Source organism: Streptomyces sp. NPDC030798 (genome assembly GCF_055572275.1).
Genome location: NZ_JBVIDR010000009.1, coordinates 146,467 through 204,137, shown reverse-complemented (window position 1 = coordinate 204,137; position 57,671 = coordinate 146,467). Strand labels below are relative to the sequence as shown.

The following is a 57,671-nucleotide window of genomic DNA, read 5'->3' as shown; positions in this document are numbered from 1 at the left end:
GCCGATCTGCTCGACGCGGCGGGTGACGATGTCGACCTCGGCGTCGGCGCTCTCCGGCAGTGGCAGCACCACGGTGTTGAAGCGGCGGCGCAGGGCGCTGGAGAGGTCGTTGACCCCGCGGTCGCGGTCGTTGGCGGTGGCGATGAGATTGAAGCCGCGGACCGCCTGCACCTCCTGGCCCAGTTCCGGTATCGGCAGGGTCTTCTCGGACAGGATCGTGATCAGCGTGTCCTGGACGTCGGCCGGGATACGGGTCAGCTCCTCCACCCGGGCCGTCATGCCCTCGGCCATGGCCCGCATGACGGGGCTGGGCACGAGGGCGTCGCGGCTCGGGCCGTGCGCGAGCAGTTGCGCGTAGTTCCAGCCGTAGCGGATCGCCTCCTCCGGCGTGCCGGCCGTGCCCTGCACCAGCAGGGTCGAGTCGCCGCTGACGGCGGCCGCCAGATGCTCCGACACCCAGGTCTTGGCCGTGCCGGGCACGCCGAGCAGGAGCAGGGCGCGGTCGGTGGCGAGCGTGGTGACGGCGACCTCGACGAGGCGGCGCGGGCCCACGTACTTCGGTGTGATCACCGTGCCGTCCGGCAGGGTGCCGCCCAGCAGGTACGTCGCCACCGCCCAGGGCGACAGCTTCCAGCGGGCCGGGCGCGGGCGGTCGTCCTGGGCGGCCAGCGCGGCGAGTTCGGCGGCGAAGGCGTGCTCGGCATGCGGACGCAAGGCGTTGCCGCTCGCTTCGACGGACGTGGTCTCCACGGACACAGTCATGGCTGAGGCCCCCTCCAGCTCGGCCGGTTCGGATCTGGCACCCACCGTGCACCACGCCACTGACAATCGCTCTGACCTGCCCAGATGTCCGCGCAGGGCCGATTGTCAGTGGGGGGATCTACCGTCGGAGACATGACTGAGCCGGGGGTGCGCTGGACCGCGGAGCAGGTGCTGGCACTGGCGCCTGACGCCGCGTCACGCAAGACGGGGAGCAGACTGGGCACGGCCGGGCCGTGGTCCGAGGCGGGGAGCGCAGAGGGGACGGTGTGGGGGCTGTGCAAGGGCAGCGGCAGCAGGCCGTACCAGACGGTGGTGGACCTCGCGGACGCTGCCGGGCCGGCGTACAAGTGCAGTTGCCCGAGCCGGAAGTTCCCGTGCAAGCACGCCCTCGGACTGCTGCTGCTGTGGGCGGAGGGGGGCGGATCGGTGCCGGCGGCGGCCGAGCCGCCCAACTGGGCCGAACAGTGGCTTGCGGGCAGACGGGGGCGGGCGGAGAAGCGGGCGCAGGATGGCGGGAGTGCGGCGTCCGGGTCCGCTGATCCCGAGGCGGCGCGGCGGCGGGCGGAACGCCGGGCCGAGCGGGTCACGGCGGGGGCCACGGAGCTGGAGCAGCGCCTGGCGGACCTGCTGCGCGGCGGCCTGGCCGCCGCCGAGCAGGCGGGGTACGGCCTGTGGGAGGAGACGGCGGCCCGCATGGTCGACGCGCAGGCACCGGGACTGGCCGCGCGGGTGCGGGAGTTGGGGGCGATACCGGCCTCCGGTCCGGGCTGGCCGGCCCGGCTGCTGGAGGAGTGCGCGCTGCTGCACCTGCTCGACCAGGGCTGGCTGCGCCGGGACCGGCTGCCGGACGCACTCGCGGCCACGGTCCGCTCCCGGCTCGGCCTGCCCGCCTCGGCGGAGGGCCCGCCGGTGCGCGACCGCTGGCTGGTCCTCGCCCAGTACGACACGGTCGACCCGAAACTGACGACGCGCCGCATCTGGCTGCACGGCGCCGAGTCGGGCCGCACCCGGCTGCTGCTGTCCTACGGTGCGGCCGGCCGGGCACCGGAGCTGTCGCTGCCGGTCGGGCTGGCGCTGGAGGCCGACCTCTTCGTCTTCCCCGGCGCCGGGCAGGCCCGGGCGGCCCTGGGCGAGCAGTACGCTCCGCCCGCGCCCACCGCCCTGCGCCCACCCGGCCTCACCACGGCCGAGGCGGCGGCCCGTTACGGGGACGCCCTGCGCGAGGATCCGTGGCTGGACTCGGTCCCGGTCACGCTGGGCCGCGTGATACCGGCGCCGGACGGGGAGCAGGGCGGCTGGCAACTGGCCGACGCGGACGCCGACTCGGCGCTGCCCCTGACCCCGGCCGCTCGTTCCCGGCCGGGGCTGTGGCGGCTGGTCGCCCTCTCCGGCGGCGCCCCGGTCACGGTCTTCGGCGAGTGCGGCCACCGCGGCTTCACCCCGCTGACGGCATGGCCCAAGGGCCCGGGCGCCCCGGTGCCGCTGTGCTGACCGGGTCCGCCCTCCGGGGACACGGGCCGGCCTCTCGGCACCACCGGGACGAGCGAGCAAGAGCAGACCGCACGAGGAAGGCAACGGCATGAGCGGGACCTCCACCGACCGGGATACCACGGCTCCCGCGAGCTCCTGGGACGACCTCGTCACCACCGCCCTCCTCGGCACCGACCGGCGGCCACCGGTCGGCACCGACCGGCGGCCACCGGCGGAGGCCGCGCCCGGCCGTGAGGCTCCCGTGGCGCTGCTGGACGCCGCCGCCGTGGCGACCGTACGGCGGCGGGCCGGGCTGCGGCCGGGGCGGGCGGCCGAGCGGCCGGAGCCGGCCCCCGACGATCCGCGTCCGCCGCTGCCCGCTGCCGCGGCGCGCAGGCTGGCGATGCTGCTGGCCGACCGTTCCGGCGGAGGCAGCGGACGGCGGGGCAGCTCGCCGGACCTGATGGAGCTGCTGCCGCAGTGGCTGGCGGCGGCGGGCGCCCACGGCTACGCGGCGCCCCCGCAGGCCCTGCCCGCCCTGCTGGACGCCGCACGGGGGCGTACGGACCTGCGCCCGGCGGCGCTGGCGTTCGCGGGGCCCCGGGCGCTGTGGCTCGCCCGGCTGAACCCGGACTGGCGGTTCGCCCTGCGCTCGGCGCCGGGCGGCGGCGCGACGCTGCCCGGCATCGAGGACGGCGAGGCGGTGCGCCGGCTCTGGGAGGAGGGACTGTTCGCCGAGCGGGTCGCCCTGCTGGGCGCACTGCGTGCCCGTACGCCCGCCCGCGCGCGGGAGCTGCTGGAGGAGACCTGGGCGACGGAGCGGGCGGAGGACCGGCTGATGTTCCTGGACTCGCTGCGCACGGGCCTCGCCGCCGAGGACGAGCCGTTCCTCGAGCAGGCGCTGGGCGACCGCAGCCGCAATGTCCGGGCGACGGCGGCGGAGCTGCTGTCCGCGCTGCCGGGGTCCGCGCTGGCCGGGCGCATGGCCGCGCGGGCGGCCGCATGTGTGGCAGTCGACCATACGGGGAACTCGCCGAGGGTCGTCGTGGAGGCGCCGCTCGAGTGCGATCCGAGCATGGAGCGCGATGGTGTGGCGGCCAGACCTCCCGCGGGCAGAGGAGAACGGTCGTGGTGGCTGGGTCAGTTGGTCGAGGCGGCCCCGCTCGGCATGTGGCCGGGGCGGCTCGGCGGGCGCGGCCCGCGGGAGATCGTGGCGCTGCCGGTGGCCGACGACTGGCAGGCGGAACTGCACGCGGCCTGGTGCCGCGCGGCGGTGCGGCAGCGGGACGCCGAGTGGTCCCGGGCCCTGCTCGGGGCGCCCTCGGCCCCGGAGGCGGGCGGCCCCGGGGCGGTGTCGCTGGCGGAGCGGGCGAAGCTGCTGGCCGCGCTGGGAGCCGGGGAGCGGGCGGAGTGGGTGGCCGGGTTCATCGCGGCACACGGCCTGTCGGAGGCGTTCCAGCTGCTCGGGGTGTGCGCCGTGCCCTGGGCCGCCCCGCTGGGCCGGGCGGTGGTGGACGCGCTGAACATCGCGCGGGACGCGGGAAGTTACCCCTGGAGCTTCAGCGGCGTGATGGGCCTGGCCGAGCGTTGCCTGGACCCGGCGCAGGCCGCCCACCTGGACGGCCTGCTGGCGATACCCGACGAACGGGAGGATGCGGCCCCCGGCTCCGGTGGCTACTGGGCAGAGGCCTTCCAACGGCTGGTCGGCACGCTGCGGCTGCGGGCGGCGATGACCGCCGAACTGGAACCGGGCCCGCCCTCCTGACGGCGGGCGCGGCCGGGCCGGCGCCTGCGGGCGCGCAGCACGCACAGGGTGTGCGCGCGGAGCTACGCCTCGGCGGGCTGGCGCACGTTCTGCCGTACCCAGTCCACGATCGACGCGGTGGTCGCGCCCGGCGTGAAGATCTCCGCGACGCCCTTCTCCTTCAGCGGCGGAATGTCCTCCTCCGGGATGATGCCCCCGCCGAAGACGAGGATGTCCTCGGCGTCGCGCTCCTTGAGGAGGTCGATGACGGCCGCGAACAGGGTGTTGTGGGCGCCCGAGAGGATGGACAGGCCGATCGCGTCGGCGTCCTCCTGGATGGCCGTGTCCACGATCTGCTCCGGCGTCTGGTGGAGCCCGGTGTAGATGACCTCCATACCGGCGTCGCGCAGCGCCCGCGCGATGACCTTGGCCCCGCGATCGTGGCCGTCGAGTCCCGGCTTGGCCACCACCACGCGGATCGGACCGGCTGCCACACCCATCACTGCCTCCATCCAGCCACCACGGAAGCGATCGCTTCCGCCCCTCACGACAAGTACCGCACTTTTGGCGCGTTCCGCCACCGTCGCGAAGTGAACGAACGTTATCTCCAGCATCCCGCAACCGTCGGTTTTACGGTGCGGAGCGAGGGGGAAATCACACGGTGGGACATGAGGGCACACGGGGGACGGAGCCGTCGCCTGCGTGCCGACAGGAGGTCGGCCATGAAGGTCACCGGTGTACTGCCACTCTTCCTCCCGTTCTACCGGCGCCTGTGGCCGGACAGACTGGCCGGCCTGTCGATCGCGCTGCTCAAGGCGACCGCACTGGAGGCGGCGATCCTGGCCGGGCACCTGCTGCTGTACCCGACCGGTCTGGTCCAGGAGCGGCGCGCCCCCGTGCTCCCCGCCCAGGACGGCACCACACCGCTGCCCGCACGGCCCGGCCCGCCGGTCGTCCTGCTGCACGGCTTCATCGACAACCGCTCGGTGTTCGTCCTGCTGCGCCGCAGCCTGGCCAGGGACGGCCGGCAGCGCGTCGTGTCCCTCAACTACTCTCCGTTGACCTGCGACATCCGCACGGCCGCCGAACTGCTGGGACGGCACGTCGAGGAGCTCTGCGAGCGCACGGGCAGCACCCGGGTGGACATCGTGGGGCACAGCCTCGGCGGCCTGATAGCGCGGTACTACGTGCAGTGCCTGGGCGGCGACCTCCGGGTGCGCACGCTCGTCACGCTCGGTACGCCGCACTCCGGGACCAGGGCCGTGCCGCTGGCCAGCGCCCACCCGATCGTGCGGCAGATGCGGCCCGGCTCGGAGGTGATCGAGGAACTGTCCGGCCCGGCGCCCGGTTGCCGCACCCGGTTCGTCAGCTTCTGGAGCGACCTGGACTCCATGATGGATCCGCTGGAGACGGCCTGTGTCGACCACCCCGACCTGGACGCGCACAACGTCCGGGTGACCGGCATCGGGCATCTCGCGCTGCCCGTGCACCCCGCCGTGGCCGCCGGGATACGCGAGGCGCTGGCGTCCGCCCCCGCCGGGGACCGGGTCGACGGCGGTCTGACGGTGGCCTGAGAGCGGCCGGGGGGTGGCCGGGGGTGACCCGAGGGCGGCCGTACCGCCAACCGGAGGTCGAACACCCTTCGAACACAAGGCCAAACTCGCGTCCACCGTCCCCCGAAACACGGCCGAATGCCCGTTTCCGGCCCGCGTGAAACCAGTTGAAGATTGTCGCGCCCGCGTACCGCCGGGTACAGTCGCCGCACTGCTCTGGCAGCCCCTGTTGTCGAGGCGAAAGAGAAGTTGGTGAACGACCGTCACCCGTCGGGGACCATGACCACCCCGGCCCCGGCTTCCGACGCCTCCGCCGCGCCCTATGCGTCGTACGGAGCACAGGAAGCCCCCTATGACGACCTCACCACGTACGGCGGATACGACGCCACCGGTTTCGCGGCCGGCACCACGGACTCCTTCGCGGCCGACCCGCTCTTCGGCAGCCTCCCGGGCAGCGAGCAGCACACCGGCGCCTACGACTCCACGCAGTGGCAGACCGGCACGGGCCAAATCCTGACCCACGACCCGTACGCGGCCCAGCACCATGCCGCCTACGACTCCGGCGCGTACGACACCACCGCCTGGACGGTGCCCCCGCAGACCAGGGGCAGCGACACCAGCGGCCAGTGGGACGCGAGCGCCTGGACCCAGCCCGAGCAGTACGCCGGCGCCGATCCCACCCAGCAGTGGGAGTGGGGCACCCAGACCTTCGACACGGGCGCGTACGACGCCACGCAGTGGAACTCCGACGGCGCGGCCGTGCCGCAGCAGCTTGCCGAACCGTTCGATCAGCCGGCCACGGCCACCTTCGAGCAGGTCGGCGACGCGCAGGCGACCGCCTCCTTCGAGCAGGTGGCGTACGAGGACACCGCCTACGACGAGACCGGGGAAATCCCGGCGGCGAGCGAGGAGCCGGGGGACACGGGCGAGATGCCCGCCGTGCCGTCCCTGCTCGACGACCAGGAGGAGAGCACTCCGGCTCCGGCGACCCGTTCGGGTTCCCGCAGTGGGGCGCGTTCCCGGCGCCGTACGCCCCCCAAGCGCTCCGCGCTGCTGACCGTCGCCGTGCCCTCGGCCTGCGTGATGGGAGTCGCCGGGATCGCCGCCGCCTCCGTCGGCACCTTCTCCGACGACGGCAACACCAGTACCACCGCCTCGGACGCGCAGGCCGTGAAGCCGTCCGTCGCCAACAGCAAGCTGGACTCCCAGCTGAGGACGCTCTCCGCCGGTGCCGACGACTTCGCCGACCGGGCGAGCCGTACGCAGGAGCGCATCGACCTCAAGAACCAGCAGGAGCTGCAGAAGAAGAAGGCGGCCGCGGAGGCCGCGCTCAAGGAGCGACTGCGCCCCAAGTTCGCCCTGCCGGTCACGCAGAAGGGGCTCAGCGCCTACTTCGGCCAGGCCGGTGTCAACTGGATGTCCGTGCACACGGGCATCGACTTCCCCGTCTCGTACGGCACCACGGTGATGTCCGCGACGGACGGCGTCGTCTCCACCAAGTGGAACAGCGCCTACGGAAACATGATGATCGTGACGGCGAAGGACGGCACGGAGACCTGGTACTGCCACCTCTCCAGCTACCGCGTCTCCGCCGGTACGACCGTCAAGGCCGGCCAGCCGATCGCCTACTCCGGCAACTCGGGCAACTCCACGGGCCCGCACCTGCACTTCGAGGTCCGGCCGGCGGGCGGCGCCGCCATAGACCCGCTGCCGTGGCTGCGCAGCCACGGGCTGGACCCGACCTGAGCCGTCCACGAAGGAAGCCCCGCCCGACCGGGCGGGGCTTCCTCGTGTTCCGCTACAGCTTCTCCACCGGCGCGTAGCGCAGCAGCAGCCGCTTCGGCTTGGTGTCGCCGAAGTCGATCGTCGCCTCCGCGTTGGCCCCCGTGCCCTTGACGGCGACCACCGTGCCGAGACCGAACTGGTCGTGCGTGACGCGGTCCCCGACGGCCAGGGCGACCACCGGCTTCTCGTTGGTGCGCCGCGTGGCGAAGCCGGACGCTCCGGACGCCGAGGAGCGGGAACGGGACGAGGACAGCGAGGCCGCGATCCCGGCCACGGGGCCGGAGGACACCGGTGCCGCCGCTCCCGTCCGCTTCCACTCCACATGGGTGGCCGGGATCTCCTCCAGAAAGCGGGAGGGCGGGTTGTACGACGGCTGGCCCCAGGCGCTGCGCATCGCCGACCGCGTGAGGTACAGCCGCTCCCGCGCGCGCGTGATGCCCACGTACGCCAGGCGCCGCTCCTCCTCGAGTTCCTTGGTCTGGCCGAGGGCGCGCATGTGCGGGAAGACGCCGTCCTCCATGCCGGTCAGGAACACGACCGGGAACTCGAGTCCCTTGGCGGTGTGCAGGGTCATCAGGGTGATGACGCCGTCGCCGTCCTCCTCGTCCGGGATCTGGTCGGAATCGGCGACCAGGGCGACCTGCTCAAGGAAGTCGGCCAGCCCCGCCGACTCGCCCTCGCCGCGCTCCTGTTCGAACTCCAGGGCCACGGCCGCGAGTTCCTGGAGGTTCTCGATGCGGGTCTCGTCCTGCGGGTCGGTGGAGTTCTGCAACTCGGCCAGGTAACCGGTGCGTTCGAGTATGGCCTCCAGGACGGTGGCCGGTCCGGCGCCGGACTCCACGATCGTCCGCAGGTCCTCCATCAGCGTGTTGAACCGCTTGACCGCGTTGGTGGAACGCGCGGCCATGCCGTACGCCTCGTCGACCCGCTTCAGGGCCTGCGAGAAGCTGATCTTCTCGCGCTGGGCGAGGGCGTCGATCATCGCCTCGGCGCGGTCGCCGATGCCCCGCTTGGGCACGTTGAGGATGCGGCGCAGCGGCACCGAGTCCTCCGGGTTGGCCAGCACCCTCAGGTAGGCCAGGACGTCCCGGACCTCCTTGCGCTCGTAGAAGCGGACGCCGCCGACGACCTTGTAGGGCAGGCCCACCCGGATGAAGACCTCTTCGAAGACACGGGACTGGGCGTTGGTGCGGTAGAAGACGGCGACGTCGCCCGCCTTGGCCTCGCCCGCGTCCGTGAGGCGGTCTATCTCCTCGGCGACGAACTGGGCCTCGTCGTGCTCGGTGTCCGCCACATAGCCGGTGATGCGGGCGCCTTGGCCGGCGTTGGTCCACAGGTTCTTCGGGCGGCGGGACTCGTTGCGCTCGATGACCGCGTTGGCGGCGGACAGGATGGTCTGCGTGGAACGGTAGTTCTGCTCCAGCAGGATCGTCGTCGCGTTCGGGTAGTCCTCCTCGAACTGGAGGATGTTGCGGATCGTCGCGCCCCGGAAGGCGTAGATCGACTGGTCCGCGTCACCCACGACGCACAGCTCGGCGGGCGGCAGGTCGTACTCACCGGGCGGTACGTCCTCGTCGTACCCGCCCGTGCCCACCAGCTCCCGGACGAGGGCGTACTGGGCGTGGTTGGTGTCCTGGTACTCGTCCACCAGGACGTGCCGGAAGCGTCGGCGGTAGTGCTCGGCGACGTCCGGGAAGGCGCGCAGCAGATTGACCGTCGTCATGATCAGGTCGTCGAAGTCCAGCGCGTTGGCCTCGCGCAGGCGCGACTGGTACAGCGCGTAGGCCTGGGCGAGGGTCTTCTCGAAGCCGTCGGTGGCCTGGGCGGCGAAATCCTCCTCGTCGATCAGCTCGTTCTTCAGGTTGCTGATCTTGGCGCTGAAGGACTTGGGCGGGAAGCGCTTGGGGTCGAGGTCCAAATCGCGGCAGACCAGGGCCATCAGGCGCTTGCTGTCCGCGGCGTCGTAGATCGAGAACGACGACGTGAAACCGAGCTTCTTCGACTCCCGGCGCAGGATGCGCACGCACGCGCTGTGGAACGTCATCACCCACATCGCGTTCGCGCGCGGGCCGACGAGGTGCTCGACGCGCTCCTTCATCTCGCCCGCGGCCTTGTTGGTGAAGGTGATCGCGAGGATCTGACCCGGGTGCACATGCCGCTCGGCGAGCAGGTGGGCGATGCGGTGGGTGAGCACACGGGTCTTGCCGGAGCCGGCACCGGCGACGATGAGCAGGGGGGAGCCGGCGTGGACGACCGCGGCACGCTGGTTGTCGTTCAGCCCCTCCAGCAGCGCCGCCGTGTCGATCGCGGGGCGTGGGGCGCCGTCCCGGTAGTACCCGTCCCGGTCCGGCGGCACGTCGAACTTCCCGCCGAACAGATCGTCCGGAAGCGGCTCCGGAGCATGATCGTCCTCGGGCGGCGGCGGGGGTTCCTCCTCGCGCCCGCGCGGGGGCTGGAGGTCCGCCAGGAAGCTGTCGTCAAAGAGGCTGCTCATCGCTCTCCGAGTCTAGGGCGCCGCACCGACAACCGTTCCGCGACCCGGAAACCCGGCCGATTCCAGGGGCCGGTCGATCGCCTTCGCTTCCGCACCTTCCGGCTGCTCACGCTGCGGAGGCGGTTGCTCACCTGCGTATGAAATACGGCTCCGGTCACGAAAACGTATCGGACATATGCCGCTCCAACCTTCACAGAAGTCACACCAGTTGGCTAGGTTTCCGTCAGGTCGTGCGACCCCTCTCCGGCGAACCTCGCCGGGCCGCACGGCCTCCGCCGAGTCCGGCACGCCCGCAGGCAGCCGGAGCCGGGGACCCACCGATCCTGGGGTGAATCGGCCGACTCCCGCCCGGGACGACGCCGTAGGGCAACCCTTCCGAACCACCCGCCCGAACCCGACAGCTAACCCGGTAGGCGGCCCATTGGAAGGAGTCGCCTCCCTTGGCGTCGCACCGCAAGCCGCGCCCCGGCGGATCCCTCGCACCGGGTCTGCGCACCCCGGCCCTCGCCACCGCCGCGTTCACCTCCGTGGCCGTCCTGTCCCAGACGGCCGAGGCCGCCGTCCCCGCCGGCGACGGCAGGCCCAGCATGGAGGAGATCGAAAAGAAGATCGACGAGCTCTACCGCCGGGCCGACTCGGCGGCGGAGGGGGCCACGACGGCCACGCGCGCGGCGGCTGCCCGCCCGACAGCCCGGCAGCAGGCGCGCACGGAGCCCCCGCGCGAGGAGGGCCCCCGGCGCCCCGGCAGGCGCGCCAAGGCCCGCGAGGGGCTGGCTCCGTTCACCGCCGGCCCGGACCGGGCCGCCTCCCTCCTCGAGGAGTATCCGCAGGACCACTTCGCGCAGAACCGGGTGATGAACCGTCTCGCCTCGCGCGTGAAGGACGCGGCTGAGCGGGGGAAGGGCGTCACCCCCGAGCGCGGGCACGTCCCCGGAGGCGCCGAGACGCCGGCCGCCGACGCGCCGTACGACGTCAGGGCCGCCAAGGCGGTCGTGCAGCGCAAGCTGGTCACCGCGCGGGCTCTGCTGTCCCGTGCGACGGGCCAGGGGACGGCGGCGCGTCCGGTGATGCAGGCGGCGGTGCGCCCGGTGGCGCCGTCGGTGGCCCATGCGGTGGTGCAGCCCGCGTCGGGGCAAGCGGTGACGCGGGGCGTGGCCCATGCCGTGGCACAAGCGCCGTCCGCGCCCCCGGTGACCCGGCCGGCCACGCAACCGCCGTCGGCACAGCCGGCGATCCAAGCCGCCGCACAGCCCGTCGTACCGCCCGCCGCACAGCCCGCCCCGCGACCGGCCGAACGTGGGCGGCACCGGGCGCCCGTGGCGCCGGACGCGGGCGCCGCCACGCGGGCCGAGACGGCGGTCGTCTTCGCCCGCGCCCAGATCGGCAAGCCGTACGTCAGCGGGGCCAGCGGGCCGGGCTCCTACGACTGCGCCGGCCTCACCCAGGCCGCCTGGAAGGCCGCCGGCGTCACGCTGCCGCGCACCGCTCCCGCCCAGGCCGCCGTCGGCACCCCTGTTCCGCTCGCCGACGCGCGCGCGGGCGACCTCGTCTTCTTCCACGACGACCACAGCCACGTGGGCCTGTGCACGGGCGACGGAATGATGATCCACGCCCCGCGCCCCGGCGGGTACGTCAGCGAGGAGTCCGTCCACCACCTGGGCGATTCGGTGATCCGCCGCGTGGTGCGGCCGGCCTGAGCGTCCTTTCGCGGAGTTTTCGTGCTCCACGCGCGCGTGCCCTCCGGGTGAGGGCCGCGCGGCTCCCTAGCATCGGGCGCATGCCCGGCAACTCAGGTCTGCGCACGTGGTGGGCGGGGCGTCCGCCGGCGGCGGGAGCCGTCGTCATGGCGACCGGCATCGTGTCCGTCGGCCTGCAGCTGTCGGGCGCCGAGACGGTGTCCCTGGTCTTCCTGGGCCTCGCCTGCGTCGCCTGGCTGGTACTGGCCGCCGCCTTCGTCGCACGGCTGGTGTGGCGGCGGCAGCGGTGGGAGGCCGAGGCGGAGCGTCCGGGCGGGCTCACCGCCGTCGCCGCGACCACGGTGCTCGGCACGCGGTTCTCGGCGCTCGGTCTGCAGACCCTGGCGGAGGCGTTGCTGGCACTGGCGGCGGTGATCTGGCCGGTCCTGCTGTTCCTCGTGATGCGGCACTGGAGGCCGCGCATGCCGGGAACGGTGTTCCTGTGTTGTGTCGCCACACAAGGGCTCGCGGTCCTGGCGGCCACGCTGGCGGCGGCCGGGTCGTTGCTGTGGCTCGCGCATGCCGCGCTGGTGCTCTTCTGGCTGGGCCTGATCCTCTACGGCCTCGCCTTCGCCCACTTCGATCCGCGCCAGGTGCTCGTGGGGGCCGGGGACCACTGGATCTCGGGCGGGGCGCTCGCCATCTCGGCGCTGGCCGGGGCGAAGCTGCTCGCCGCGGACAGCGCGCGGCTGTACCTGTGGAACGACGACGACTGGGACGTACTGCGCAACGTCACCGTCGTGCTGCTCGTGCTGGACCTGACGGGGTACGTGGTCCTGCTGGCCGCCGAGGCCCTGTGGCCGCGGCTGCGCTACGACGAGCGGCGGTGGTCGACGGTGTTCCCGCTGGGCATGACGGCGGCGTCGACGCTGTCGGTCGCCGCCGCCGTGGGCGTCGGGTGGCTCAGGCCGCCGGGCCGGGTACTGACGTGGATCGCGGTGGCGGCGTGGCTGGCGGTCGCGGCCGGCGCGGTTGTCACGTCCAGAGCACGGCGATGAAGATGTTCGCCATGGTCAGCAGGCCGACCAGCCCGAAGAGGGGCTTTTCCACCCGCTCGTCGTCGCGCTTCACGTAGACCAGGCCGAGGATCACGATCAGCACGGCCAGCTTCACGCCGATCTTGATGGTGTTGACGTGGTGGTCGTCGGCCTGGTTGAGGCCGACCAGGGCCACGCCGGTGACCAGCATGGTGAACGCCCCGTGCAGCATCCCGGGGACGAAGCGGGCCGTGCCCTGGCCCATCGCCTTCATCTGGGTGAGGAAACCGCCGAGCAGCGCGGCGATGCCGATGATGTGCAGGCCGACGAAGAGATGGATGAGTACGTCCATGAGCCCGGAGCCTATGGGCACGTCCTGAGGCCGCCGTCACCGCCCCTGCCCCGACGCACCGGTGGAACTCGCACACATCCACGCCATAGCACCACGCCGCGTCCCCCTGCCCGACATTCGACACTTCGGTCACTACGCCGCGTGAAGACGACGACTCCAGCACGGCGATGTGGTCACGTACGGCCACATCTCGACCCGTCGGCGCCAGTTCCGCACACTGCGTTACCAACCCGTCACAGTCGGGCCTAGCGTCCTCCCCCAGGTGACCGGCTCCCCACCGCCGCCCGGGCCAGGGGCGGCAGTCGGCCATCACCGCCGAGAAAGGTCCGGCGGCGGCCCGTTCCCCCTGTGCGGGCCGCCGCCGGACGCTCCGACCGCTCGCTCCCCCGGCGCGGCCGGTCGCGGAAGTCCGACGGAAGGACGTGACGGTCCAGGTGGCAGCGCACCGCAAGCCCCGACAGCGCTCGCTCAGCGGCAACACGGCCCGTACGGCCGCCACCCTCGCCCTGGCGGGCGCGGCCACCGCGACCGCCTTCGACGGCACGGGCAACGCCGAGCCGCAGCTGACGCCGGCGCAGGTGAAGGCCCAGGTGGACAAGCTGTACCAGGAGGCCGAGGCCGCCACCGAGAAGTACAACGGGACGAAGGAGAAGGCGGAGTCGGCCCAGCGGCGGCTGAACGCGCTGCGCGACCAGACCGCCCGCAGGCAGCAGAAGCTCAACTCCGCCCGGGAGGCACTGGGCACGTTCGCGGCGGCGCAGTACCGCGACGGCGGCATCGACCCCGCCTGGCAGCTCGCGCTGTCCAGCGACCCGGACCAGTACCTGGACCGGGCTGCCTTCGCCGAGCGGGCCGGTGAGCGGCAGGCCGGGGCGGTGACGCGGGTACGTGATCAGCTCCGGGAGATCGAGCAGTTGCGCGGAGCCGCCCGCCTCGAACTGACCTCCCTGCGCTCACGGCAGACCGAACTGAAGCGGCAGAAGCGGACCATCACCGGCAAGCTCACCCGGGCGCGCGACCTGCTGGAGCGACTCTCCCCCCGGGACCGCTCGCATCTCGCCGCCGACGACAGCGCGCCGGGCCACGCCTCGGAGGACCCTCGGACCACCCCGGACGGGGCCGGCTCCGCCGCCCCCAATGCCCGCGCCGCGGCGGCCGTCGCCTACGCCTACCAGAAGCTGGGCAGCCCCTATGTCTGGGGCGCGAGCGGCCCGAACGCCTTCGACTGCTCGGGGCTGGCCCAGGCCGCCTACCGGTCGGCCGGCATCTCCCTGCCGCGCACCACCTACCAGCAGATCAACGCGGGCCACCGCGTCTCCCGCTCCCAACTCCTCCCCGGCGACCTGGTGTTCTTCTACTCCGGCATCAGCCACGTCGGCATCTACGTCGGCAACGGCCGGATGATCCACGCGCCGAACCCCTCGGCCCCCGTCCGCCTGGCCCCCATCGACGAGATGCCGTTCGCCGGGGCGGCACGGGTGGCGTGAGACGCCCATGGTCCGCACCCTCGAGCCCCGCACGGGCGTGCGGCGAAGGGGCGCGCAACCGTCACACCAGCCGGCGTGCCGTCGCCCAGCGGGTGAGTTCGTGGCGGTTGGAGAGCTGGAGTTTGCGCAGGACCGCCGAGACATGGGACTCGACCGTCTTCACCGAGATGAAGAGCTGCTTGGCGATCTCCTTGTAGGCGTAGCCGCGGGCGATCAGGCGCAGGACCTCGCGTTCGCGCTGGGTGAGGCGGTCCAGGTCCTCGTCGACCGGTGGGGCGTCGGTGGAGGCGAAGGCGTCCAGCACGAAGCCGGCCAGGCGCGGGGAGAAGACGGCGTCGCCCTCCTGGACGCGGAAGATGGAGTCGACGAGGTCGGTGCCGGTGATGGTCTTGGTGACGTAGCCGCGGGCGCCGCCGCGGATCACGCCGATCACGTCCTCCGCGGCGTCGGAGACGGACAGCGCCAGGAAGCGGACCGGCTGCTCGGCGTCCGCCATCAACGCCGCGCACCGGCGCAGGACCTCGACTCCGCCGCCGCCGGGGAGGTGGACGTCGAGGAGGACCACCTCGGGCCGGGTCGCGGTGATGACCGTGACCGCCTGGTCGACGTCCGCCGCCTCACCGACCACCTCGACGCCGGTCTCGGTGGTCTGTCCGATCTCGGCCTGGACGCCGGTGCGGAACATCCGGTGATCGTCCACGAGCACCACGCGCACGTGCCGCTGCCCGGCGGGGCCGGACCCGGCCGCCTCCGCCGCTCCCGCCGTACCGTTCGCCTCGGTCGCGTCGCTCATGACGTCTTCTCCGCCCTCTCCATCTCCAGCTCGACCTCCGTGCCGCCGCCCGGCACCGCCCGCAGCCGGGCCGTGCCGCCGTTGCGCTCCATGCGGCCGATGATCGATTCTCTGACACCCATGCGGTCGGCGGGTATCGAGTCGAGGTCGAAGCCCGGGCCGCGGTCGCGCACGGACACGAAGACCGTCCTCCCCTCGACTTCGGCGTAGACCTGTACGGCACCGCCGTCGCCACCGTACTTGGCGGCGTTCACCATCGCCTCGCGTGCGGCCTGCATCTGCGCGCCGGTCCGCTCGTCGAGCGGGCAGTCGCCGACCACGACCACCTCGATGGGCACGCCGTGCTTGTCCTCGACCTCGGCGGCGTTGCGCCGCACCGCCTCGGCGACCGTGTCCGGCTCGTCCGCCTCGTCCTTGCCGGTGCCCTCGGGCTTGTACAGCCAGGTGCGCAGGTCGCGCTCCTGGGCGCGGGCCAGGCGGCGCACCTCGCCGGCGTTGTCGGCGTTGCGCTGGATCAGGGTGAGGGTGTGCAGCACGGAGTCGTGTACGTGCGCGGCGACCTCGGCGCGCTCCTGGGCGCGGATGCGCATCAGGCGCTCCTCGGACAGGTCCTGGGTCATCCGAACCAGATAGGGGCCGGCCAGCAGCGTGATGCCGACGAGGACGGCGAGGGCCGCCTGCAGCACCGCTCCGAGGTGGGCGGCCGAGCCCTGCATGACGAAGATGGCGGACACGCCGGCCGTGACGAGCAGGACGCCGACGCCGGCCCGGAGAAGGGTGAGCGTGCGCCGGCGGCTGCCGACCTCCACCCAGCGGGCCCGGCGGGCGTTGTCCGCCTGGCGCCAGACGAGGGCGACACCGGCCGCGACCAGGACCGCGGGCAGCAGATACGCCTTGGCCCCGTTGGTCAGGTCGACGCTGCCCACGAAGACCATGGACACGATGACCATCAGGAGCAGGGCGACGATCTGCCCCTTGTCCGGCTTGCGGGCCACCAGCCTGCGGCGGCCCAGCGGCGAGGTCCCGGTGCCCACCAGCGGCGGCTTGTGGTCGCCGACACCGCCGACGCCGAGCGGGACGAAGAACCAGAACGCCGCGTACAGCAGCGCACCGAGCCCGTTGGCCATGAACAGGCCGACGAAGGCGAGCCGGACCCAGATCACGGGCAGCCCGAGATGCCCGGCGAGGCCCCGCGCCACTCCCCCGAGCCAGCGGCCGTCGCTGCTGCGGTAGAGCTTGCGCGGCGGCCGCGGGTCGTCGACGGGCAGTGCTGCGGCTTCCGGCATGCCATCGATGGTCACACGGCGGCCGAGGGCCGGGCATCAGGGTCGGCCCCCTAGACTCCCCTGATCTTCCCTCGGGCCGTTCGGCAACGGCCTGGCCGGCCGGGCTTCGAACACCTCCCGGTCGCCTGTCGGGGGCGATCTCAGGGTTGGGCCAGGGTCATCCCGACTGCCGGCCGGCCGGCCGGACCGTCACCATGGACGCATGACGGATCACGAGCACGCCGCGACGGGTCCGGTGCCCGGCCCCGGCCCGAGCCCGGCCCCGGGCACCGGACCGACGGATGCCGCACCCGCCGCGACGGGCCGGCCGGGTGCGGACGATGCGGAGGAACGAGGCATCACCGAAGCGCCCCGGCGCTTCCGGCGCGACCGCCGGCACAAGATGATCGGCGGGGTGTGCGCCGGGCTCGGGCGGCAGACCGACATGGACCCGGTGATCTTCCGGATCACGCTGGCCGTGCTGGCCGCGACCGGCGGCATCGGGCTCATCTTCTACGGCTTCGCCTGGCTTCTCGTGCCGTACGAGGAGGAAGAGCAGAACGAGGTCCGCAAGCTGCTGACGGGAAGGGTCGACGGCCAGGCCCTGGCCGCGGTGCTGTTCGCCCTGGTCGGCTGCGGGGGCTTCCTGACCATGCTGAAGAACGGCGGAGTGCTGACCTTCGCCGTGGTGCTCTCCCTGCTGCTGGCCGGTGCGGGGTACTGGTCGAAGCGGCGCGGCACCTCGGACCCCGATCCGCTCGCCGCGCAGGCCGCCGCCGACGCCCCGCCGGAGGCCCAGGCCCCGCCGGTCGTCACCACCTACCCGTCCTGGTGGCGGGACCCGATCGTCAAGGACGGCACCCACGTCGGCGGCACCGGCTATCTGTGGGGCCCCGCCGACGCCCGCGACCGGGGCCTCGGCCCGGCTCTGGACGTCGGCATGGCCACGCCGTGGGTCCATGACGGCTCCGGCTCCCCACGTCCGCCGCGCGCGGCGGACCCGAGGCCGCGCGGCCCGCGCTGGATCGGCGGCCATGTGTTCCTGTTCGCGCTGCTGGCAGGGGGCCTTGGCACCGGGCTGACCTGGGACACGCATCCGCTGGGCACCAGCCTGCAGACGGGGCTGGCCTGTGCGCTCGTGGTCCTCGGTCTGGGCATCACGCTCAGTGCCTTCCTGGGACGGACGGGGGCGGGCTCGGTGTTCCTGGCGATCGTCACGGCCGCGCTGCTGGCGGGAGCCGCGGCGATGCCGAGGGACATCACGACCCACTGGAAGGAGACGTCCTGGAGGCCGGCCGCGGCGGCGGACGTGCGGTCCTCGTACCGCGCCGGTACCGGCGTCGGCACCCTGGACCTGAGACGGGTGCACCTCGGCAAGGGGCAGTCGGTGAGCACGGACGCCGAGGTCGGCGCCGGGCAGCTGAAGGTGATCGTCCCGGCGGACGCGACCGTGCGGCTGAGCATCGACGTGGGGGTGGGCGACATCCGGTTGCCCGGTGAGGACGGAAAGGACGTGGACGTGCGGCCGGGCAGGCACAAGGACGTCACGCTGACGCCGGTCAAGGGCGGCAGGAACGCCGGCATGCTGGAGCTCGGCCTCCGCGTGGGCGCCGGACAGGTGGAGGTGAGCCGTGCTGCGTCATGAGTTCCAGCCCGGGAGGCTGGTCGCCGGTCTCTTCTTCACCGCCGCCGGCGCCGTCTACGCCGGGGACGCCACCGGGCTGTGGCGCACCCCGTGGTTCGTGGTCGTCCCGCTGGTCACGGCCGGGTTGTGCCTGGCCGGTGCCGCCGCGGCCGTGGCGCGGGGCATCCGCAGACGGCACGGCGCCGAGACCGGCCAGGGCGGCGGCGGCAGCGCCTAGGTGAGCCGTCCCGGCGGCGCGTCCACGGCGGCGGCGGCGCGGTTCCCTACCACGCCACGGGCAGCTCCAGCGGGAACCGGCGGATCGTCTTCGTGTCCCACCGCACTTCTTCCGGCGGCACCGCGAGCCGCAAGCCGGGGAAGCGCTCCAGGAGCCGCCCGACCGCCACTTCCAGCTCCGCCATGGCCAGGGGCACCGCCACGCACCGGTGTCCGCCCCAGCCGAAGGTCATGTGCGGGCGGCTCGGCCGGTCGACGTCGATGACGTGCGGGTCGGGGTAGCGCTCCGGGTCGCGGTTGGCGGCCAGGTAGGACACGTGGACGTAGTCACCTGCCCGGATGCGGACGCCGTCCAGCTCCAAGTCCTCGAGGGCCACTCGAGGAATCCCGACCCCCTTGCGGAACGGGATGTAGCGCAGCATCTCGTTCAAGGTGTCCGTCAGCGTGTCGGGCCGGCGCCTGAGGTGTTCCGCCAGCTCGGGGCGGGTCAGGAGCAGGTAGACGATGTCGCTGATCTGGCACGTCGCCGTGTCCTGGCCGCTGAGCGCCAGTGTCACCGCCATGACCGCCAGTTCCCTGTCGTCGAGCTTGGCCTCACCGTCCCGCGCCTCGGCCATGAGGCTGATGAGGTCGGACTGGGGATAGTTCCGACGCTCCTCGACGAGTTCGCCGAAGTAGTCCGTCAGCTCGGCCTTGGCCCGTGCCGCGGCCTCCTTGTGGTCCGCGCCGACGGCGAGCAGCCGCTGCACGGCTTCCTGCACGCGGCACCAGTCCTCACGTGCGACGCCGAGGAGGTCCAGGATGGTGTGCCGGGGCAGCGGCTCGGAGAGGTGCTGTACCAGGTCGGCCGGCGGGCCCTCCTTCTCCATGTCGTCCAGAAGGAGATCCGCGAGCTTGACGATGCGGTGCCGCATTTCGTCGACCCGCTCCTGGGTGAAGGCCTGCGAGACCAACTGGCGCACGCGGTTGCTGTGCGGTGGATCCATCACATTGATCGACTCGGGCGAGACGATGGGCTCCGGCGTCAGCCGGGGGTAGTCGCTGCCGATGATGCCGGCCCGGCTCAGCCGCTGGTCGGTGGTCACACGCTTGACGGAGTCGAAGTTTGTGACGATCCACGCGTCGGCGTCGCCGTAGGGGAGCCGGATCCGGGCAGGGGAAGCGGAGTTCATCAGGTCCGCGAGGACGGGGTCGAACTGCAGGGCTTCGCTGTAGTCGAAGGGACAGGTGATCGTCTCTTTGTCACCGGGCATCAACCGGCTCCTCCGGTCATGGGGTGCGAGTCATGAGGGCATGGAATGGCATGGCGCTGTCATATGCCTCGCAGATGATGCAAACACGGCAGGCGGCGCCGAGCCGTGATCCGCACTGCGCATGGGGCCAGGTGGCGCAACGGAGTTCTCCCTGCCACGCCCCGGGGCGACAGCGCGGGGGTCAGTGGGGAATGCAGCCGAACCAGTTCACCGTGCCGTTGCCCGAGGTGTAGCCCAGGCACCTGATGGTGGTGTCGCGCAGGGTCTCGGTCCGGTCGCTTCCGCCGGTCACGTAGTCCGTCTTGTAGTGGCGCTGGACGAGGGTGTCGATCTCGACGGTGTACCAGCGGCCGTCGTTGTCCGGCAGGCTGCAGCCGTGGCCGGTCACGTTGCGGCTGGGCCCCTGGCTCCAGATGGGCCGTTCGGCGCGGTCGCAGTGCGCACGGCCGCCACCGGCCGCGCCGGCCGCGCCTGCGCCGGTGCCGAGCAGGGCCGTGGTGGCCGTGGCCACCGCCGCAGTGGCGCCCAGCAAGCGCTTTGGAGAGAGGTTCATCGATGGGCCTTCCTGCCGGCTGTGGTGACGCTGAGGAGTCACTGCGTCACTGTGAAGTGATAATCACACTTAGCTGGCATGTCCGGCTCGTCGGTAGACGGCACACTCCTCCGACCCGGTGACCTCGCTGATGCACAGGGGGGAGCGTCGGGCCGCTAGCGGTAACTGTTCGCGCGCTGTCGTCGGCGGGCGCGCAGGGCCGCGTCGAGCGACAGGTAGGGCGCCCCGGCGAGGACGAGAGGCAGCCAGGCCATCAGGTAGGCGAGGTCGTTGCCGTAGTAGTACGGCGTCGTGGCCCAGCTCACGGTCAGCCACAGGCTGAGCGAGATCAGGGCGCCGCCGAGGGCGGCCAGGCGGCCGAAGAGGCCGAGCAGGGTGCCGATGCCGACGGCCACCTCGCCGAGGGCGATGGCGAAGCCGAAGCCGACCGGGTTCTTCAGCGCCAGGTCGATCAGGGCCGGGACGGCGGAGGAGTCGCGGGCCGCGCTCATCGTGGCGCCGATGGAGCCGGTGCCGCCGGACTTCAGGAAGGCGCTGTCGGTGAGTTTGTTCAGGCCGGCGTAGACGAAGGTGACGCCGAGGAAGACACGGAGCGGGAGGAGGGCGTATCGGGCGGCCGAGTCCCGCCAGTCGCGGACGCTGTTCAGCCGTGAGGTGTGCGTGTCCGTCCGAATGCCCTGAGTCATCGCTGCCAGCCGCCTCTCGCCCACCTGCCGGACCCCCCACGTGTCCATACGTATGAGGGACGCGACCGGTTCAATCCCCAAGGGACCTTTTTCCGGATGTGATGCCTTTTCCGAAGCGGCCCGAGGTGTGCTCCCCCGGTCACTCCGCCACGTGCACGAAGCACCGGTTGGTCGCCACCCCGGCGGCGGTCACCACCTGCACCTCCACGGTGCCGGGTTCCACGTCGACCGGTACCGGCACGGTCAGGACGGTGTCGGTGGGATTGCGGAAGCCGCCGGCGACGGGGACCAGCGGCACGTGGACGTCGACGGCGCCGATGCGCACGACCATGCGGGAGAGCCGGTCGGCTCCCTGGGCGCCGGGCGGAACGAAGCCGGTGCCGCGGATCTCGATGTCGTCGCCGGTGCGGATCGGACCGTCCAGGTCACCGGGCTCGCGGGCGCGGACCACGGCGAGGATCGCCGGGCGGCCGCCCTCGGCGTACTTGCCGGCCAGGTAGGTCGCGGCCGAGACGAGCACCACGACCGCGAGGCCCCAGGGAAGGTCGGGCAGCCGGTCGGGGCGGCGGGCGAGCCCCACGGCGGCGAACACGACGGCGACGGCGCTGATGACGACGTACTGGAGGTCGGTGAAGGCGCCCCGGCCGGAGTCGTCGGTGAGCAGATCGGCCGCGCGGGGCCGGTGGGCCGGGACCTTCTGCAGCCGCTGGGTGAGGACGCGCAGGCCGACCACCCGGCGGACCAGCACGGCGATGCCGCAGACCACGGCGAGGACGGTGACCACGCCCGCGCCGCGCGCGAGGCCGAGGCCGGAGAGCAGGGCGTCGCGTTCGGCGTGGTCGGATGCGGCGGCCAGCCGGCCGGCGAGCAGCAGGACGGCGTAGCCGACGAACAGGGTCCAGCCGGCGGCGACGGTACGGGAGGTGGACAGGCGGTTGTCCTCGCCGATCAGCGGCGCCAGTGCCCCGCCGCGGGCGCGGTGGAACCAGGAGGCGGCGGTCAGCGCGCCGGCCACGACGAGGGCCGCGAGCAGGGCGGCGGTGCGGGTGCTGCTCCAGCCCGCGCCGATGGCGGTGAGCGACTCGGCGAGCAGCAGGACGAGCACCGCTCCCCACACGGTGCACGCCGTGCGCAGCCACAGCCGGCCGAGCCAGGCCTGGCCCTCGGCGCGGCCGCGTTCGGCGACGGCCTCGGCCCGCTGGGTCAGCTCCTCGGAGACCCACTGGCGGGAGGCGGAGGCCGAGTGCGCGACGGCGGGCGGCAGGCCCTGCCCGGATGCGTACTCGTCCCGGGCGCGCAGGAACGCGGCCACGGCCCGCCGGTGCCCCTCGCGGGCCCCGTGCGGGCAGTCCCCGCAGGAGCAGCCGCCCTCGTGGGCCCCGTCGGCACCCGTGCTCGCTCTCGCCTCCTGCACCGCCACGACCGACGCCCGCCTTCCCCGCGATCCACGACACTCGACCCACGACACGTGGCCCGGCAACACTCGGCCCACGACACGACCTCGGACACGTCCGGCGGCACGGCCCAGTGCGAGCCGTTTCACCGCCGGGCAAGTCCCCTGTGACGTCAGCGAATTGTGCCCTACGCGGGGCCGTCCGGGGCGGTTCCGGGCCGTCGGCCCGGGTCACGGCGGGTGAAGTCCGGGCAGCCCGTGTTGACCGGGCTGCGAGAATCGCGGCATGGCCGAGATCATCCAGCGGGACGGCATCTGGGCGTTCGACGGCAGCACGATCCGGATCACCCCAGGACTCCACCGCTGCGTGCCGCTGTTCCGGCAGACGTACGGAGAGATCGCCGTGCCGCTGGAGGCGGTCTCCGACGTGGTCTACGAACCGGAGCGCAGGCGGGGGCGGCTGCGGATGCGGCTGCGCGAGGGAGCCGATCCGCTGCTGCAGGCCACGGGCGGCCGGCTGCCGGACGCTGCCGATCCCTACCGGCTGGTGGTGGACGCGGACCGCGGCGGGGTCGCCGAGTACGTGGCCGAGGAGATCCGGCAGGCGCTGCTGCTCGACCAGGTGCCGAAGGAGCCGGCCGCGGCCTATCTGCTGCCGGGCCCGCCGGTGCCGGTGTCGGTGCGGTCGTCCGACGGCACCGTGTCCTTCGACGGCGCCCAGGTGCGCATCGACTGGGCCGACACCTCCGACCGGGTCAAGCGCGCGACCGGCCCGCGGATCATCGCCCTCGGTGATCTGGTGCAGGTCGAGTGGCTGCCCAACTCCGGCTACGAGGACGGCTTCCTGCGGTTCGTGACCACGGAGACGGTGTTCTCCAAGCTGCCTCCCGAGCGGGACCCGTACAGTCTCGACCTGTGGGGCAGCGTCCGCCGGGACCTGCTGACCGCGCTGGTCGCGGCGGCGGTCACGGCCCGGCTGCCGCATCCGTCCAGCCGCGCCGGCGGCGCCTGCGCGGACCCCGGGCGGCCGTCGGCCGCCGTAGCGGCGCAGGCCGGTGCCGGTCATCACGACGTGCTGCTGCGGCGGCTGCGGGAGCTGGGCGAGCTGCATCGGGACGGGGTGCTCACGGACGAGGAGTTCGCGTGGACCAAGGCGGCCGTGCTCAGGGACTTCCAGCAGCTCCCCCGGCGCCCGCACCGGACCCTGGCCGAGCTGAGCTAGCCGAGCAGGTCGGGTTCGCTGCGGCTGATGTCCTGCCAGAGGGGCTGGTAGTTGATCCAGGCCACCAGGTCGCCGCCGAGCTGTTCGCGGGTGGCCACGGCCGGCTTGTGGTCGATGAGCACCGGGCGGCCGGCCGCCTTGGCCATGAGCTGCACCTGGCAGGAGCGTTCCAGGGACAGGAACCACCAGGCCGCCGCGTCCACCGAGTCCCCGACGGTCAGCAGCCCGTGGTTGCGCAGCACGAGCGCCTTGCGGGAGCCGAGGGCCATGGCGATGCGGCGGCCCTCCTCGGCGTCGACGATCACACCGGTGTAGGCGTCGTAGAGCGCCAGGTCCTCGTAGAAGGCGCAGCTCTCCTGGGTGATGGGCTCGATGAGGTCGCCGAGCGCGGCGACGGCGCGGCCGTGCACGGAGTGGCAGTGGGTGACGGCGACGACGTCGGGGCGGGCGGCGTGCACCTGGGCGTGCACGGTGAACGCGGCCTGGTTGACGTGGTAGCGGCCCTCGACCACCTGCCCGTCCCGGTTGGCCAGGACCAGGTCACTGACGGTGACGTGCTTGAACGGCATCCCGAACGGGTTGACCCAGAAGCAGTCGGTGAACTCCGGGTCCCGGGCGGTGATGTGCCCGGAGACCCCGTCCTCGAAGCCGTTGCGCCCGAAGATCCGCAGGGCGCCCGCGAGCCGCTCCTTGCGGTGCCGGCGCTCGTCCTCGACCGATTCGTGCATCGGCGGCATGGCGAACCGCAGCTGGTCGGTGGGCAGCGGAGGGGGCGGCGTGGGCCCGTGCATAGGTCCTCCAGCGGGGGGATGGCCGTACGAGCCGGAAGTTACCGTCGGTCAGCGCAAAAGGGCAGGGCTCTTTTGTAAAGATGACGTACGCGGTGCGGAGACGGCGGAGAACGGCGAAGATCGCCGAGAATGGGCGACAGGGGTTGTCCGGTTTCGTCGCGAGACTCGGCCGTATGAACTGGGCAGCCTTCACCACCGCCGCACCCGACCTGGCGGCCACCGTCGAGCAGCGTTTCCGCGCCTTCCGCCATCACGTCCTCGCCACCCTCCGGGCGGACGGCTCGCCGCGCACCTGCGGGCTGGAGGCCGACTTCCGCGGCGGCGAGCTGTGGCTGGGCATGATGGCGGGCTCGCTGAAGGCCCTCGACCTGCGCCGCGACCCGCGCTTCGCGCTCCAGGCGAACCCGGGCGCGGGGACGGACATGGCCGGCGGGGACGTGCGGATCGGCGGGCGGGCGTACGAGGTGGCGGACGGGGAGACCAAGGCCCGGTACGTGGAAGAGGTGGAACCGCCGCAGCCGTTCCACCTCTTCCGCACCGAGCTGACCGAGGTCGTACGGACCTGGGTCGAGGACGAGACGTATCTGGTCGTCCAGGTCTGGAAGCCCGGTGAGCCCCTGCGCACGCTCAGGCGCAGGTAGGGGTCACTCCCACTCGATGGTGCCCGGCGGCTTCGAGGTCACGTCGAGGACGACCCGGTTGACGTCCCGGACCTCGTTGGTGATCCGGGTCGAGATGCGGGCGAGGACGTCGTACGGCAGCCGGGACCAGTCGGCGGTCATGGCGTCCTCGGAGGAGACCGGGCGCAGGACGATCGGGTGGCCGTAGGTGCGGCCGTCGCCCTGGACGCCCACGCTGCGGACGTCGGCGAGCAGGACCACCGGGCACTGCCAGATGTCCCGGTCGAGGCCGGCCGCGGTCAGCTCCTCACGGGCGATCGCGTCGGCGTCACGCAGCAGGTCCAGGCGCTCCTTGGTGACCTCGCCGACGATGCGGATGCCGAGGCCGGGGCCCGGGAACGGCTGGCGCTGGACGATCTCCTCCGGCAGGCCCAGCTCCTGGCCGACCATCCGGACCTCGTCCTTGAACAGCTTGCGCAGCGGCTCGATCAGCCGGAACTCGAGGTCCTCGGGGAGGCCGCCGACGTTGTGGTGCGACTTGATGTTGGCGGTGCCGGTGCCGCCGCCGGACTCGACCACGTCGGGGTAGAGCGTGCCCTGGACGAGGAACTCGACCGCCGGGCCCTCGTCCGCGATGATCTCCGCCTGCGCCTGCTCGAAGACGCGGATGAACTCACGGCCGATGATCTTGCGCTTCTCCTCGGGGTCGCTGACCCCCTTCAGCGCGGTGAGGAAGCGCTCCTCGGCGTCGACGACGACCAGCTTGACGCCGGTCGCGGCCACGAAGTCCTTCTCGACCTGCTCGGTCTCGCCCTTGCGCATCAGGCCGTGGTCGACGTACACGCAGGTCAGCTGGTCGCCGATGGCCCGCGCGACGAGGGCGGCGGCGACGGCGGAGTCCACGCCGCCGGACAGGCCGCAGATCGCGCGCTTGTCGCCGACCTGCTCGCGGATGGCCGCCACCTGCTCGTCGATGACGTTGCCGGTGGTCCAGTTCGGCTGCAGGCCCGCGCCGCGGTACAGGAAGTGCTCCAGCACCTGCTGGCCGTGCGTGGAGTGCATGACCTCGGGGTGGTACTGGACGCCGTAGAGCTTCTTGTCGTCGTTCTCGAAGGCGGCGACCGGGACGACGTCCGTGGAGGCCGTCACCGTGAAGCCCTCGGGGGCGGCGGAGCAGGCGTCGCCGTGCGACATCCACACGTGCTGCTCGGCCGGGGTTCCCTCGAAGAGGGTGGAGGACGTGCGCGAGACGTGCAGGTCGGTACGGCCGTACTCGCGGGCGCCGGTGTTGTCGACGGTGCCGCCGAGGACCTGTGCCATGAGCTGGAAGCCGTAGCACATGCCGAAGACGGGGACGCCGGCCTCGAAGAGCTCGCGGCCGAGGCGGGGGGCGCCCTCCTCGTACACCGACGAGGGGCCTCCGGAGAGGATGATCGCCGCGGGGTTCTTGGCGAGCATCTCCTGGACCGGCATGGTGCTCGGCACGATCTCGCTGTAGACCCGCGCCTCGCGGACACGACGGGCGATGAGCTGGGCGTACTGCGCGCCGAAGTCGACGACCAGGACGGTGTCGGGGGTGGCGGCAGACTGGGTCGCTGATGACACGGGTGCCTTCCGGCGGTCTGGGCGGGGGCTTGTGCTTACCGATTCTAGCGGGGTGGGCGCCGAGAGCCGTCCGAAGGTGCCGTGGCATACTGGGGCCATGCTTCAGCACTCGACCTTCGTCTTTACCTATGGCACCGGGCCCGCCGGCTGCCATGGTCGTGCTGCTTGAGCGCAGTGACGAGCGACTTACCAGGCGCCCCGGGCCGACAAGGCCCGGGGCGCCTCGTGTTTTCCGGGTCCTGTCGTTCCGGGGCATCCACCAGCCACCCCACCTCACGAGGAGCCCCGACATGACGACTCTCACGACGGAACAGGCCACGGAACGGACGGCCGAAAGCACCATCGCCGACGCCCGTGAGCGCATCGACGCGCTCGACGACCGGATCATCGGGCTCATCCAGGAGCGGATGGCCGTGTCCACCGTCGTCCAGGAGACCCGCGTCGCCGCCGGCGGCCGGCGGGTGAACCTCTCCCGGGAGATGGAGATCCTCGGCCGCTACCGCGAGGCGCTCGGCAAGCCGGGCACCGGGCTCGCGATGACCCTGCTGGAGCTGTGCCGGGGACGTGTCTGAGGCTCGGATCCGAGTGTCGCGTCCGGGTTCGGCCCCGATCTCACCCGTACGGCGCGTGACCCTTTCGCATGCCGCTTCGTTGAGACCGGTGTCCGTGCCAGCCAGGGGCGGGCCCGACAGAACCACGCGTGGCTCGCTGGAGCGATGAGGCGTACGGGTCGTGCCGTGCGCCGTGGGACCTCGCTCCGGAGAAGTGACCGGACGGCAGGGGACAGCAGCCCGGTCACCCAAGAGAACGGTCGGCTCCGGGGACGCCCGGGGCCGGCCGGCGGAACACCCCTTCCATGACCAAGAGAGCAAGCGGCGCAATCCCCCGGCGCCGCTCCCCGGCACCGGCGCCGCCCTGACGCCGGTGCTTCTCTTTGTGACTCACCCCACACAGAAATCTCGTAGGGCCACGCAACCCTTCGGGCTCCTCGCTGATCAAACCTGCTACCGGATCAAGAAGACGGTAAGAAGCGAGGGACCTGCGTTCGGAGGGGGGCGCAGGTCCCTCGTGATCTTCGCCAGGCTTCCGCCCTACTTCTTCGGGGGAACCGCCGGGACACCCAGGAACGGCAGCTTCAGCGCGCCGAAGGCGTCCGCCGGGACCACCGGACCCCGCGGCTCCACCGGCTTCAGCCGCTCGTACGCCGCGCCCGGCGCCGGGCGCGGGTCCTCCTCGCCCTTGTTCGGCCAGTACGACATGGCCCGCTCGGCCTGCGCCGTGATCGTCAGCGAGGGGTTGACGCCCAGGTTCGCGGAGACGGCGGCGCCGTCCACCACCGAGATGCCGGGATGGCCGTACAGCCGGTGGTACGGGTCGATCACGCCCGTCTCCGGGGAGTCGCCGATGGGGCAGCCGCCGAGGAAGTGCGCGGTCAGCGGCGTGCCCATCAGCTCGCCGACGTTGCTGCCCGCGAAGCCGTTGATCTCGGCGGCGAGGGCCGAGGCGGCCTCGGAGGCGGCCCTGATCTGCTTGGGGTTGGGGGCGCCGTGGCCCTGCCGGGCGGTGAGCAGGCCCTTGCCGACCCCGTCGGGCTTCAGGTACGTCGTGAGCGAGTTGTCCAGCGACTGCATCACCAGGCCGATGATGGTCCGCTCCGACCAGCGCCGGTTGGACAGCGACCGGGCGACCAGCAGGGGGTGCCGGGCCGCGTTCGCCAGCCAGGCCAGGGCCCGCGAGGAACCCTCGGTGTAGGGGACCTGGAGGATCGACAGGCCGCCCATCGAGTTGGAGCCCTTGCCGTAGCGCACCGGCTCGATGTGGGTGTTCTCGTCGGGGTGAATGGACGACGTGATGGCCACACCCCGGGTGAAGTCGGCCCTCGCCTCGCCGGTCGCCCTGCGGTAGCGGCGGTTGTCGGTCTGCGCGCCGACCAGCGCCTCGGAGTTGGTGCGGGTCAGGACGCCGAGCCGGTCGGAGAGGTACGGGAGCCGGCCGCCGGCCTTCATCCGGTGCAGCAGCGTCTGGGTGCCGTAGGTGCCGGCCGCGAGGACCACCCGCCGGGCGGTGAAGATGCGGCCCTCGCCCTTCTTCCTCCGGTCCGTCGGAAGCGTGGCCACCGCGTAACCGCCCCGGGAGTCGTCGGTGACGGACACGACCGTCGTCATGGGGTGCACCACCGCGCCCGCCTTCTCGGCGAGGTACAGGTAGTTCTCGTTCAGGGTGTTCTTCGCGCCGTGCCGGCAGCCGGTCATGCACTCGCCGCACTCGGTGCAGGCCTTGCGGGAGGGGCCCGCCCCGCCGAAGTACGGGTCGTTCACCTCACCGCCCGGCTTCGCCGTCGCCTTCCCGTCGGCGTCCCTGCCGTCGCCGAAGAACACCCCGACCGGTGCCATGTGGAAGGTGTCGCCCACGCCCATCCGCTGGGCCGCCGCCTTCAGGTGCACGTCGGAGGGGGTCATGGTGGGGTTGAGCCGCACGCCGAGCATGCGCCGGGCCTGGTCGTAGTACGGCTTCAGCTCCTCCTCCCAGTCGGTGATGTCACGCCACTGGGGGTCGTCGAAGAAGGCCTTCGGCGGGACGTAGAGGGTGTTGGCGTAGTTGAGCGAGCCGCCGCCGACGCCGGCGCCCGCCAGCACCATCACGTTGCCGAGCAGGTGGATGCGCTGGATCCCGTACAGGCCGAGACGGGGGGCCCAGAGGTAGTTCCTCAGGTCCCAGGAGTTCTTCGGGAGGGACTCCCGGGTGAAGCGGCGGCCGGCTTCCAGGACGCCGACCCTGTAGCCCTTCTCCGTCAGGCGCAGGGCGGACACCGAGCCGCCGAATCCCGATCCGACCACGAGGACGTCGTAGTCGTAGGTGTCCTGGGGCACGGGGATCTCCTCGTTGAGTTTCGCGTGCGGGCCGTCTGTGGTGCGTCGCGCGGTTCCCCGCGCCCCGGTGTCGGTCACCTGAGCCGGAAGGCCTTCATGACCTTGAGACTCGTGCTCATGAACTGGGCGTACTTCTCGTCGTCCATGCCCAGTGACGGGGCCATCGGGAGCAGGCGCTGGTGGGCGACCGTCTGGGCCTCGGTGTACTTGAGGATGCCCTCGGAGCCGTGGCGGCGGCCGAGGCCGGAGTCCTTCATGCCGCCCATCGGGGACTGGACGCTGCCGTAGGCGGGTGCGTAGCCCTCGTTGACGTTGACCGTGCCGGTGCGCAGGCGGGAGGCGACGTCCTTGCCGCGGCGGGCGTTCTTCGTCCAGACGGACGCGTTCAGTCCGTACGGCGTGGAGTTGGCGCGCTCGATCGCCTCGTCGTCGCTGGTGAAGCGGTAGACGGAGACGACCGGGCCGAAGGTCTCCTCGTCGCAGACGGCCATGGACGCCTCGACGCCGTCGAGGATGGTGGGCTCGAAGAAGTACGGGCCGATGTCGGGGCGGGCCACACCGCCCGCGATCACCTTCACCCCCTTGGCCACGGCGTCCTCCACGTGCCGCTCGACGGCCTTGAGCTGCCGTTCCCCGGCCAGCGAGCCCATGTCGGCGCCGTAGGCGAGGGAGTTGCCGAGCCGCATGGCCCGGGTGCGGGCGGCGAAGCGGTCCAGGAAGGCGTCGGCGATCGACTCGTGGACGTACAACCGCTCGATCGAGATGCAGAGTTGACCGGCGGAGGAGAAGCAGGCGCGGATCGCGCCCGCGGCCGCCTTCTCGATGTCGGCGTCGTCCAGGACCAGCATGGCGTTCTTGCCGCCGAGCTCGAGGGAGACGCCGACCAGGCGGGCCGCGGCGCCCCGGGCGACCTCGCGGCCGGTGCGGGTGGAACCGGTGAAGGAGACGTAGTCGGCGTGCTTGACGACCTCGGGGCCGACGACGGGTCCGTCGCCGAGCACGACCTGGAAGACGTCGGCGGGCAGTCCGGCCTCGATGAGCAGGTCACGGGCCCACAGCGCGGTGAGGCAGGTCTCGGTGTCCGGTTTCATCACCACCGCGTTGCCGGCGACGAAGGCGGGCAGCGCGTCGCCGACGGACAGCTCCAGCGGGTAGTTCCAGGGGGCGATCTGGCCGACGACACCGCGCGGGTGGCGCAGTTCGGTGACCTTGGTGAGGGTCGGTACGGCGCCGGTGTGCCGCTTGGGCCGCAGATAGGCGGGGGCCTTTCGCCCGTAGTGGCGGGCCGCGACGGCGACGGCCTGCACCTCCTCGTGCGCGTGCAGCCGGGCCTTGCCGGTCTCGAGCTGCACGAGGTCGAGGACCTCCGCCTGGCGCTCCAGCAGCAGGTCGTGGAAGCGGAGCAGGACGGCGGCGCGCTGCCGTACCGGCACCTTCTCCCACACGGCCTGCGCGGCGCGGGCGGCCTCGAAGGCCTGCCGTACGTCCTCGGGGGTGGACTCGGGCAGGTCGGCCAGCTTGTCGCCGGTGAACGGGGTGTGATTGGCGGTACGGCCGGAGCCGACGACACCCTTGGTCAGCTGGGCCACCAGTTCCGGCGTGACCACGTCGGCGGCGGTGCGGGCGCCTTCGGGGGCGGGGGCGAGCGGGTTGGTACCGGTGCGGTCCGGGGCCTGCGAGTCCGTCATGACGCGCAGGGTATGCCGCGTCGGGGTGTTTGTGTACCCGTCGGTAACGGGGATTCACCGAGTGCTCACACGATGCCAGTGATCACTGGCAGGGAATGTGCTGATCAGCGGGTTGTCGCGGGACGATCACTCGGCGCCGGGTTTTTTCGCGAGCAGGAGCCCGAGGGCGGTGGCGAGCGGGGTGCGGCGTCGGGGTGCGAGGCCCGCGTCCGGGTCCCGGCCCGCCTCCGGCGCCTTGCCCGGCGCCGGCGCCTCGGCCTCCACGGCTCCGGCCGTCTCCCCCACCGCCGCGGCCAGTGCCGCCGCGACCTCCTCCGGGTCCGGGCGGGCCTCCGGCCGGGGTGCGTGGAGGCGGTCCAGCAGGGGGCCGAGCGGCCCGGCGTCCCCGCCCTCCAGGGCGGCGGCCAGCAGCGCCCCGAGGGACCACAGGTCTGCGGCGGGCCCGGCGCCCCGGCCCACCGGCCCGCCCGGCGCCAGTTCCGGGGCGACGAATCCGGCGGGCGCCTCCTCGGCGTGCCCGTCCCCGGTGCCGAAGTCGGTGACGACGACCCGGCCGGTGCCGGACTCGATCAGGACGTTGGCGGGCTTGAGGTCCCGGTGGACGATCCCCACGGCATGCGCGGCCCGCAGCGCCCCGAGCACGGCGAGCCCGACCCGGGCTGCCTCGGCGGGCGCGAGCGGTCCGCGCCGGACGACCTCCCGCAGCGACTCGCCCTCCACCAACTCCATGACGATCCAGGGCAGTTCGCCGTGCATGACGACGTCGTACAGGGTGACGGCCGACGGATGCCGGACCCGGGTCGCGGCCCGCGCCTCGCGGTAGAGACGGTGGGCGGCGCGCCGGGTCTCCTCGTCGTCGGCCGGATCCCCGTGCAGCAGGGGCTCCTTGACGGCGACGGACCGCTGCTCCTGCTCGTCCCGGCCGCGCCAGACGGTGCCGGTCGGGCCGGCCCCCATCCGGTCGAGCAACCGGTACCGACCGCCGATCAGACGTCCGTCGGGCGCGAGTTCGCCGTCTGCGCTCATGTCACATGAGTACCGTGCGCACCACGCCCTTGTCGAAGCCGGCGGACGAAGTGGTCCGTCCTCACAGCTTCTCGATGTCCAGGTTGGCGATCGCGGCCCTCGCCACCTCCCGGCCGCGGGCCGTGAAGTCGCCCTTGCCCGGGTAGCCTACGGCCAGTTCGTACATGTCGCCGGACGTGGTGCGGTAGTAGAAGACGCGCAGTTCCCGGGGCTGGGCGAGCTGGTCGTCGCTGGTGTGGACGACGGTGTTCGCGGCGGCCTGGTGGCCTCGGTACGTGGCGTCCGCGTCCGGGGCCGTGCGGCCTCCCTCGGCCATGTGGAGGGTGTAGTCGCCCTGGCTCTTGAACCTCTCGTTGTCGTCGTACATCTGCGAGCGCGCGCTGCTCTTGATGTCGTTCAGCGAGTCCTGCGCCTTGCGGTCCAGGTGCAGACGGATCCATACGCCGCCGCTCGGGTCCGCGTACATCACCCAGTTCTTGTCGGAGTCGGTCTTGGCGGGACGCGTGACCCGGTAGCCCTCGGGGACGGCCAGGGTGGCGCCGAGCCCGGCTTCGCGGTGCTTCGCCCAGTGGTCGGGGAGCGGGCCGGCGAAGGGGTCGGCGAGGAGGAGGTACGCCGTCACGGCCACCGCGACGGCCGCGGCGCCCAGGCCGAGCCAGGCCGTACGGCCCAGGCGGCGCACGGGGGCGGCCGCCTCGGGCACCGGCCGGGTGGGCACGGGCGGCGGTTCGGGTGCGGGCGGGTTCGCTGCCGCTTCCAGCAACTGCCGGACCCGGGCCGCCGTCGGCCGGTGGGCGGGGTCCTTCTGCAGCAGGCTGTTGATGACCTCGGCCAGCGGCCCCTGGGCGGCGGCGGGAGGAGCGGGGTTGGCGTTGAGCACGGACTGGAGGGTCGCCGGGGTGTTGCTGCGGCGGAACGGGGAGACGCCCTCGGTGGCGGTGTAGAGGACCACGCCCAGCGACCACAGGTCGCTCGCCGGTCCGGGGCGCTGCCCCAGCACCCGCTCGGGCGCGATGTACTCGGGGGAGCCGACGAAGCCGCCCGTGTCGGTCAGGTTCGTCTCGCCCTCGATCTGCGCGATGCCGAAGTCGGTGAGGACGACCCGGTCGTAGCGCCCGAGCAGCACGTTGTCCGGTTTCACGTCGCGGTGCAGAACGCCCGCCGCGTGGGCGGCCTCCAGGGCGCCGAGCACCTCCAGGCCGATCCGGGCTGCCTCGCGGGAGTCGAGCGTGCCCTCCTGCAGCGCGCTGCCCAGCGAGCGGCCGCGCACCAGCTCCATGACGATCCAGGGCCGGCCGTCGACGACCGCCACGTCATGCACGCCGACCACCGCCGGATGGTCGAGCCGGGCCGCCGCGCGGGCCTCGCGGCGCATCCGCTCGAAGGCGTTGGCGCGTTCCCGTTCGGGAAGGTGGTCCGGTACGCGCGGCTCCTTGACGGCGACCTCGCGCTCCACCGTCTCGTCCCGGGCCCGCCACACGGTGCCCATGCCGCCGTGGCCGAGCTTGGCGAGCAGCCGGTACCGTCCCGCGATCAGCCGGCCCGCTCCGGGTTCCCGGGCGCCCTGCGCCGGCACCGGCGCGGGTGAGGGGTTCGGGTTCGGCGGTTGCAGAACAAAACTCGTCGTGTCGTCGGCCGTCGGGCCGGCTCCCCCGTCACTGCTCATGCGTCATGCCTATCGCGCCATGGGCGTCCGATCCACCGGGAACGGGAACCGGTCACAGACCCGTGACCGAAAAGGCGCCCGTGCCGGTGGCCGAGAAGCGGTCCGCACACCGCGAGTGCACCGAGCGGGAGGAGGTCAACGCGCCCCGGGCGAGAAGGTGTCCACGGCCACGTCGAAGTACTCCCGGGCCTCGCGCACCTTCCCGACCGGCGCCGACACCCACACGTCGTACATCCGGCCACCCTCCTCCCAGCACAGGTCATAGGTGTGGCGCGGGCCCTCCGCCGCGCTGAAGCCGTTCCAGGTGAACTCCCAGAGCGCGGCGGGGTGTCCGGCGTGCCGGGTCTCGGTGACCCGGCCGTCGTGGTAACCGGGGTTGGTGTCCGCCCCGCCGGCCGCCGAACGGTTCATCACCGCGACCGGGCCGCCCGGTTCGGGCGCGGCGACCTTGATGCCGAGGCGGAAGGTCTGCCCCGGGGAGAGGTAGAAGACCCGCTCGCCCTGCCGGTCGCGGGTGAAGTCCTGCGGTACGGCGAGGGAGAAGCCGGCCGGATCGCGGGCGGTGCGGTAACCGGAGGGTGCGGTGGGGGTGCGGGAGCCGGTGCCCGCGCCGCTCGCGCGGGCCGTCGGGGAGGGCGGGGCACCGGTGCGGGTCGCGGACGGTGCCGTGCTGGTGCGGGTGGCGGGGCTGGTGCGGGTAGGGGGGCTGGTCGCCGTGCCGCCCGGTGTGCCGCCGCCTCCGTGGCCGTCCTTCAGCAGCAGGGCCGCCGCCGACACGCCCGCCCCGGCGACGGCGGCGACGAGCAGCGCGGCGACCAGCACACCGCGCGCGGACGGACGGGCGGCCGGGGGCCGGTCGGCGCCGAGCGGGGACGGGACGAGGGAGCGGCGGGGCATGTCGTGCTCGGTCGGGGTGTGGCCGAGTCCGAGCGGGTGGCCCCCGGCGGACGGCCGGGTGCCCGGCGCGGTTGCCTGGCCCGGCGCGTCGGGCGTCCGGCCCGTCTCCAGGAACGTCCGCAGCATCCGCTCGGCCTCCGCCGCGCCCAGCCGCCGGTCGGGGTCGCGCTCCAGCAGCCCCCGTACGACGGGCAGCAGCGGCCCCGCCTCGGCGGGTGGCCGGATCTCGGCGGCGACGACGGCGTGCAGGATGCCGCCCAGCGAGTCCCGGCGGAACGGCGACTCGCCGCTGAGCACCGTGCACAGCAGCGCGCCCACCGACCACAGGTCGGACTCCGGCCCGGTGCGCAGGCCGGACATGCGCTCCGGGGCGGTGTACTCGGGCGAGCCGACGAAGGAGCCGGTCTCGGTGAGGGTCGTGGCGCCCTCGACCTGCGCGATGCCGAAGTCGGTGAGGACGATCCGGTCGGTGCCGGACTCGATCAGCACGTTGGCGGGCTTGATGTCCCGGTGCAGCACCCCGGCCTCGTGCGCGGTGTGCAGCGCGCTGAGCAGGTCGATGCCGATCCGGGCGGCCTCGACGGCGTCGACCGGGCCGCGCGCGGCGATCCGGTCGGCGAGCGAGCCGCCGTCGATCAACTCCATGACGATGTACGGCCGTTCGTCCTGCTCGACGACGTCGTGCACGACGATGATGTGCGGGTGCCGCAACTGCGCCACCGCCCGCGCCTCCCGGAAGGTGCGCTCGCGGCGGCGCCGGGCGTCGTCGTCGGCGAGGGAGTCGTCCGGGGCGAGTTCCTTGACCGCCACCAGGCGACCCAGCACCTCGTCACTCGCCCGCCACACGACGCCCATACCGCCGCGCCCGATCCGCGCCTGAAGGCGGTAACGGCCCGCGATCACACGAAGGTCGTCCCCCTCGGATCCCATGAGGCCCATCATGCCGCACCAGCCGCACCCACTCGGCGCGCTGATCGGCCAAGCATGGTGCGCCGGCGTGCGGCCGGAGTGAGCCGGTGCGCGGGCGGGGCGTGCCGGTGCGGACGGGGCGTGCCGGTCAGCTCTCTTCGGGCTGCCAACTCCGCAGCACCCACGTGAACTGCTTGCTCGCCGTCGCCCAGTCCTCGGCCGGCGAGGACATCTCGACCGCGTACTCGGTGCCCTGCCGCGAGGAGTAGGTCTCCTCGATGGCGCGGCGCGGCCCGGCGACGTGCGGGGGATCCTTCTTCAGGGCGTTCCACGACCACTCCCACACCGAGCCGGGGCGGTCGCGGTAGGTGTTCTTCTCCATGGTCAGACGCCGGTAGCCGACCAGCCCCTGGAGCTGCTGCTCGAGGTCCTTCTGGTGCTCGTAGGCATCGGCGAAGTCCGGGTTGGTGTCGACGGCGACGCGGATGAAGTGGATACCGCCGTCCGGCGAGTAGTCGACCTGCTTGAGGGCGCCCCTGTCCTCGTACACCTTGCGCTTCCAGCCCTTGGGCACGTAGATGCTGAAGCCGAACGGGTCCTCGTGGCGTACCCAGTTGCCGGGGACCGCGCCTCCCGGGGACGGTGCGTGGGTGGTCGAGGTCGCGGGGGCCGGGGTGGCGCCGCCCGCCTCGGTGTCCGCCTCGAAGGCGCCCCACTGCTGGAAGGCCACCGCGGCCCCGCCGCCGAGTACGGCCGCCACGGCGACGACGAGCGCGAGCGTGCGCAGCCGGCGCCGGGGACGGGCCTTCGCCGGGCGTGATCCGGGCGGCGGCACGGCCGCCGGACCGACGGCGGTGGGACCCACCGGCGCCGGGCCCACCGACGTCGGCCCGGTGGCGGAAGGCCGCGGGACGCCCGGGCCGGATCCGTAGGCCGAGGCGCCGCTTCCGTAGCCGGAAGGCGTGGAGCCGGTGCCGTAGAGCGACGGGCCGGCGCCGGTGCCGTAACTCGCCACCCCCGTCCCGGAGCTGTACGGCCCGCTGGTGTCCACGCCCGAGCCCTGGGTCGGTACGAAGGCCTGCGCGGCGTTCGGGCGGCGGCCCTCCACCGCCTCGGCGAGCATCTGCTCCGCCTCCTCCGCGCCCGGCCGCTGCCCCGGCTCCTTGCGCAGCAGGGCCGAGATGACGGGGCCGAGCGGACCGGCGTGGCGGGGCTCCTCCGCCTCCTCCTCCACGACCGCCTGCATGGTGCTCAGCGGTGAGGTGCGGCGGAACGGCGAACGGCCCTCGACCGCCGTGTACAGCGTGGCGCCGAGCGCCCACAGGTCCGAGGACGGCCCCGGGTCGTGGCCGCGCACCCGCTCGGGCGCGAGGTAGTCGACCGAGCCGACGACCTCGCCGGTACGCGTGATGGTGGTGTCGCCCTCGATCTGGGCGATGCCGAAGTCGGTGAGCAGGACCCGGCCGTCCCGGCCGAGCAGCACGTTGCCGGGCTTGACGTCCCGGTGCAGCACACCGGCCCGGTGCGCGGCGCGCAGCGCCCGCAGCACCCACAGGCCGATCCGCGCGGCCTCGCGCGGCTCCACCCGCCCCCGCTCCTTGACCGTGTCGGCCAGCGAGCTGCCCTCCACCAGCTCCATCACGATCCACGGCCGGCCGTCGTGTTCGAGCACGTCATGGACGGTGACGACGGCGGAGTGGTTGATGCGGGCGGCGGCGCGTGCCTCGGCCCGGGTACGGGCGAGCAGCACGGCCTGCTCGCTCTCGGAGACGTAGAGCGCGGCGGTCAACTCCTTGACGGCGACCGCCCGGTGCAGCACCTCGTCGTGGGCGCGCCACACCCGGCCCATGCCGCCGCTGCCGATGGAATCGGCGAGCCGGTAGCGGCCCGCTATCAGCAGGCCCTGCATCTGATTCACGTTGCCCCGCAATGCTCTTGACAGGGTCAGACTAAGGACCGGTCTCCCCTCAGGGAACAAGCGGGGTGCCAAGGTGACAGCACTGTGACGGTTGTCCGGGACTCCGTGTACAGGACGCTCAACCCGTGTAGCGGTACGTCGCGGTAGCCTGCTCGTACAGCCGCGTCACCTCGTCCCGCTCGGCCTCCGGACCGCGGACCTGGACGATGTGGTAGCGGCCGTTCAGCAGGATCGCCATGTTGCGCACGTACAGGTCGCGCCCCTGCCCGTCGGTCCAGGTGAACTGGCCCTCGGCCATGGTGCGTCCGCCCACGGTGATGGTCCTCAGCCCGGTGGCCGTGGCCCAGCTGGAGTTCCGGTACGGCTGTAGTTCGCGCTCCTTGTCCCGCTGGTAGATCATCGGGTCGCTGCCGTTCGCCGCCGCGCTGTCCCGTCCGGGTACGACCAGCAGCTCGAAGTTCCCGTGCGCGTACACCACCTGGCCGCTGCCGTTCTTCGGGGTGCGGTCCCACCCTCGGGCGACGGCCACCTTGAAGCCCTCGGGGTCGGTGCGCAGGGTGAATCCGTCGGCCACGGAGGGGTCGCCGCCGGTCTGGGTCTCGGTGGCGGGTGCGGAGGCGGACGCGGAGGGCTCGCTCTGTCCGGAGGAGGGCCGCTCGGTCGGCGTGGGCGCGGGACTCGCCTCCCCGGCGCTGCCCGTACGGTCAGGGCTGCCGGCGGCACCGCTGTCCTTCTGCTTGGGCATGAAGAGCATCGCGTACGCCACCGCGGCGGCCAGCAGGAGGAGGATCAGCAGGAGCAGGATCCGGCCGAGACTGCGCGGGGAACGGGTCTCGTACCGGTTCCTGTCCCGCCGGGACTTCTCCTCCCGGGCCCTCTTGTGCCGTCCGTGCGGATGGGCCGCGGGCAGCCCGGCGCGCCGCCGCCGCACCAGTTCGCCGCGGCGCCGGACGATCGGCAGCCGGCTCGGGTCGGCGGGCGGCACGGGTACGACATGGGCGCCGGCGTCCGGCTCGGGCGCGGAGCGCACCAGCGAGCGCAGCCAGCCGCTCAGCTCCTCGGGCTCGAGCCGGTCGAGGGGGTCCTGACGCAACAGCGACTCCACGACCGGGCGGAGCGGGCCGCACTCCTCGGCGAAGGCAGGCGGCTCGGCGCAGACCAGCTGCACGAGTTCGGCCGTGGACTCCTCGGGGTAGGGCGCGTGTCCCTGCACGGCGCGGAAGAGCAGCGCGCCGAGCGCCCACAGATCGGTGGCGGGCCCGACCGGCGCCGCAAGCTGCCAGTTCTCGTGCACCGGCCCGGCCTGCTCCGGCGCCCACCGCTCGGTCACCGGCCCCACCACGGTCATCCGCACCTGCCGCGCCCGCTCGGCGGCCAGCGCCGTACCCGGCCCGCGGCGCCCGGCCCCACCGACGGCCGGGTTCTCCCAGCCGGGGGTCACCGGGGTGGCCGACTGGGCCGGGCCGGCGGCGGAGGGTGCCTGACCGGGACCGAGCGGATGCCCGGCGGCCGGCTGCCCGGGCACGGGCAGGCGTCCCGCCGGCGGAAGGCCGGGGCGCTGCCCGGCGACGCCGAACTCGCCGGACCCGGCGGACTCGGCACGGTCGTCGGGCCCGGCGAACTCGTCGGGTACGGCGAACTCCGCAGCCGTCTCAGCCGGGTTGCGGCGGGGCGAGGCGCCGTGCCACGGGCGGCCCTGCACGCCGTACGGGTCGACCGTCGTGCCGGGTGGCTGAGCGGCCTGGTCGCTGGTGTACGGCTGCTGCGCCACGCCGTTGGCGCCGGTCGCGCCCTCGGCGGAGGGGCGGGCGCCGGGCAGGGCGGCGCGGCCGTTCTGCTGGGCTTCCTGTACGCGGGCGGCGGCGCGGGCTCCCGCGCGGTAGGCGGCGATGGCTCCGGCCCGGGCGGCCCGGATGTCCTCACCGCTCTGCACAGCGCGAGGTCCCGGCTGCCCGGGGACCGGCGCCCCGCCGGCAGAAGCCCCGTCCGCTCCCGGCACCGGAGGCAGCCCGCCGGCCGCCCGCGCCTGGATCGCGGCACGCCGAGCGGCCTCGGGATCGACGTCGGCGGCGGGCAGGGCGCCCTGGCCCCCGCCCGGCCGCAGGGCACCGACCGGCCCCCCGGCACGTCGAGCACCCCGGTCGCCGGCGTCGTCGAGACGGGCACCGGCCCCGGCGCCCTCCCCGGCGTCGACTCCCCCCTGCTGACCGCCCTCCTGCTCCGGCACCGGGTCGTACCCGCACAGCGCCTCCTCCGCCGCGCCGACGGCGAGGCCGGTCAGCATCACGCGGCCGTCCTCGCAGACGAGGACCGTGCGAGCGGTGATGTTGCGGTGCACCCAGCCGTGTGCGTGCAGCACCCGCAGCGCCATCAGGACGTCGGAGGCGACCTCGGCCGCCCGGTACGGCGTCAGCGGCTGCTCGGCCAGCAGTGCGGACAGCGGGCGCGCGGCCACCCACTCGCTGACGATCCACAGCGAACCGCCCTCGGCGAACACGTCGAAGACCTGGTCCAGGCGCGGGTGGTCGGGAATACGGGCGGCCGCCTGCGCGGCCTCGACGGCGCGCCGCACCGCGGGGTCCGAGGGCCGGCGTGTGGCCGTACGGGCGGCGGGCGCACGGCGTGCCCCGCGCTCGCGGGCGGTGAACCCCTCGGGCAGGCCCTCCGCGTCGAGCACCTCCGCCTCGACGACCTCGGGCAACGGCACCTGACGGACCAGCACCTCCTGCCCGCTGTAGGTGTCGAAGGCCCGGGTCTCGGTCAGCTCGTACTCGTCGGAGGGCGGCAGCGGCAGGCGGTAGCGGTCGGCGAGCACCCGACCCGCGTAGTCGTCCACGTTGCCTCCCCCGGCCGCTGGTCGTTCACATCCGTTCCCCAACGGCCCGTTTCGCATCCACATTCGGCTGCGTACGGTCCGCAACCATTCACGATACGTGCCACAGGCAACCCGCATTGAGGGATGGCGGATTCTCAGGGCTCCGAACGGGGCTCGGTCACGTCACGACTTGGGCTCGAAGGACTTCGTCAGCGTCCGCCAGGTGTCCTTGCGCAGATCGCTGTGCCAGTCGCCGTTCTCCGCGGTGTACATCAGCCCGTAACCCTGATGGCTGTTGACCACGAAACCCCGGTCGATCGAGCGGTACTTGGTGCCGTCCTCGACGTAGGTGAACTCCCAGTCGGCCGTGTTCCAGCCGCGGTAGCCGACCTTCTCGATGCGGATCCGCTGGTACTGGGAACGCACCATGGCGCGCTCCTGGTTCTTCCAGTCCGCCACCGGGTCGGACTTGGGGGAACTCGTCCAGCCGACCAGCAGTTTCTGCCCGTCGGGCCCGGTGTAGCGGTCGCCGGCGCTCCCGGTCGACCGGTACCTCCACCCCTTGGGCAGTCCGATCGAGTACCCCTGGCGTCCCTTGTGCGTCGACTCCACCGGCGCGCTCCCGCCGTCCGGCGCACCGGACGCGGCGGAGTCGTCGCCGGACGGGCTCGCGCTCGCCGTGCCGTCCGACGAAGGTGGGGTCGTCGCGGCCGCCGAGGTGCTTCCGTCGGTCCTCGCGCCGCTGTCGGTGCTCTCCTTGCCCGCCGTGCCCTTGTCCTGCTTGACGGAGGCGCTCGCCGCCGCGCCCGCGCCGCTGTGCTTGTCGGGCTTGTCGTCGCCGCCCAGGGTGAGCGCGAGCACGGTGCCGATCACCGCGAGGACGACCACCACCGCGATGATCACCAGGGTCCGGCGGGGCACCACGTCGGTGAGCGGAGCCCTCGGCACCGACCGCGGCGGCAGGTCCAGGTCCGGCGGCGGCACCACGGGCCACCCGGAACTCGGCTTCCTCGCGCCGGAGTTCGGCACGCCCCCGGACCCCTGGGCCGGAACGACCGGCCTGCCCGGCACCCCGGAGGACACCGCACCGCTCCCCGCGGCCGCCGCCCCACCGACACCCGGCACGTCCGGACGCCCGGCACCCGGCGCCGCCGGACCGCCGGCTGGCGGCGTCGTCGTACCGCTGCCGCTCTTGGCGCGCACGGCCGCCGCCGCGGTGGCCGCTCCGGCCGCCTTGCGGACCGAGCGCAGCGCCCCGCGCAGCTTCTCCCCGGCCTCCTCGCCCCGCCTGCCCTCGGACGGCCCGGGCTGCGCCGGCAGCGGGACCACGCGGGTGGCGTCCATCGGCTCCGGCTCGGGCGCGTGGATCACCGCGTTGAGCATGGCCCGGGCGCCGGCGTCGTCGAGCCGCTGGGCCGGGTCCTTGGTGAGCAGTCCGTAGATGACGTCCTTGAGCGGGCCCGCGTTCTTGGGCTCCTCCAGGGGTTCGGTCATCACCGCCGTGAGCGTGGCGATCGCCGACCCCTTGTCGTACGGCGGGACGCCCTCCACCGCCGCGTACAGCAGGCCGCCCAGCGACCACAGGTCGGCCGCGGGGCCCGGCTTGTGCCCGCGGGCGCGCTCCGGGGAGATGTAGGAGGGGGCACCGACGAGCATGCCGGTGGAGGTGATGGACGGGTCACCCTCCACCTGCGCGATGCCGAAGTCGGTGAGCACGACGCGGCCGTCCTCGGCGATGAGCACGTTGGACGGCTTCACGTCCCGGTGCAGGATGCCCTCGCGGTGCGCGGAGCGGAGCACGTCCAGGATGGCGAGCCCGACCTCGGCGGCGCGCCTCGGCTCCAGCAGCCCGTCCTCGCGGATGACCTCGGCGAGGGACTTGCCCTCGACCAGCTCCATGACGATCCACGGCCGGTCGTCCTCGTCGACCACGTCGAAGACCGTGACCGCGCTGTTGTTGCGGATCCGGGCGATCGCCTTGGCCTCGCGCAGGGTGCGCGTGATCAGGCGCCGCTTCTCCTCCTCGTCGATGTTCGACGGGAACCGCAGCTCCTTGACGGCGACCGTCCGGCCCAGGGTCTCGTCCTCGGCGCGCCAGACCGTGCCCATACCGCCCCGGCCCAGCACGTCTCCCAGCCGGTACCTCCCGGCGAGGAGACGACGCCCGCCGTTGTCCTGACGAGTCTCCCGACGAGAAGTCCCCGCCCGCTCCGCCTCCGACATGCGTCCCCTCTGCAACCCGCCCTGACAGAGCCTTCATTGTCCCTCACCCGACAAGTGCCCAGCGCCCAGGGTGCCCCTGACGCCGCCCCAGGCCCCGCCCGCCCGGAGACCCGCGGAAGCGGGCCTTCCACCCCGGCGGATGACGCGTCGTCGGGTGACGGACCGACTACAGCGGCACGATGTCCGGCGCCCCCAGCCGGGCCGCGTCCGCCGTCAGGTCGTCCGGCTGGAGCTGCGACTCGCGTTCGGCCTCGACCCGCTTCTCGTAGTGCTGGACCTCGCGTTCGATCTGGTCCTTGTCCCAGCCCAGGACGGGCGCCATCAGCTCGGCGGCCTCGCGGGCGCTGCGGGTGCCACGGTCGAAGGTCTCGATGGAGATGCGGGTACGGCGGGTGAGCACGTCGTCCAGGTGCCGGGCACCCTCGTGCGAGGCGGCGTAGACCACCTCGGCGCGCAGATAGTCGTCGGCGGCCTGCAGCGGCTCGCCCAGGGCGGGGTCGGCGGCGACGAGGGCCAGGACCTCCTCGGCCATCGTGCCGTACCGGTTCAGCAGGTGCTCCACGCGGACCACGTGCAGTCCGGTGCGGGCGGCTATCCGTGCCCGCGCGTTCCACATCGCCCGGTAGCCCTCCGCGCCGAGCAGCGGGATCTCCTCGGTGACGCAGTCGGCGACCCGCATGTCGAGGCCGTGCACCGCCTCGTCGACGGCGTCCTTGGCCATCACCCGGTACGTCGTGTACTTGCCGCCCGCCACGACCACCAGGCCGGGCGCCGGATGCGCCACGGTGTGCTCGCGGGACAGCTTGCTGGTGGCGTCCGACTCGCCGGCCAGCAGCGGGCGCAGGCCCGCGTACACGCCCTGCACGTCGTCGCGGCCGAGGGGGACGGCGAGCACCGAGTTGACGTGCTCGAGCAGGTAGTCGATGTCGGCGCTGGAGGCGGCCGGGTGGGCCTTGTCGAGGTCCCAGTCGGTGTCGGTGGTGCCGACGATCCAGTGCCGGCCCCAGGGGATGACGAACAGGACGGACTTCTCGGTGCGCAGGATCAGACCGGTGGTGGAGTGGATGCGGTCCTTGGGGACGACCAGGTGGATGCCCTTGGAGGCGCGCACGTGGAACTGGCCGCGCTCACCCACCATGGCCTGCGTGTCGTCGGTCCACACGCCGGTGGCGTTGACGATCTGCTGGGCGCGGACCTCGTACTCCCCGCCGCCCTCCACGTCCTGCACCCGGGCGCCGACGACCCGCTCGCCCTCGCGCAGGAACCCGGTCACGCGCGCGCGGTTGGCGGCGTGCGCGCCGTACGACACCGCCGTGCGCACCAGGGTCGCCACGAAGCGGGCGTCGTCCATCTGGGCGTCGTAGTACTGCAGGGCGCCGATCAGCGCGTCCTTCTTGAGGCACGGTGCGACGCGCAGGGCTTGACGGCGGCTCAGGTGCCGGTGCAGGGGCAGGCCCCGGCCGTGGCCGCGGGCCATGGACATCACGTCGTACAGGGCCACGCCCGAGCCCGCGTACACCCGCTCCCAGGCCCGGTGCTGGAGCGGGTAGAGGAACGGCACCGGCTTGACCAGGTGCGGGGCGATCCGCTCCAGGAGCAGGCCGCGCTCCTTGAGGGCCTCGCGGACGAGGGCGAAGTCCAGCATCTCCAGATAGCGCAGGCCGCCGTGGATGAGCTTGCTGGATCTGCTGGAGGTGCCCGACGCCCAGTCGCGGGCCTCGACCAGACCGGTGGACAGACCGCGGGTGACGGCGTCCAGGGTGGTGCCTGCGCCGACCACTCCGCCGCCGACCACCAGGATGTCCAGCTCGCGCTCCGCCATCGCCGCCAGTGACTCGGCGCGCTGCGCCGGGCCCAGAGTCGCTGTCCTCACCGCTGCCTCCCGCTGTCGAACGTCTCGGTCGCGTCGGCCGCACCCGCGGTGGGCGAAGCCCGGGCTCATCCCCTCCTCATGCCCAAATTCTGACCGGCTTGCCCGACTTCAGCCACCACGCACTTCCGGCCTGTGGACAACGTGCACGGAACCCCCGGAAGACACACGAACAGAATCCCACATAACGGTCATATTTACTCCTAGTGTGACAGTGCGCTCGTTCGTGCTGTCCACAGCGGTTGCGCATCTGCCCCGCCTCGGCTACTGGGAAGGACGGCCCCCGCCATGCCCGCAGACCTCGCCGTGATCGGACTCGGTCCCTACGGCCTGCCGCTCGCCCAGGCCGCCGTCGCCGCCGGCATCCCGACGATCGGGTACGCCACCGGGCCCGACACCGGCTCGCTCAGCCCCGCCGAGCTGCGGCGCATGCACGCCGCGGGCTTCCGCCCGGGCACCGACCCGGCCCAGCTCGGCCGCGTGCGCACCGCCGTGATCTGCGCGCCCACCCCGCGCGGCGCCGACGGCGGGCTGGACCTCGGCCAGGTGGAGGCCGCCGCCCGCACGCTCGCCGAGCGGCTGCGCCCGCACACCACGGTCGTCCTGGAGTCGCCCGTGCTTCCCGGGACCACGGAGGAGTTCCTGCGCCCCCTGCTGGAGAAGGGCTCGGGACTGCGCGCCGGCCGCGACTTCCACCTCGCCTACTCGCCCAGCCGGCTGGACCCCGGCAACCGCGCGCAGACCCCCGCCGGCACGCCCAAGGTGATCGGCGGCCTCACCCCGGCCTGCACCGAGTCGGCCGCCGCCTTCTACGGGCGGCTCACCGACAAGGTCGTCCGCGCGCGCGGGCTGCGCGAGGCGGAGACGGTGCAGCTGCTGGAGACCAACTTCCGGCACGTCAACATCGCCCTCGTCAACGAGATGGCCGTCCTGTGCCACGAGCTGGGTGTCGACCTGTGGGACGTCATCCGGTGCGCCGAGACCAAGCCCTTCGGCTTCCAGGCGTTCCGGCCGGGCCCGGGCGTCGGCGGGCACGGCGTCCCGCAGGACCTCACCGGCCACGCCACCCGCACCCTGCGCATGGTCGAGCTGGCACAGCAGGTCAACAGCCGGATGCCGCGGTACGTCGTCCAGCGCGCGGCCACGCTCCTCAACGAGCACGGCAAGTCCGCGCGCGGCGCCCGTGTGCTGCTCCTCGGCGTCACCTACAAGCCCGACCTCGCCGACCAGCAGGCCACACCGGCCCGGGAGATCGCCGTACGGCTGATGGAGCTGGGCGCCTCCGTCAGCTTCCACGACCCCTACGTGCCCGCGTGGAGCGTCCTGGACCGCCCGGTCCCCCGCGCGGACGCCCTCTACGAGGCCGCCGCCGACGCCGACCTCACGATCCTCCTCCAGCCCCACCGCACGTACGACCTCCAGGGCCTGTCGGTGAAGGCCCAGCTGCTGCTGGACACACGGGGGGCGACCCCCACGGGGGCGGCGCATCGGTTGTGAAGGGGGCGCGTGGGCGCCCAGGACCGCGGCGCTGGTGATGCGGGGCGCGGCGCCGGTACCTTACGGAAAAAGGGTGGAGCCCACCGCAGCGGGTACTGCGGCAGGCTCCCAGCCTGTTCATGCGAAAGGGCCGGTCGTCCCTCCTGGACGACCGGCCCTTCAGGCGTCTCGGCGACAACCGGGCGGCTACCGCCGGTGCTGGCTGTCCGCCACCGTGACCTCGACCCGCTGGAACTCCTTCAGCTCGCTGTACCCGGTCGTGGCCATGGCGCGACGCAGGGCGCCGAAGAAGTTCATGGAGCCGTCGGGGGTGTGCGAGGGGCCCGTGAGGATCTCCTCGATGGTGCCGACCGTGCCCAGGTCGACCTTCTGGCCGCGCGGCAGCTCCTCGTTCACCGCCTCCATGCCCCAGTGGTGACCCTTGCCCGGCCCGTCGGTCGCGCGCGCGAGCGGCGAGCCCATCATCACCGCGTCGGCGCCGCAGGCGATCGCCTTGGGCAGGTCGCCGGACCAGCCGACGCCGCCGTCCGCGATCACGTGCACGTACCGGCCGCCGGACTCGTCCATGTAGTCCCGGCGGGCCGCGGCCACGTCGGCGACGGCGGTGGCCATCGGGACCTGGATGCCCAGGACGTTGCGCGTGGTGTGCGCGGCGCCGCCGCCGAAGCCGACCAGGACGCCGGCCGCGCCGGTGCGCATCAGGTGCAGGGCGGCGGTGTAGGTGGCGCAGCCGCCGACGATCACCGGGACGTCCAGCTCGTAGATGAACTGCTTCAGGTTCAGCGGCTCGTGCGAGGACGACACGTGCTCCGCGGAGACCGTCGTACCCCGGATGACGAAGATGTCCACGCCCGCGTCCACGACCGCCTTGGAGAACTGGGCGGTGCGCTGCGGGGAGAGCGCGGCGGCGGTGACCACGCCGGAGTCGCGCACCTCCTTGATGCGGGCGCCGATCAGCTCCTCCTTGACGGGGGCCGCGTAGATCTCCTGCAGGCGGCGTGTGGCCGTCTCCGCGTCCAGCCCGGTGATCTCGTCCAGCAGCGGCTGCGGGTCCTCGTGCCGCGTCCACAGGCCCTCGAGGTTGAGCACGCCCAGGCCGCCGAGCTCGCCGATGCGGATCGCGGTGGCCGGGGAGACGACCGAGTCCATGGGAGCGGCCAGGAACGGCAGCTCGAAGCGGTAGGCGTCGATCTGCCAGGCGATCGAGACCTCCTTCGGGTCCCGGGTCCGGCGGCTGGGGACGACGGCGATGTCGTCGAAGGCGTACGCCCGGCGGCCGCGCTTGCCGCGCCCGATCTCGATCTCAGTCACGTCTAGGCCTTTCCCTGATGCGTTTCAGCGCCTTCCAGTATCCCCGACGGGTACGACAACGGCGGCCCCGGAGTGTCCCGGGGCCGCCGTCGAGGTCCGTCACGCGCTGCACGCGCGCGTGCGTCAGTCCTTGGTGCTGTAGTTCGGCGCCTCGACCGTCATCTGGATGTCGTGCGGGTGCGACTCCTTCAGACCGGCGGAGGTGATCCGCACGAAGCGGCCCTTGGACTCCATCTCCTCGATGGTGGCCGCGCCCACGTACCCCATGGTCTGGCGCAGGCCGCCGACGAGCTGGTGCAGCACGTTGGACAGCGGACCGCGGTAGGGCACCTGGCCCTCGACGCCCTCGGGCACGAGCTTGTCGTCGGAGGCGACGTCGGCCTGGAAGTAGCGGTCCTTGGAGTACGACCGGCCCTGGCCGCGGGACTGCATGGCGCCGAGCGAACCCATGCCGCGGTACGACTTGAACTGCTTGCCGTTGATGAAGAGCAGCTCGCCCGGGGACTCCTCACAGCCCGCGAGGAGGCTGCCGAGCATCACCGTGTCGGCACCGGCGGCCAGCGCCTTGCCGATGTCGCCGGAGTACTGCAGGCCGCCGTCGCCGATCAGCGGGATGCCGGCCGCGCGGGCCGCGAGGGACGCCTCGTAGATGGCGGTGACCTGCGGTACGCCGATGCCGGCGACCACACGGGTGGTGCAGATGGAGCCGGGGCCGACGCCCACCTTGATGCCGTCCACGCCCGCGTCGATGAGCGCCTGGGCACCGTCACGGGTGGCGACGTTGCCGCCGATCACGTCGACGTTCACGGCCGACTTGATCTTCGCCATCCAGCTCAGGGCGTTGCTGTTGTGGCCGTGCGAGGTGTCGACCACCAGGAAGTCCACACCGGCCCCGGCAAGCGCCTGGGCCCGCTCCAGCGCCTCGGGGCTGGCACCGACGGCGGCACCGACGAGCAGCCGGCCCTCCGCGTCCTTGGCGGCGTTGGGGTACTTCTCCGCCTTGACGAAGTCCTTGACCGTGATCAGACCCTTGAGGAGGCCCTGGTCGTCGACCAGCGGCAGCTTCTCGATCTTGTGCTTGCGCAGCAGCTCCATGGCCTCGGGGCCGGAGATGCCCACCTTGCCGGTGACCAGCGGCATGGGCGTCATGACCTCGCGCACGCGACGGCTGCGGTCGCTCTCGAAGGCCATGTCGCGGTTGGTGACGATGCCGAGGAGCTTGCCGGCCGGGTCGGTGACCGGGACGCCGCTGATGCGGAACTTGGCGCACAGCGCGTCCGCCTCGGCCAGCGTGGCGTCGGGGTGCACCGTGATCGGGTCGGTGACCATCCCGGACTCGGACCGCTTCACCAGGTCGACCTGGTTGACCTGGTCCTCGACGGACAGGTTGCGGTGCAGGACGCCGACACCGCCCAGCCGGGCCATGGCGATCGCCATGCGCGCCTCGGTGACCTTGTCCATGGCCGCGGACAGCAGCGGGATGTTGACCCGGACGTTGCGGGACACACGGGACGAGGTGTCGACCGCGTTGGGGAGCACGTCCGATGCGCCCGGCAGCAGCAGCACGTCGTCGTAGGTCAGCCCTAGTGTGGCGAATTTACCGGGCACTCCGTCGACGTTGGCAGTCATGACACCTTCCCCAAATGGCCTTGATCGGTGCGGATGTCCATGCTAACGGGAAGCGTCGCTAGCAAATTCCACGGTACGGGGTCGCTTCCGGCTTCGTATGTTCGTACGGAAACGAGGGCGGCCCTGTTCACGAGCGGGAGCTTCGGCGGCTCCGCACAAGGGCGTTACTGCTCGGCGAGGGCGCGCAGGCGGCTCAGCGCGCGGTGCTGGGCCACCCGGACCGCGCCGGGTGACATTCCCAACATCTGCCCCGTCTCCTCCGCGGTCAAGCCCACCGCGATGCGGAGCAGGAGCAGTTCGCGCTGGTTCTCGGGGAGGTTGGCGAGCAGCTTCTTGGCCCACTCGGCGTCGCTGCTGAGCAGGGCGCGCTCCTCGGGGCCGAGGGAGTCGTCCGGGCGCTCCGGCATCTCGTCGGACGGCACCGCCGTGGAGCCCGGGTGGCGCATCGCGGCGCGCTGCAGGTCGGCCACCTTGTGGGAGGCGATGGCGAAGACGAAGGCCTCGAAGGGGCGGCCGGTGTCGCGGTAGCGCGGCAGGGCCAGCAGGACCGCCACGCAGACCTCCTGGGCGAGGTCCTCGACGAAGTGGCGCGCGTCGCCCGGGAGCCGGGACAGCCGGGTGCGGCAGTAGCGCAGCGCCAGGGGGTGGACATGCGCGAGCAGATCGTGCGTGGCCTGCGCGTCCCCGTCGACGGCGCGGTGCACGAGAGCACCGATCACCCCGTGGGCCGTGCCCGCCTCGTCGTCGCGCATCGGTCCATGGTGCCTTGCGGCCGTCCGGTCCGTCGCATCGTGTTCGTGGTTGTGCACCGAAGCGTTATGAGCAGGTGCGCCGGCACTCATCCCCTGCGCCCTCCCCTTCCGCTCGACCGACTCGTCCCCGAGAGACTCCACATCTCAAGGATGCGGCATCCGCGCCGAAACGAGCAGCGGGCGTCCACCGGGCCGCCGTTCCCGGCGCCCGCGGGGGTCCGGGCGGGGGCCGCAGACCTTCGGCACGACCTCCCGCGGCCACGGGGCCGGGGGCCGGACGGCGACCCGACCGCACACGCCCCCGGGCGCGATCCGGCACGCCACACAGCGACTCGGGGGTCCCCGGGCGACCCGACGGCGCACCCCTCAGGGCCGGGTGGCGCATCGCGGCACACTGCAGCGCCCCACGCGCGCGTGGGGCCCGCACGGCTACGGCGAGGGAATCGCCCTCGTCCCCGCCCGCCCCAGGACAGGCGGGGATGTCCAGGTGGCGGGCCGCAGCCCCGCCGTGGTGCACCGCACTGCCTACCGGACCAGTCCCCAGCGGAAGCCGAGGGCCACCGCGTGGGCGCGGTCCGAGGCGCCGAGCTTCTTGAACAGACGGCGGGCGTGGGTCTTGACGGTGTCCTCGGAGAGGAACAGCTCGCGGCCGATCTCGGCGTTGGAGCGGCCGTGGCTCATGCCCTCGAGGACCTGGATCTCGCGCGCGGTGAGCGTGGGCGCCGCGCCCATCTCGGCCGAGCGGAGGCGGCGCGGGGCGAGCCGCCAGGTCGGGTCGGCGAGGGCCTGCGTCACCGTGGCGCGCAGCTCCGCGCGCGAGGCGTCCTTGTGCAGGTAGCCCCGGGCGCCGGCGGCGACCGCCAGGGCCACCCCGTCGAGGTCCTCCGCGACGGTGAGCATGATGATGCGCGCACCGGGGTCGGCGGACAGCAGCCGGCGTACGGTCTCGACGCCGCCCAGGCCGGGCATGCGTACGTCCATCAGGATGAGGTCGGAGCGGTCGGCGCCCCAGCGGCGGAGGACTTCCTCGCCGTTGGCCGCCGTCGTCACGCGCTCGACGCCGGGCACGGTCGCGACCGCGCGGCGGAGCGCCTCTCGGGCAAGCGGGGAGTCGTCGCAGACGAGGACGGATGTCATGACCGCCCTCCGCAGCTGATGCGCGTCACCTTGAGCCTCCAGGCTGGTACGGAATCGTCACCTGTGCGGTCGACCGTCTCGGACGCCTGCCCGAGCACTTGTGTTTTCAACCGCCTCCGCACTCTCAACGACGGTCACTCGAAAGAGTTACGGGGCTGCCTGCCGTCTTCGGCACTCTACGTGAGGGCGCCGACACGGTGCAGACATGGCGGGCGGACCCTCAACTTTTCATCACAACCCATGCCCCATTTAGCCGTTTTTGCTCCCGTTTCTCAGTGTCTGGAGCTAGATTCGCAATGAGTCATATTTTCATCTTCTTAGACCGGACATGTACGGTCGTTGGCACTGTATCCGCCCAGAACGGCTACAAGGGGTCACGTAATGGCAGATTTCTCCCGCCTTCCCGGACCGAACGCGGACCTGTGGGATTGGCAGCTGCTGGCTGCCTGCCGCGGGGTGGACAGCTCGCTCTTCTTCCACCCGGAGGGCGAGCGCGGGGCGGCTCGGAGCGCTCGCGAGAACTCGGCCAAGGAGGTCTGCATGAGGTGCCCGGTACGTGCCGAGTGCGCCGCGCACGCACTCGCGGTGCGCGAGCCGTACGGCGTGTGGGGCGGCCTCACCGAGGACGAGCGCGAAGAGCTGATGGGGCGGGCACGCAACCGCCTGGTGTCGGCATCGACCACCGGCGAGGACACCGCCTCACACCGCTGAAGGAACGTTTCTTCTACAGGAACGTTTCTCTGACCGTTCCCGCCGGGCACGCACGCGCGTGCCCGTGACCCCTGCCGTTGTCGCTCCTCAGGCCCGTGCGGCCGCCCGGGCCAGCTGTTCCAACGTCGCCGCCACGGCCGGCACCCGTGCCAGGTCGGGCAGGGTGAGGGCGACGATCTCCCGCCGCACCACCGGCTCCAGTGCCACCGTGCGCACTCCCCTGGGCCGTACCGACTCCACCGCGAGCCGGGGCAGCACCGCGACGCCGAGGCCCGCGCCCACCAGACCGGCCACCGCCGGATAGTCGTCGGTGGCGAAGTCGATGCGCGGCGTGAAGCCGGCGCTCTCGCACACGTCCACGAGCTGGCCGCGGCAGCGCGGGCAGCCCGCGATCCAGGGCTCGCGGGCCAGCTCGCCGATGGCGACGGACTCCGCGCGCGCGAGCCGGTGCCGCTCGGGCACGAGCGCGACGAGACGGTCCGTGAGCAGCGGCCGCACGACCAGGTCGTCCCAGTCCTCGGCGACGGCGGCGCCCTCGTAGCGGAAGGCCAGGGCCAGGTCGCAGTCGCCGTCCCGCAGCAGGGCGACGGACTTCGGGGGCTCGGCCTCCTCCAGGGAGACCCGGGTGCCCGGATGGGCGGCGCGCAGCGCGGCCAGGGCGGTGGGGACCAGGGTGGAGCTGCCGCTCGGGAAGGAGACCAGCCGGACCCGGCCCGCGCGCAGGCCCGCGATGGCGGCGATCTCCTCCTCGGCCGCGGTGAGCCCGGCGAGGATCCCGGAGGCGTGCCGGACGAGGGCCTCGCCGGCCTCGGTCAGGCGCATCTCGCGGCCGCTGCGGACCAGCAGCGGGGTGCCGACCGAGGCTTCCAGGGCCTTCATCTGCTGGCTGACGGCGGGCTGGGTGCAGCCCAGTTCACGCCCCGCCGCCGAGAAGGAACCGGTGGTGGCGACGGCGCGCAGGACACGGAGATGACGGGCCTCGATCACCCTCCAAGCATAAGGCAGCCTTGGGTGAGGCGCTCGAAATTGGCTCGACGCTTTGATGCTGAGCCCGTACGGTTGCGGCCATGAAGCTTCTCTCGGTCAATCTGGGCCGCCCCCGGCAGGTCCCCTACACGGACCAGCCGCAGGGTGTGACGGGCATCGACAAGCGGCCCGCCGAGGGGCCGGTGCGGGTGGCGGCGCCCGGCCCCAAGGGTGTCGGCGGCAGCGGGCTGGCCGGGGACGCGGTGTGCGAGCTGCGCCACCACGGCGGGAACGACCAGGCGGTGTACGCCTACGCGCGCGAGGACCTCGACGCGTGGGAGCGCGAACTGGGCCGATCGTTGGCCAATGGTTGCTTCGGCGAGAACCTCACGACCGACGGTCTGGACGTCTCCGGGGCGCTGGTCGGAGAGCGCTGGCGGATCGGTTCCGGGGTGGTGCTGGAGGTGACCTCGGGGCGGATTCCCTGCCGTACGTTCCAGGGCCATCTGGGCGAACGGGGATGGGTGAAGAGGTTCACCCGGAAGGCCGCGACGGGTGCCTACCTGCGGGTGATCGAACCGGGTGAGATACGGGCGGGCGATCGCATCGAGATCGTGCACCGGCCGGACCACGGGGTGACGGCGACGATGCAGTTCCGCGCCGTCACCACCGAGCGGGAGCTGCTGCCGCACGTGCTCGCGGCGGGCGAGGCCCTGCACTCCGAGACGCTGGCGGCGGCCCGCAGGTACGTCGCCGAGCGGGCGCGCTGAGCGCCCGTCACCGGCAGCGGACGCCGTCGCTCCGGGTCACTACCCTTGGGCCATGACAACGGCTTTGATTACGGGATCGACCGCGGGAATCGGCGCCGCGTTCGCGCGGCGGCTGGCGGCTGACGGGCACGACCTCGTGCTGGTCGCCCGGGACACCGGGCGGCTGCGCGAGCAGGCGACCGAATTGCACGACCGGCACGGCGTCGAGGTGGAGGTGCTGACCGCCGACCTCGCGGAGGACAAGGGCATCGAGACGGTGGCCGACCGGCTCGGCGACCGGCGCAACCCGGTCGACCTGCTGGTGAACAACGCCGGCTTCGGCAACAAGGGCCGCTATCTCGACGTCTCCATGGCCGACGAGCTGAGGATGCTCAAGGTGCACTGCGAGGCGGTGCTGCGGCTGACGTCGGCGGCGGCCGAGGCGATGCGCGAGCGCGGCAGGGGCGGGGTGGTCAACGTCGCCTCGGTGGCGGCGTTCCTCCCCCGGGGCACGTACGGCGCCTCCAAGTCCTGGGTCGTGCAGTTCACCCAGGGGGCGGCCAAGGACCTGGCCGGCAGCGGGGTGCGGCTGATGGCGCTGTGCCCGGGCTTCGTGCGCACCGAGTTCCACCAGCGGGCCGGGATGGGCACGGACAACATCCCCGGCTGGATGTGGCTCGACGCCGACAAACTGGTCGCGGCGGCCCTGGCCGACCTCGCGCGCGGCAGGACCGTCTCCATCCCCGACCCGCGCTACAAGGCGCTGATGGGCCTGGTGAAGGTCACCCCGCGCGGGCTGCTGGGCGGCATCAGCTCCCGGACGGGCCGCAAGTACGGGCCGCAGTAGGACGCCTCGGGGTCCGCGGCGGCGGACGGGTGGCGTGGCCGTCCCGGTGGGAAAATGGGCGGGACGGTACCGGACCAGGGGGGCCGGAGGCGCGCCATGACCTTCGTACAGCTCATCGAGTGCAGGACGAGCCGGCTGGACGAGATGAACCGGCTCATGGACGACTGGGTCGAGCAGACCAAGGGGAAGCGGACGGCGACGCACGCGCTGGTCGGCAAGGACCGCTCGGACGCGTCGCACATCGTCGAAGTGGTGGAGTTCCCGTCGTACGAGGAGGCGATGCGGAACTCGAACCTCCCGGAGACCGACCGGATCTTCCGGGAGATGGTCGCGCTGTGCGACGAGATGCCGACGTTCACGGACCTCGACGTCGTGCGGGACGAACTGCTGACCGAGATCACCGTGCGGCGCTTCTTCGAGGCGCTCGCGGCGCCGGGCGAGCTGTCGCCGCTCAACGACCTGCTGGACGAGGACATCCACAGCCACGATCCGATGAACCCGCAGGACACCCTCGGACTGGACAACGTCCGCAGCGAGTACCGCATGTGGCGCGGCGCGTTCGACTTCTCCCTGACCGTCGAGGACATCCTCGCCCAGGGCGACCGGGCCTGCGCCCGCTGGACCTGGAACGCCACCCACAAGGGCGACTTCCTGGGCATCGCCCCCACGGGCAAGCGCGTCTCCATGACCGGCCTGACCCTGTTCCGCTTCGGCGAGAACGGCAAGATCGCCGAGCTGTGGTGGCAGCACGATCAGCTGGGGCTGATGCAGCAACTGGGGGCGTTGGACGAGTTGGAGCAGTAGGCGGTGCGTGCCCGGCATCGGGGGCTGAGTCGTGACCCCTCCACGGTGCAGCCGGGACAGCGCAGGACGGCCCTTGGCCGGTGGTCCGCGTCAGGAAACCGGTGAGCCCCGGCTCCTGGCCGCGCGAGCAGGGCCCGCTGCGCCACGACGAGTTGCGCACGTGGAGACGTCACCCGGGACCGTCACCTGTTCGCACAGCACCGACAATCGCGGGCGGCAGGCACGGCCGAGCCACCGCCGAAGGCCCACGGCTGCGTCCTGGGAAGCGCCGCAACGCACAAGGCCCGGCACCCCCGTGGGGGTGCCGGGCACCGTGGTTCCGCTCAGGTCAGCTCAGTGGTCAGTGGGCGTGGCCGTGGCCGTGGCCCGCTGCGGCCGGCTCTTCCTCTTCCTTCTTCTCGACGACCAGGGTCTCGGTCGTGAGGAGGAGGGAGGCGATGGAGGCGGCGTTCTCCAGGGCGGAGCGGGTGACCTTGACCGGGTCGATGACGCCGGCCTTGACCAGGTCGCCGTACTCGCCGGTGGCGGCGTTGTAGCCGTTGCCCTTCTCCAGCTCGGCCACCTTGGAGACGATGACGTAGCCCTCGAGGCCGGCGTTCTCGGCGATCCAGCGCAGCGGCTCGACGGCGGCGCGGCGGACGACCGCGACACCGGTGGCCTCGTCACCGGTCTTGCCGAGGTTGCCCTCGAGGACCTTGACGGCGTGGACCAGCGCGGAGCCACCACCGGAGACGATGCCCTCCTCGACCGCGGCGCGGGTCGCGGAGATGGCGTCCTCCAGACGGTGCTTCTTCTCCTTCAGCTCCACCTCGGTGGCGGCGCCGACCTTGATCACGCACACGCCGCCGGCCAGCTTGGCGAGGCGCTCCTGGAGCTTCTCGCGGTCCCAGTCGGAGTCGGTGTTCTCGATCTCGGCCTTGATCTGCGCGACGCGGCCCGTCAGGTCCTCGGCCTTGCCGGCACCCTCGACGATCGTGGTGTCGTCCTTGGTGACGGTCACGCGGCGGGCGGAGCCGAGGACGTCGATGCCGACCTGGTCGAGCTTGAGGCCGACCTCCTCGGAGATGACCGTGGCGCCGGTGAGGATCGCCATGTCCTGCAGCATCGCCTTGCGGCGGTCACCGAAGCCGGGGGCCTTGACCGCGACCGCGTTGAAGGTGCCGCGGATCTTGTTGACGACCAGGGTCGACAGGGCCTCGCCCTCGACGTCCTCGGCGATGATCAGCAGCGGCTTCGAGGAGTTCGCCTGGATGATCTTCTCGAGGAGCGGCAGCATGTCGGCGATGGCCGAGATCTTGCCCTGGTGGATCAGGATGTAGGGGTCGTCGAGGACGGCCTCCATGCGCTCCTGGTCCGTGACGAAGTACGGCGACAGGTAACCCTTGTCGAAGGCCATGCCCTCGGTGAAGTCCAGCTCCAGACCGAAGGTGTTGGACTCCTCGACGGTGATGACACCGTCCTTGCCGACCTTGTCCATCGCCTCGGCGATCAGCTCGCCGACCTGCTGGTCCTGGGCGGACAGCGCGGCCACGGCGGCGATGTCGGACTTCTCGTCGATCGGGCGGGCCGAGGCGAGCAGGTCGTCGGAGACGGCCTTGACCGCGGCGTCGATGCCCTTCTTCAGGGCGGCCGGGGAGGCACCGGCGGCGACGTTCTTCAGACCCTCGCGGACCAGGGCCTGGGCCAGCACGGTGGCGGTGGTCGTACCGTCACCCGCGATGTCGTTGGTCTTGGTCGCCACCTCCTTCACCAGCTGGGCGCCGAGGTTCTCGTACGGGTCCTCGATCTCGACCTCGCGGGCGATCGTGACACCGTCGTTGGTGATGGTGGGCGCGCCGAACTTCTTGTCGATGACGACGTTGCGGCCCTTGGGGCCGATCGTCACCTTCACCGTGTCGGCCAGCTTGTTGACGCCGCGCTCGAGGGCGCGACGGGCGTCCTCGTCGAACTTCAGGATCTTCGCCATGACAGCGGGAGCCCTCTCGGAATGGTGGGGATAAAAGACAACTGCGCCCCGGGCGCCCGGCTTCTTATCTGTCGCGGGGGGCCAGGGGCGCAGCTCAAAGCAGAGATTGCTTCGAGGTGACTACTTCTCGATGATCGCGAGAACGTCGCGAGCCGAGAGGACGAGGTACTCCTCGCCGTTGTACTTCACCTCGGTGCCGCCGTACTTGCTGTACAGGACGACGTCGCCGACCTTGACGTCGAGCGGAAGGCGCTCGCCGTTCTCGAACCGGCCCGGGCCCACGGCGAGGACGGCGCCCTCCTGGGGCTTCTCCTTCGCGGTGTCCGGAATGACCAGGCCAGAGGCCGTGGTCTGCTCGGCGTCCAGCGGCTGGACCACGATGCGGTCCTCGAGCGGCTTGATGGCAACCTTGGAGCTGGCGGTCGTCACGATCCGACCTCCCCCTTCGGAGATCTCACGGGGTTAACTGTCTGAGGTGGCGACCAGGTCGATCCGTCGTCGCGGGTGCCGGACCTGCCCGTCGCTTTGTTGGCACTCTCCAGTGGGGAGTGCCAGAGCCGAGACTATGACTGCGGTTAGCACTCGGTCAAGCGGAGTGCCAATTGCCGTGCGGCGCGTCGGCCGGAGGGGTGGGTTGCCGCCGGTTCCCCGGGCTCGGGTTGCGCTGCTTTCCGGGGGCTGCCGCCCCAGGCTCCCGCTGTCGGCCCTTCGACCCTCGTCCTCGAACACCGGACGGCTTGATGATCGCCGGCCGTCCCCGCAAGGTCGCCCCGCACGGCGCCGCACGGTTGCCCGGCACGGAGCCGCACGGTCGCCCGGCACGGAGCCACAGGAACCCGGCCGGGTTACAGATAGTCCTCCAGCCGCCCCAGGCTCCCGCTGTCGGCCCTTCGACCCTCGTCCTCGAACGCCGGACGGCCTGATGATCGCCGGCCGTCCCCGCAAGGTCGCCCCGCACGGCGCCGCACGGTTGCCCGGCACGGAGCCGCACGGTCGCCCGGCACGGAGCCACAGGAAC

The 57,671-nt window shown here is 72.6% G+C and carries 45 protein-coding genes and 1 riboswitch (1 of these 46 running past the window's edge); of the genes, 17 read left to right on the top strand and 28 right to left on the bottom strand.

Annotated elements, in window-relative coordinates; translation table 11 throughout:
- Positions 1-762: the 5' portion of an ATP-binding protein gene (locus ACZ404_RS21970; RefSeq protein WP_468442343.1), read on the bottom strand. The gene continues 357 nt to the left of window position 1, outside the view; 762 of the gene's 1,119 nt are visible here — the first part of the coding sequence; its start codon is at positions 760-762; the stop codon falls past the left edge of the window.
- 132 nt (positions 763-894) lie between these two features.
- On the opposite strand from ACZ404_RS21970, the gene ACZ404_RS21965 reads away from it, so the two are divergent.
- Positions 895-2,253 (top strand): SWIM zinc finger family protein, encoded by a 1,359-nt coding sequence (locus ACZ404_RS21965; protein WP_468442341.1) that lies wholly within the window; start codon positions 895-897, stop codon positions 2,251-2,253.
- A gap of 88 nt (positions 2,254-2,341) precedes the next feature.
- Positions 2,342-3,997: a DUF5691 domain-containing protein gene (locus tag ACZ404_RS21960; RefSeq protein ID WP_468442339.1), complete on the top strand. Its 1,656-nt coding sequence runs from the start codon at positions 2,342-2,344 to the stop codon at positions 3,995-3,997.
- Between the two features lie 62 nt (positions 3,998-4,059).
- On the opposite strand, the gene ACZ404_RS21955 is transcribed toward ACZ404_RS21960, so the two are convergent.
- Complete coding sequence (locus ACZ404_RS21955; RefSeq protein ID WP_468442337.1) at positions 4,060-4,476, bottom strand: cobalamin B12-binding domain-containing protein; 417 nt, start codon at positions 4,474-4,476, stop codon at positions 4,060-4,062.
- Between the two features lie 222 nt (positions 4,477-4,698).
- On the opposite strand from ACZ404_RS21955, the gene ACZ404_RS21950 reads away from it, so the two are divergent.
- Together ACZ404_RS21950 and ACZ404_RS21945 are read left to right on the top strand one after the other, a co-directional pair.
- Positions 4,699-5,550: an esterase/lipase family protein gene (locus ACZ404_RS21950; RefSeq protein WP_468442335.1), complete on the top strand. Its 852-nt coding sequence runs from the start codon at positions 4,699-4,701 to the stop codon at positions 5,548-5,550.
- A gap of 231 nt (positions 5,551-5,781) precedes the next feature.
- Complete coding sequence (locus ACZ404_RS21945) at positions 5,782-7,275, top strand: M23 family metallopeptidase (protein ID WP_468442333.1); 1,494 nt, start codon at positions 5,782-5,784, stop codon at positions 7,273-7,275.
- A 52-nt stretch (positions 7,276-7,327) separates the two neighbouring features.
- On the opposite strand, the gene pcrA is transcribed toward ACZ404_RS21945, so the two are convergent.
- Positions 7,328-9,808, bottom strand: a complete 2,481-nt coding sequence (gene pcrA / locus ACZ404_RS21940; protein ID WP_468442331.1) for a DNA helicase PcrA — start codon at positions 9,806-9,808, stop codon at positions 7,328-7,330.
- A 263-nt stretch (positions 9,809-10,071) separates the two neighbouring features.
- A riboswitch (cyclic di-AMP (ydaO/yuaA leader) is annotated at positions 10,072-10,241 on the top strand.
- A 7-nt stretch (positions 10,242-10,248) separates the two neighbouring features.
- Here pcrA and ACZ404_RS21935 point away from each other — a divergent pair.
- Positions 10,249-11,505: a C40 family peptidase gene (locus ACZ404_RS21935; protein WP_468442329.1), complete on the top strand. Its 1,257-nt coding sequence runs from the start codon at positions 10,249-10,251 to the stop codon at positions 11,503-11,505.
- Between the two features lie 80 nt (positions 11,506-11,585).
- Entirely contained in the window at positions 11,586-12,542 is a 957-nt protein-coding gene (locus tag ACZ404_RS21930) for a tellurite resistance/C4-dicarboxylate transporter family protein (protein WP_468442327.1), read from the top strand.
- Here ACZ404_RS21930 and ACZ404_RS21925 read toward each other — a convergent pair.
- Complete coding sequence (locus ACZ404_RS21925; protein WP_468442325.1) at positions 12,520-12,873, bottom strand: hypothetical protein; 354 nt, start codon at positions 12,871-12,873, stop codon at positions 12,520-12,522. The two genes, ACZ404_RS21930 and ACZ404_RS21925, sit on opposite strands and share 23 nt — an antisense overlap.
- Before the next feature lie 434 nt (positions 12,874-13,307).
- On the opposite strand from ACZ404_RS21925, the gene ACZ404_RS21920 reads away from it, so the two are divergent.
- The gene (locus ACZ404_RS21920; RefSeq protein WP_468442637.1) at positions 13,308-14,360 is read left to right on the top strand and encodes a C40 family peptidase; all 1,053 of its coding nucleotides are present in this window, start codon (positions 13,308-13,310) and stop codon (positions 14,358-14,360) included.
- A 61-nt stretch (positions 14,361-14,421) separates the two neighbouring features.
- Here the strand turns inward: ACZ404_RS21920 and ACZ404_RS21915 are convergent, their stop codons facing one another.
- Together ACZ404_RS21915 and ACZ404_RS21910 are read right to left on the bottom strand one after the other, a co-directional pair.
- Complete coding sequence (locus ACZ404_RS21915) at positions 14,422-15,153, bottom strand: LuxR C-terminal-related transcriptional regulator (protein WP_468442323.1); 732 nt, start codon at positions 15,151-15,153, stop codon at positions 14,422-14,424.
- Positions 15,150-16,439: an ATP-binding protein gene (locus ACZ404_RS21910; protein ID WP_468442321.1), complete on the bottom strand. Its 1,290-nt coding sequence runs from the start codon at positions 16,437-16,439 to the stop codon at positions 15,150-15,152. The genes ACZ404_RS21915 and ACZ404_RS21910 overlap by 4 nt, the downstream gene beginning before the upstream one ends.
- A 202-nt stretch (positions 16,440-16,641) precedes the next feature.
- Here ACZ404_RS21910 and ACZ404_RS21905 point away from each other — a divergent pair, with 202 nt between their 5' ends.
- Both ACZ404_RS21905 and ACZ404_RS21900 read left to right on the top strand, forming a co-directional pair.
- On the top strand, positions 16,642-18,063 hold the full coding sequence (locus tag ACZ404_RS21905; protein WP_468442319.1) for a PspC domain-containing protein: 1,422 nt from the start codon (positions 16,642-16,644) through the stop codon (positions 18,061-18,063).
- A complete protein-coding gene (locus ACZ404_RS21900) occupies positions 18,050-18,280 on the top strand; it encodes a hypothetical protein (protein ID WP_468442317.1) in 231 nt (76 codons plus the stop codon). The genes ACZ404_RS21905 and ACZ404_RS21900 overlap by 14 nt, the downstream gene beginning before the upstream one ends.
- Positions 18,281-18,326: 46 nt before the next feature.
- Here ACZ404_RS21900 and ACZ404_RS21895 read toward each other — a convergent pair whose 3' ends face one another.
- From ACZ404_RS21895 to ACZ404_RS21880, 4 genes are all read right to left on the bottom strand, one after another.
- A complete protein-coding gene (locus tag ACZ404_RS21895) occupies positions 18,327-19,532 on the bottom strand; it encodes a cytochrome P450 (RefSeq protein ID WP_468442315.1) in 1,206 nt (401 codons plus the stop codon).
- Positions 19,533-19,713: 181 nt separating this feature from the next.
- The gene (locus ACZ404_RS21890) at positions 19,714-20,085 is read right to left on the bottom strand and encodes a hypothetical protein (protein WP_468442313.1); all 372 of its coding nucleotides are present in this window, start codon (positions 20,083-20,085) and stop codon (positions 19,714-19,716) included.
- Positions 20,086-20,240: 155 nt separating this feature from the next.
- The gene (locus ACZ404_RS21885) at positions 20,241-20,771 is read right to left on the bottom strand and encodes a DoxX family protein (RefSeq protein ID WP_468442311.1); all 531 of its coding nucleotides are present in this window, start codon (positions 20,769-20,771) and stop codon (positions 20,241-20,243) included.
- 139 nt (positions 20,772-20,910) lie between these two features.
- Entirely contained in the window at positions 20,911-22,191 is a 1,281-nt protein-coding gene (locus ACZ404_RS21880) for a hypothetical protein (protein ID WP_468442309.1), read from the bottom strand.
- A gap of 259 nt (positions 22,192-22,450) precedes the next feature.
- Between ACZ404_RS21880 and ACZ404_RS21875 the strand changes: the two genes are divergently transcribed.
- Positions 22,451-23,386, top strand: a complete 936-nt coding sequence (locus ACZ404_RS21875) for a DUF4429 domain-containing protein (protein WP_468442307.1) — start codon at positions 22,451-22,453, stop codon at positions 23,384-23,386.
- Here ACZ404_RS21875 and ACZ404_RS21870 read toward each other — a convergent pair.
- Positions 23,383-24,177 (bottom strand): class II aldolase/adducin family protein, encoded by a 795-nt coding sequence (locus tag ACZ404_RS21870; RefSeq protein ID WP_468442305.1) that lies wholly within the window; start codon positions 24,175-24,177, stop codon positions 23,383-23,385. The two genes, ACZ404_RS21875 and ACZ404_RS21870, sit on opposite strands and share 4 nt — an antisense overlap.
- Before the next feature lie 173 nt (positions 24,178-24,350).
- Here ACZ404_RS21870 and ACZ404_RS21865 point away from each other — a divergent pair, with 173 nt between their 5' ends.
- Positions 24,351-24,818, top strand: a complete 468-nt coding sequence (locus ACZ404_RS21865; RefSeq protein ID WP_468442303.1) for a pyridoxamine 5'-phosphate oxidase family protein — start codon at positions 24,351-24,353, stop codon at positions 24,816-24,818.
- 3 nt (positions 24,819-24,821) lie between these two features.
- Here ACZ404_RS21865 and guaA read toward each other — a convergent pair whose 3' ends face one another.
- A complete protein-coding gene (gene guaA, locus ACZ404_RS21860) occupies positions 24,822-26,402 on the bottom strand; it encodes a glutamine-hydrolyzing GMP synthase (protein ID WP_468442301.1) in 1,581 nt (526 codons plus the stop codon).
- Positions 26,403-26,692: 290 nt separating this feature from the next.
- On the opposite strand from guaA, the gene ACZ404_RS21855 reads away from it, so the two are divergent.
- Positions 26,693-26,974, top strand: a complete 282-nt coding sequence (locus tag ACZ404_RS21855; RefSeq protein WP_468442299.1) for a chorismate mutase — start codon at positions 26,693-26,695, stop codon at positions 26,972-26,974.
- A gap of 519 nt (positions 26,975-27,493) precedes the next feature.
- Here ACZ404_RS21855 and ACZ404_RS21850 read toward each other — a convergent pair.
- The 9 genes from ACZ404_RS21850 to ACZ404_RS21810 form a co-directional block, all read right to left on the bottom strand.
- Positions 27,494-29,272 (bottom strand): GMC family oxidoreductase N-terminal domain-containing protein, encoded by a 1,779-nt coding sequence (locus ACZ404_RS21850; protein WP_468442297.1) that lies wholly within the window; start codon positions 29,270-29,272, stop codon positions 27,494-27,496.
- Positions 29,273-29,346: 74 nt separating this feature from the next.
- Positions 29,347-30,960, bottom strand: coding sequence for a succinic semialdehyde dehydrogenase (locus tag ACZ404_RS21845; protein WP_468442295.1), 1,614 nt, complete (start codon positions 30,958-30,960; stop codon positions 29,347-29,349).
- 126 nt (positions 30,961-31,086) lie between these two features.
- Positions 31,087-31,986: a serine/threonine-protein kinase gene (locus tag ACZ404_RS21840; protein ID WP_468442293.1), complete on the bottom strand. Its 900-nt coding sequence runs from the start codon at positions 31,984-31,986 to the stop codon at positions 31,087-31,089.
- A 61-nt stretch (positions 31,987-32,047) separates the two neighbouring features.
- On the bottom strand, positions 32,048-33,652 hold the full coding sequence (locus ACZ404_RS21835; RefSeq protein ID WP_468442291.1) for a serine/threonine-protein kinase: 1,605 nt from the start codon (positions 33,650-33,652) through the stop codon (positions 32,048-32,050).
- A gap of 135 nt (positions 33,653-33,787) precedes the next feature.
- Positions 33,788-35,479: a serine/threonine-protein kinase gene (locus ACZ404_RS21830; RefSeq protein WP_468442289.1), complete on the bottom strand. Its 1,692-nt coding sequence runs from the start codon at positions 35,477-35,479 to the stop codon at positions 33,788-33,790.
- A gap of 127 nt (positions 35,480-35,606) precedes the next feature.
- On the bottom strand, positions 35,607-37,367 hold the full coding sequence (locus ACZ404_RS21825; RefSeq protein ID WP_468442635.1) for a serine/threonine-protein kinase: 1,761 nt from the start codon (positions 37,365-37,367) through the stop codon (positions 35,607-35,609).
- 127 nt (positions 37,368-37,494) lie between these two features.
- The gene (locus ACZ404_RS21820) at positions 37,495-40,212 is read right to left on the bottom strand and encodes a protein kinase (protein WP_468442287.1); all 2,718 of its coding nucleotides are present in this window, start codon (positions 40,210-40,212) and stop codon (positions 37,495-37,497) included.
- Between the two features lie 162 nt (positions 40,213-40,374).
- Positions 40,375-42,414 carry a serine/threonine-protein kinase gene (locus tag ACZ404_RS21815; protein ID WP_468442285.1) on the bottom strand — a complete coding sequence of 680 codons (2,040 nt, stop codon included), beginning with the start codon at positions 42,412-42,414 and terminating at the stop codon, positions 40,375-40,377.
- A gap of 166 nt (positions 42,415-42,580) precedes the next feature.
- On the bottom strand, positions 42,581-44,287 hold the full coding sequence (locus tag ACZ404_RS21810; protein ID WP_468442283.1) for a glycerol-3-phosphate dehydrogenase/oxidase: 1,707 nt from the start codon (positions 44,285-44,287) through the stop codon (positions 42,581-42,583).
- 285 nt (positions 44,288-44,572) lie between these two features.
- Between ACZ404_RS21810 and ACZ404_RS21805 the strand changes: the two genes are divergently transcribed.
- The gene (locus ACZ404_RS21805; RefSeq protein WP_468442281.1) at positions 44,573-45,781 is read left to right on the top strand and encodes a nucleotide sugar dehydrogenase; all 1,209 of its coding nucleotides are present in this window, start codon (positions 44,573-44,575) and stop codon (positions 45,779-45,781) included.
- 186 nt (positions 45,782-45,967) lie between these two features.
- Here ACZ404_RS21805 and ACZ404_RS21800 read toward each other — a convergent pair whose 3' ends face one another.
- From ACZ404_RS21800 to ACZ404_RS21785, 4 genes are all read right to left on the bottom strand, one after another.
- On the bottom strand, positions 45,968-47,092 hold the full coding sequence (locus ACZ404_RS21800) for a GuaB3 family IMP dehydrogenase-related protein (protein WP_468442279.1): 1,125 nt from the start codon (positions 47,090-47,092) through the stop codon (positions 45,968-45,970).
- Positions 47,093-47,215: 123 nt separating this feature from the next.
- Entirely contained in the window at positions 47,216-48,721 is a 1,506-nt protein-coding gene (gene guaB, locus ACZ404_RS21795; protein WP_468442277.1) for an IMP dehydrogenase, read from the bottom strand.
- Positions 48,722-48,885: 164 nt separating this feature from the next.
- The gene (locus tag ACZ404_RS21790) at positions 48,886-49,473 is read right to left on the bottom strand and encodes a sigma-70 family RNA polymerase sigma factor (protein WP_468442275.1); all 588 of its coding nucleotides are present in this window, start codon (positions 49,471-49,473) and stop codon (positions 48,886-48,888) included.
- Between the two features lie 525 nt (positions 49,474-49,998).
- Entirely contained in the window at positions 49,999-50,610 is a 612-nt protein-coding gene (locus tag ACZ404_RS21785; RefSeq protein WP_003948568.1) for a response regulator transcription factor, read from the bottom strand.
- A 381-nt stretch (positions 50,611-50,991) separates the two neighbouring features.
- Between ACZ404_RS21785 and ACZ404_RS21780 the strand changes: the two genes are divergently transcribed.
- Positions 50,992-51,321, top strand: coding sequence for a WhiB family transcriptional regulator (locus ACZ404_RS21780; RefSeq protein WP_468442273.1), 330 nt, complete (start codon positions 50,992-50,994; stop codon positions 51,319-51,321).
- Positions 51,322-51,408: 87 nt separating this feature from the next.
- Here the strand turns inward: ACZ404_RS21780 and ACZ404_RS21775 are convergent, their stop codons facing one another.
- Complete coding sequence (locus ACZ404_RS21775; RefSeq protein ID WP_468442271.1) at positions 51,409-52,308, bottom strand: LysR family transcriptional regulator; 900 nt, start codon at positions 52,306-52,308, stop codon at positions 51,409-51,411.
- Positions 52,309-52,388: 80 nt separating this feature from the next.
- On the opposite strand from ACZ404_RS21775, the gene ACZ404_RS21770 reads away from it, so the two are divergent.
- The 3 genes from ACZ404_RS21770 to ACZ404_RS21760 all read left to right on the top strand — a co-directional run bounded on the left by ACZ404_RS21770 (position 52,389) and on the right by ACZ404_RS21760 (position 54,687).
- The gene (locus ACZ404_RS21770) at positions 52,389-53,057 is read left to right on the top strand and encodes an MOSC domain-containing protein (protein WP_468442269.1); all 669 of its coding nucleotides are present in this window, start codon (positions 52,389-52,391) and stop codon (positions 53,055-53,057) included.
- 52 nt (positions 53,058-53,109) lie between these two features.
- Positions 53,110-53,883, top strand: coding sequence for an SDR family NAD(P)-dependent oxidoreductase (locus ACZ404_RS21765; protein ID WP_468442267.1), 774 nt, complete (start codon positions 53,110-53,112; stop codon positions 53,881-53,883).
- A 96-nt stretch (positions 53,884-53,979) separates the two neighbouring features.
- On the top strand, positions 53,980-54,687 hold the full coding sequence (locus ACZ404_RS21760; protein WP_468442265.1) for an ester cyclase: 708 nt from the start codon (positions 53,980-53,982) through the stop codon (positions 54,685-54,687).
- A gap of 340 nt (positions 54,688-55,027) precedes the next feature.
- Here the strand turns inward: ACZ404_RS21760 and groL are convergent, their stop codons facing one another.
- Together groL and groES are read right to left on the bottom strand one after the other, a co-directional pair.
- On the bottom strand, positions 55,028-56,653 hold the full coding sequence (gene groL, locus ACZ404_RS21755; RefSeq protein ID WP_468442263.1) for a chaperonin GroEL: 1,626 nt from the start codon (positions 56,651-56,653) through the stop codon (positions 55,028-55,030).
- Between the two features lie 120 nt (positions 56,654-56,773).
- The gene (groES, locus tag ACZ404_RS21750) at positions 56,774-57,082 is read right to left on the bottom strand and encodes a co-chaperone GroES (RefSeq protein ID WP_039652762.1); all 309 of its coding nucleotides are present in this window, start codon (positions 57,080-57,082) and stop codon (positions 56,774-56,776) included.
- Positions 57,083-57,671 lie beyond the last annotated feature (589 nt).

Excerpts from the sequence above, each read along its gene's own strand:
- ACZ404_RS21965 (WP_468442341.1), top strand. The coding sequence starts at position 895 with ATGACTGAGCCGGGGGTGCGCTGGACCGCGGAGCAGGTGCTGGCACTG.
- ACZ404_RS21960 (WP_468442339.1), top strand. The coding sequence starts at position 2,342 with ATGAGCGGGACCTCCACCGACCGGGATACCACGGCTCCCGCGAGCTCC.
- ACZ404_RS21955 (WP_468442337.1), bottom strand. The coding sequence starts at position 4,476 with ATGGGTGTGGCAGCCGGTCCGATCCGCGTGGTGGTGGCCAAGCCGGGA.
- ACZ404_RS21950 (WP_468442335.1), top strand. The coding sequence starts at position 4,699 with ATGAAGGTCACCGGTGTACTGCCACTCTTCCTCCCGTTCTACCGGCGC.
- pcrA (WP_468442331.1), bottom strand. The coding sequence starts at position 9,808 with ATGAGCAGCCTCTTTGACGACAGCTTCCTGGCGGACCTCCAGCCCCCG.
- ACZ404_RS21930 (WP_468442327.1), top strand. The coding sequence starts at position 11,586 with ATGCCCGGCAACTCAGGTCTGCGCACGTGGTGGGCGGGGCGTCCGCCG.
- ACZ404_RS21925 (WP_468442325.1), bottom strand. The coding sequence starts at position 12,873 with ATGGACGTACTCATCCATCTCTTCGTCGGCCTGCACATCATCGGCATC.
- ACZ404_RS21915 (WP_468442323.1), bottom strand. The coding sequence starts at position 15,153 with ATGAGCGACGCGACCGAGGCGAACGGTACGGCGGGAGCGGCGGAGGCG.
- ACZ404_RS21910 (WP_468442321.1), bottom strand. The coding sequence starts at position 16,439 with ATGCCGGAAGCCGCAGCACTGCCCGTCGACGACCCGCGGCCGCCGCGC.
- ACZ404_RS21905 (WP_468442319.1), top strand. The coding sequence starts at position 16,642 with ATGACGGATCACGAGCACGCCGCGACGGGTCCGGTGCCCGGCCCCGGC.
- ACZ404_RS21895 (WP_468442315.1), bottom strand. The coding sequence starts at position 19,532 with ATGCCCGGTGACAAAGAGACGATCACCTGTCCCTTCGACTACAGCGAA.
- ACZ404_RS21890 (WP_468442313.1), bottom strand. The coding sequence starts at position 20,085 with ATGAACCTCTCTCCAAAGCGCTTGCTGGGCGCCACTGCGGCGGTGGCC.
- ACZ404_RS21885 (WP_468442311.1), bottom strand. The coding sequence starts at position 20,771 with ATGACTCAGGGCATTCGGACGGACACGCACACCTCACGGCTGAACAGC.
- ACZ404_RS21875 (WP_468442307.1), top strand. The coding sequence starts at position 22,451 with ATGGCCGAGATCATCCAGCGGGACGGCATCTGGGCGTTCGACGGCAGC.
- ACZ404_RS21870 (WP_468442305.1), bottom strand. The coding sequence starts at position 24,177 with ATGCACGGGCCCACGCCGCCCCCTCCGCTGCCCACCGACCAGCTGCGG.
- ACZ404_RS21865 (WP_468442303.1), top strand. The coding sequence starts at position 24,351 with ATGAACTGGGCAGCCTTCACCACCGCCGCACCCGACCTGGCGGCCACC.
- ACZ404_RS21855 (WP_468442299.1), top strand. The coding sequence starts at position 26,693 with ATGACGACTCTCACGACGGAACAGGCCACGGAACGGACGGCCGAAAGC.
- ACZ404_RS21845 (WP_468442295.1), bottom strand. The coding sequence starts at position 30,960 with ATGACGGACTCGCAGGCCCCGGACCGCACCGGTACCAACCCGCTCGCC.
- ACZ404_RS21840 (WP_468442293.1), bottom strand. The coding sequence starts at position 31,986 with ATGAGCGCAGACGGCGAACTCGCGCCCGACGGACGTCTGATCGGCGGT.
- ACZ404_RS21835 (WP_468442291.1), bottom strand. The coding sequence starts at position 33,652 with ATGAGCAGTGACGGGGGAGCCGGCCCGACGGCCGACGACACGACGAGT.
- ACZ404_RS21830 (WP_468442289.1), bottom strand. The coding sequence starts at position 35,479 with ATGGGATCCGAGGGGGACGACCTTCGTGTGATCGCGGGCCGTTACCGC.
- ACZ404_RS21825 (WP_468442635.1), bottom strand. The coding sequence starts at position 37,367 with ATGCAGGGCCTGCTGATAGCGGGCCGCTACCGGCTCGCCGATTCCATC.
- ACZ404_RS21815 (WP_468442285.1), bottom strand. The coding sequence starts at position 42,414 with ATGTCGGAGGCGGAGCGGGCGGGGACTTCTCGTCGGGAGACTCGTCAG.
- ACZ404_RS21805 (WP_468442281.1), top strand. The coding sequence starts at position 44,573 with ATGCCCGCAGACCTCGCCGTGATCGGACTCGGTCCCTACGGCCTGCCG.
- guaB (WP_468442277.1), bottom strand. The coding sequence starts at position 48,721 with ATGACTGCCAACGTCGACGGAGTGCCCGGTAAATTCGCCACACTAGGG.
- ACZ404_RS21790 (WP_468442275.1), bottom strand. The coding sequence starts at position 49,473 with ATGCGCGACGACGAGGCGGGCACGGCCCACGGGGTGATCGGTGCTCTC.
- ACZ404_RS21785 (WP_003948568.1), bottom strand. The coding sequence starts at position 50,610 with ATGACATCCGTCCTCGTCTGCGACGACTCCCCGCTTGCCCGAGAGGCG.
- ACZ404_RS21780 (WP_468442273.1), top strand. The coding sequence starts at position 50,992 with ATGGCAGATTTCTCCCGCCTTCCCGGACCGAACGCGGACCTGTGGGAT.
- ACZ404_RS21770 (WP_468442269.1), top strand. The coding sequence starts at position 52,389 with ATGAAGCTTCTCTCGGTCAATCTGGGCCGCCCCCGGCAGGTCCCCTAC.
- ACZ404_RS21765 (WP_468442267.1), top strand. The coding sequence starts at position 53,110 with ATGACAACGGCTTTGATTACGGGATCGACCGCGGGAATCGGCGCCGCG.
- ACZ404_RS21760 (WP_468442265.1), top strand. The coding sequence starts at position 53,980 with ATGACCTTCGTACAGCTCATCGAGTGCAGGACGAGCCGGCTGGACGAG.
- groL (WP_468442263.1), bottom strand. The coding sequence starts at position 56,653 with ATGGCGAAGATCCTGAAGTTCGACGAGGACGCCCGTCGCGCCCTCGAG.